Origin of the sequence: Streptomyces hokutonensis (assembly GCF_000376565.1) — a bacterium.
In the GTDB taxonomy this organism is placed as follows: Bacteria; Actinomycetota; Actinomycetes; order Streptomycetales; family Streptomycetaceae; genus Streptomyces; species Streptomyces hokutonensis.
Window position 1 is genome coordinate 1 of record NZ_BARG01000110.1, and the last position, 45,871, is coordinate 45,871.

37 protein-coding genes and 1 tRNA gene are annotated in these 45,871 nt (G+C 70.7%); 24 read left to right on the plus strand and 14 right to left on the minus strand.

The genetic code is table 11. The features are described 5' to 3' along the window. The 3 genes from SSP08S_RS57705 to SSP08S_RS50670 form a co-directional block, all read right to left on the minus strand. Window positions 1–260 (minus strand): hypothetical protein (locus SSP08S_RS57705; protein ID WP_043260414.1); only part of this gene is annotated, 260 nt, incomplete at its 3' end. Beyond that, window positions 257–1,600, minus strand: coding sequence for a TldD/PmbA family protein (locus SSP08S_RS57710; protein ID WP_019075320.1), 1,344 nt, complete (start codon window positions 1,598–1,600; stop codon window positions 257–259). The genes SSP08S_RS57710 and SSP08S_RS57705, both read right to left, overlap by 4 nt. A gap of 54 nt (window positions 1,601–1,654) precedes the next feature. Further along, a complete protein-coding gene (locus SSP08S_RS50670; RefSeq protein ID WP_019075321.1) occupies window positions 1,655–2,623 on the minus strand; it encodes a TauD/TfdA family dioxygenase in 969 nt (322 codons plus the stop codon). A 240-nt stretch (window positions 2,624–2,863) separates the two neighbouring features. Here SSP08S_RS50670 and SSP08S_RS50675 point away from each other — a divergent pair, with 240 nt between their 5' ends. The 16 genes from SSP08S_RS50675 (at window position 2,864) to SSP08S_RS50750 (ending at window position 17,743) form a co-directional block, all read left to right on the plus strand. Beyond that, on the plus strand, window positions 2,864–3,724 hold the full coding sequence (locus SSP08S_RS50675) for an isocitrate lyase/phosphoenolpyruvate mutase family protein (protein ID WP_019075322.1): 861 nt from the start codon (window positions 2,864–2,866) through the stop codon (window positions 3,722–3,724). An 82-nt stretch (window positions 3,725–3,806) separates the two neighbouring features. Continuing rightward, the gene (gene sbnA / locus SSP08S_RS50680; RefSeq protein WP_019075323.1) at window positions 3,807–4,781 is read left to right on the plus strand and encodes a 2,3-diaminopropionate biosynthesis protein SbnA; all 975 of its coding nucleotides are present in this window, start codon (window positions 3,807–3,809) and stop codon (window positions 4,779–4,781) included. After that, on the plus strand, window positions 4,774–5,844 hold the full coding sequence (gene sbnB / locus SSP08S_RS50685) for a 2,3-diaminopropionate biosynthesis protein SbnB (protein ID WP_019075324.1): 1,071 nt from the start codon (window positions 4,774–4,776) through the stop codon (window positions 5,842–5,844). The genes sbnA and sbnB overlap by 8 nt, the downstream gene beginning before the upstream one ends. After that, window positions 5,841–7,517 carry an amino acid adenylation domain-containing protein gene (locus SSP08S_RS50690; protein ID WP_019075325.1) on the plus strand — a complete coding sequence of 559 codons (1,677 nt, stop codon included), beginning with the start codon at window positions 5,841–5,843 and terminating at the stop codon, window positions 7,515–7,517. The genes sbnB and SSP08S_RS50690 overlap by 4 nt, the downstream gene beginning before the upstream one ends. Window position 7,518: 1 nt before the next feature. Further along, the gene (locus SSP08S_RS50695; protein WP_019075326.1) at window positions 7,519–8,706 is read left to right on the plus strand and encodes a nucleotidyltransferase domain-containing protein; all 1,188 of its coding nucleotides are present in this window, start codon (window positions 7,519–7,521) and stop codon (window positions 8,704–8,706) included. Then, a complete protein-coding gene (locus SSP08S_RS50700; protein WP_019075327.1) occupies window positions 8,703–9,575 on the plus strand; it encodes an amino acid kinase family protein in 873 nt (290 codons plus the stop codon). The genes SSP08S_RS50695 and SSP08S_RS50700 overlap by 4 nt, the downstream gene beginning before the upstream one ends. Then, window positions 9,572–10,699 (plus strand): pyridoxal-phosphate-dependent aminotransferase family protein, encoded by a 1,128-nt coding sequence (locus SSP08S_RS50705; protein WP_019075328.1) that lies wholly within the window; start codon window positions 9,572–9,574, stop codon window positions 10,697–10,699. The genes SSP08S_RS50700 and SSP08S_RS50705 overlap by 4 nt, the downstream gene beginning before the upstream one ends. 4 nt (window positions 10,700–10,703) lie before the next feature. After that, entirely contained in the window at window positions 10,704–12,944 is a 2,241-nt protein-coding gene (locus SSP08S_RS50710; protein ID WP_019075329.1) for an FAD/NAD(P)-binding protein, read from the plus strand. Next, window positions 12,941–13,666 carry a maleylpyruvate isomerase family mycothiol-dependent enzyme gene (locus SSP08S_RS50715; RefSeq protein ID WP_019075330.1) on the plus strand — a complete coding sequence of 242 codons (726 nt, stop codon included), beginning with the start codon at window positions 12,941–12,943 and terminating at the stop codon, window positions 13,664–13,666. The genes SSP08S_RS50710 and SSP08S_RS50715 overlap by 4 nt, the downstream gene beginning before the upstream one ends. A 62-nt stretch (window positions 13,667–13,728) precedes the next feature. Further along, window positions 13,729–14,271 (plus strand): thiamine pyrophosphate-binding protein, encoded by a 543-nt coding sequence (locus tag SSP08S_RS50720; protein ID WP_051106154.1) that lies wholly within the window; start codon window positions 13,729–13,731, stop codon window positions 14,269–14,271. A 2-nt stretch (window positions 14,272–14,273) separates the two neighbouring features. Next, window positions 14,274–14,822 carry a thiamine pyrophosphate-dependent enzyme gene (locus tag SSP08S_RS50725; protein WP_026179530.1) on the plus strand — a complete coding sequence of 183 codons (549 nt, stop codon included), beginning with the start codon at window positions 14,274–14,276 and terminating at the stop codon, window positions 14,820–14,822. Window positions 14,823–14,896: 74 nt separating this feature from the next. After that, window positions 14,897–15,157 carry a phosphopantetheine-binding protein gene (locus SSP08S_RS50730; protein ID WP_019075331.1) on the plus strand — a complete coding sequence of 87 codons (261 nt, stop codon included), beginning with the start codon at window positions 14,897–14,899 and terminating at the stop codon, window positions 15,155–15,157. After that, on the plus strand, window positions 15,154–16,245 hold the full coding sequence (locus SSP08S_RS50735) for a FomB family phosphonate monophosphate kinase (RefSeq protein ID WP_019075332.1): 1,092 nt from the start codon (window positions 15,154–15,156) through the stop codon (window positions 16,243–16,245). The genes SSP08S_RS50730 and SSP08S_RS50735 overlap by 4 nt, the downstream gene beginning before the upstream one ends. Beyond that, window positions 16,242–17,096, plus strand: coding sequence for an EamA family transporter (locus SSP08S_RS50740; RefSeq protein WP_019075333.1), 855 nt, complete (start codon window positions 16,242–16,244; stop codon window positions 17,094–17,096). The genes SSP08S_RS50735 and SSP08S_RS50740 overlap by 4 nt, the downstream gene beginning before the upstream one ends. A gap of 10 nt (window positions 17,097–17,106) precedes the next feature. Then, entirely contained in the window at window positions 17,107–17,592 is a 486-nt protein-coding gene (locus SSP08S_RS57715; RefSeq protein WP_019075334.1) for a CYTH domain-containing protein, read from the plus strand. Between the two features lie 75 nt (window positions 17,593–17,667). Further along, window positions 17,668–17,743, plus strand: a tRNA-Arg gene (locus tag SSP08S_RS50750). Window positions 17,744–18,411: 668 nt separating this feature from the next. Here the strand turns inward: SSP08S_RS50750 and SSP08S_RS50755 are convergent. Continuing rightward, entirely contained in the window at window positions 18,412–21,501 is a 3,090-nt protein-coding gene (locus SSP08S_RS50755; protein WP_043260421.1) for an AfsR/SARP family transcriptional regulator, read from the minus strand. A 168-nt stretch (window positions 21,502–21,669) separates the two neighbouring features. Between SSP08S_RS50755 and SSP08S_RS50760 the strand changes: the two genes are divergently transcribed. Then, entirely contained in the window at window positions 21,670–24,120 is a 2,451-nt protein-coding gene (locus SSP08S_RS50760; protein ID WP_019075336.1) for a tetratricopeptide repeat protein, read from the plus strand. Window positions 24,121–24,148: 28 nt separating this feature from the next. Here SSP08S_RS50760 and SSP08S_RS50765 read toward each other — a convergent pair whose 3' ends face one another. The 5 genes from SSP08S_RS50765 to SSP08S_RS50785 form a co-directional block, all read right to left on the minus strand. Then, window positions 24,149–24,484 (minus strand): hypothetical protein, encoded by a 336-nt coding sequence (locus SSP08S_RS50765; protein WP_019075337.1) that lies wholly within the window; start codon window positions 24,482–24,484, stop codon window positions 24,149–24,151. Window positions 24,485–24,744: 260 nt separating this feature from the next. Next, window positions 24,745–26,001, minus strand: coding sequence for a hypothetical protein (locus SSP08S_RS50770; protein WP_019075338.1), 1,257 nt, complete (start codon window positions 25,999–26,001; stop codon window positions 24,745–24,747). Between the two features lie 122 nt (window positions 26,002–26,123). Then, window positions 26,124–27,254, minus strand: coding sequence for a DUF475 domain-containing protein (locus tag SSP08S_RS50775; protein ID WP_019075339.1), 1,131 nt, complete (start codon window positions 27,252–27,254; stop codon window positions 26,124–26,126). Between the two features lie 188 nt (window positions 27,255–27,442). Continuing rightward, window positions 27,443–28,573 carry a GNAT family N-acetyltransferase gene (locus SSP08S_RS50780; RefSeq protein ID WP_043260415.1) on the minus strand — a complete coding sequence of 377 codons (1,131 nt, stop codon included), beginning with the start codon at window positions 28,571–28,573 and terminating at the stop codon, window positions 27,443–27,445. A gap of 187 nt (window positions 28,574–28,760) precedes the next feature. Further along, a complete protein-coding gene (locus SSP08S_RS50785) occupies window positions 28,761–29,948 on the minus strand; it encodes an MFS transporter (RefSeq protein ID WP_019075341.1) in 1,188 nt (395 codons plus the stop codon). 71 nt (window positions 29,949–30,019) lie between these two features. Between SSP08S_RS50785 and SSP08S_RS50790 the strand changes: the two genes are divergently transcribed. The 3 genes from SSP08S_RS50790 (at window position 30,020) to SSP08S_RS50800 (ending at window position 32,529) form a co-directional block, all read left to right on the plus strand. Then, window positions 30,020–30,994: an ArsR/SmtB family transcription factor gene (locus SSP08S_RS50790; protein WP_019075342.1), complete on the plus strand. Its 975-nt coding sequence runs from the start codon at window positions 30,020–30,022 to the stop codon at window positions 30,992–30,994. An 80-nt stretch (window positions 30,995–31,074) separates the two neighbouring features. Beyond that, window positions 31,075–31,578 (plus strand): glutathione peroxidase, encoded by a 504-nt coding sequence (locus SSP08S_RS50795; RefSeq protein WP_019075343.1) that lies wholly within the window; start codon window positions 31,075–31,077, stop codon window positions 31,576–31,578. 78 nt (window positions 31,579–31,656) lie between these two features. Next, window positions 31,657–32,529, plus strand: coding sequence for a MerR family transcriptional regulator (locus SSP08S_RS50800; RefSeq protein ID WP_043260416.1), 873 nt, complete (start codon window positions 31,657–31,659; stop codon window positions 32,527–32,529). A gap of 412 nt (window positions 32,530–32,941) precedes the next feature. On the opposite strand, the gene SSP08S_RS50805 is transcribed toward SSP08S_RS50800, so the two are convergent. The 3 genes from SSP08S_RS50805 to SSP08S_RS50815 all read right to left on the minus strand — a co-directional run bounded on the left by SSP08S_RS50805 (window position 32,942) and on the right by SSP08S_RS50815 (window position 35,374). Continuing rightward, entirely contained in the window at window positions 32,942–33,151 is a 210-nt protein-coding gene (locus SSP08S_RS50805; RefSeq protein ID WP_019075345.1) for a DUF397 domain-containing protein, read from the minus strand. Window positions 33,152–33,392: 241 nt separating this feature from the next. After that, window positions 33,393–34,250, minus strand: coding sequence for a helix-turn-helix domain-containing protein (locus tag SSP08S_RS50810; protein ID WP_026179531.1), 858 nt, complete (start codon window positions 34,248–34,250; stop codon window positions 33,393–33,395). 371 nt (window positions 34,251–34,621) lie between these two features. After that, window positions 34,622–35,374, minus strand: coding sequence for a GOLPH3/VPS74 family protein (locus SSP08S_RS50815; RefSeq protein ID WP_026179532.1), 753 nt, complete (start codon window positions 35,372–35,374; stop codon window positions 34,622–34,624). Window positions 35,375–35,650: 276 nt separating this feature from the next. Here SSP08S_RS50815 and SSP08S_RS50820 point away from each other — a divergent pair, with 276 nt between their 5' ends. Then, on the plus strand, window positions 35,651–39,091 hold the full coding sequence (locus SSP08S_RS50820; protein ID WP_019075348.1) for a D-alanyl-D-alanine carboxypeptidase: 3,441 nt from the start codon (window positions 35,651–35,653) through the stop codon (window positions 39,089–39,091). A gap of 187 nt (window positions 39,092–39,278) precedes the next feature. Continuing rightward, window positions 39,279–41,126: a DUF8823 domain-containing protein gene (locus tag SSP08S_RS50825; protein ID WP_019075349.1), complete on the plus strand. Its 1,848-nt coding sequence runs from the start codon at window positions 39,279–39,281 to the stop codon at window positions 41,124–41,126. Here SSP08S_RS50825 and SSP08S_RS50830 read toward each other — a convergent pair whose 3' ends face one another. Continuing rightward, complete coding sequence (locus SSP08S_RS50830; protein WP_019075350.1) at window positions 41,127–41,966, minus strand: hypothetical protein; 840 nt, start codon at window positions 41,964–41,966, stop codon at window positions 41,127–41,129. Between the two features lie 81 nt (window positions 41,967–42,047). Here SSP08S_RS50830 and SSP08S_RS50835 point away from each other — a divergent pair, with 81 nt between their 5' ends. Both SSP08S_RS50835 and SSP08S_RS50840 read left to right on the plus strand, forming a co-directional pair. After that, window positions 42,048–42,836, plus strand: coding sequence for an SDR family oxidoreductase (locus SSP08S_RS50835; RefSeq protein WP_019075351.1), 789 nt, complete (start codon window positions 42,048–42,050; stop codon window positions 42,834–42,836). Window positions 42,837–42,971: 135 nt separating this feature from the next. Beyond that, a complete protein-coding gene (locus tag SSP08S_RS50840) occupies window positions 42,972–44,552 on the plus strand; it encodes a sodium:solute symporter family protein (protein ID WP_019075352.1) in 1,581 nt (526 codons plus the stop codon). 10 nt (window positions 44,553–44,562) lie between these two features. Here SSP08S_RS50840 and SSP08S_RS50845 read toward each other — a convergent pair whose 3' ends face one another. Then, a complete protein-coding gene (locus SSP08S_RS50845) occupies window positions 44,563–45,693 on the minus strand; it encodes an ADP-ribosylglycohydrolase family protein (protein ID WP_019075353.1) in 1,131 nt (376 codons plus the stop codon). Window positions 45,694–45,871: the final 178 nt, after the last annotated feature.

A 45,871-nucleotide genomic window follows, 5' to 3' on the forward strand; every position in this document is an offset into this window, starting at 1 on the left:
GCGCCGGTGGCGGAGAGGGCGCGGCCCACGGCGAGGGCGGCGGTCACCAGGGCGGGGTCGTGGGAGTCGGGGATGTTCTGGACGGCGTAGCCCTCGGTGCCGTCGGCCCACACGGTGAGGGCGGTGGCGCCGGTGGCGACCTCGCTGCGGCGCTCCAGCGCGCCCTGGCGGCAGACCAGTTCGTCGGTCCCCCGGCGCAGTGTCCACACCTCGGCGTCGGCGCCGTGCCGGGCCGCTTCCTCGATCAGGGTCTCGGTCATCGTTCGGTACCGCCCACCAGGAGCGAACCGACCCGGAGGGTGGGGCCGACCACGCCGACCGTCACCCACTGTCCGAACTTGCCGCACTTGGCGGCGCCCACCGTGCTGTCGTCGGCCACGGCGTCGATGTCCCGGAGCACCTGCGTTCCCGTTCCCGTGATGGTGGTCTCTTCGACCGGGTCGGTGACCCGCCCGTTCTCGATGAGGAAGCCGTTGGTCACCCGGAAGGTGAACTCGCCGGTGGACTCGATGACTTCGCCGCCGCCGACGTGCTGGGCGTAGATGCCGTGCTCGGTGGAGGCGATGATGTCGGCCACGCTCGAGGTGCCGGCCGCCAGGCAGGTGTTGGTCATCCTGGGCTGGGGCGGCTGGAGTGCCGTGGTGCAGCGGCCGTTGCCGCTGGAGGGGCGGCCGAGGCGGGCCGCCGACTCCTGGTCGGTCAGATAGCCGGTGAGCACGCCGTTCTCGATGAGGGTGGTCGGGCTCCCCGGGGTGCCCTCGTCGTCGTAGGTGTAACTGCCCACCGCCCCCGGCACCGTGGGGTCGTCGGTCAGCGTGACGAGGGGGGAGGCGATGTGCTCGCCGAGCCGGCCGGCGTAGACGGAGCCGCGCAGGACCTCGTCGCCCTCCAGCGGGTGGCAGCAGGCCTCGTGCAGCAGGACCATGCCCCGGCCGCCCGCCACGACGACGGGGAGCCGGCCGACCGGTGCGGGTCTGGCGTCGAGCCCGGTGACCGCGCGGCGGGCGACTTCCCGGCCGGCGGCGCGGACGTCGATGCCGCTCAGCGGGCCGCTGACGCCCGGGGTGTAGAAGCCGGTGGCGACACGGCCGGCGCGGCGGGCGATCACCCGGATCGTGAGGTAGCTCAGCAGGCGGTGTTCGTCGTACAGCCCGGTGTCGTCGGCGAGCACCAGGTCCTGTTCGCCGAGTTCGAAGTCCACCACGACCTGGGCGACCGAGGGGTCGAACTTCCGGGCGGATTCCTCCAGTTCGGCCAGGGCACCGAGGGCGGCGGACAGTTCCATCCACTCCGGCACGGGACCGGAGTCCGGCGCGCGGTGGCGGACCGGGTCCCGGGTGTCGCCGGCGGCGAGCCGGGCCACCGCCGGGTCGAGGCCGGAGACGGCACGGTGCAGGTAGGAGTCGCGCAGCACATAGCGGGCGGCGCTGGCCTGGCCGCGCTGCACGCTGATGTCACGGATCCGGCCCTCGGCGTACCGGCCGCCGACGCGATGCCAGGACTGGGCCGCGGCCGAGGTCGCGACGCAGTCGTGCGGGCGCCGCTGGCGCATCTCGGCGGCAAGGTCGTGACCCACCTGGCGGAGGGAGTCACTGGGCATGGGTGTTCTCCTCGGCTGGACGTGCCGCGCCGCGTGACAAGGGGCGGTGCGGGGCTACTTGCTCGACCACATGCGGAACATGTAGCGGTTGACCTGGTCCGGGCTGTCGGTGTCCAGGTCGATCCCGCGGGGCGCGAACCGGTCGTAGAAGGCGGTGCGGGTGTGCAGGAACCGGTCGTCGGCGGAGACCAGGGTCTGCCCGCGTTCGAGGCGGATGCGGTACTGGACGGACGACTGGTCCAGCACGGCGTCGAAGAAGTCGAGGGCGGCGCGCTGTTCGTCGGTGATCGGCTCGCCCTTCTTCTCGTGGGCGACCTCGATGTACGTCCGGAAGTAGCGGACGAGCGGTTCGCCGTCGGCGGTGTAGCGGATGATCGGGGAGCGGAAGAATCCGGTCTCCGCGCTCAGCGACATGCCGCGCTTCTCGAACCAGAAGTCCTGGGTGAGGATCTTGAGGACGTCGGGGTGCCCGGCGAGGACGTCGTGGACGGGCTTCGCGTCGACGAGGATGCTCTCGCCGCCGATGTAGGCGGACTGCCCGCAGGACAGCAGCAGGTAGTCGATGGGGTCGACGTCGTTGACGGCGTCGTTGTGCATGTACGAGCCCTGCTTGGTCTGGTGGTAGCGGGCGCCGTCCTCGATGGTCCTGCGGACGCCCCGGTCGTACACCTCGATCAGCCGCCAGCCGTCGGTGTTCTGCACCATGGGCCGGCCCAGCGCGGTGCCCAGCACCCAGGCGTACAGGGCCTGTCGGCGCAGTGAGCGGACGCCCGCCACCCGGTCGTAGACGATGAAGTGGGCGCGGGAGTCGATGACGTCCCGGCTGCCGTCGACCTCCGCGGCGAAGCGCGGCACCGCGGTGAGGTCGACCTCGATCGCGTCGACGCGGTCACCCGGGTGCTGCCGGTCGAGGGCGGCCACGTAGTCGGCCAGTTCGCTCTGAGCCTGCTCCGAGAAGGTGTGGAACGCCTCGGCGGGGACTTCCAGAGTGCGTGGATGAGTAGGCACGAGCGCGGTGCTCATTCTCGGCTGTTCCTCTCTGTTTCCCGTCGGCCCGGGCGCCGGGCCAGAACGATTGGAGCACGTTGGCAATTAGTTGACAAGTCATTGACAACCGTTGCCAGCCGCCCTAGGTTTTTGCTCCGTGCCGATCGATCAAACGCCTCAACGGCTGGATCTCGGCAGTTCACAGCAGCGCAGCGCACAGCTCAGCGCTTTGGCAAGGATTGCCATCCCATTGTCAAAAGACCAGGAGTTTCAGGCGTGCAGCGACCCATATACCCCTCATTCCGCTCCGTCCTGGCGGACAACGACGTCGTCCGGGTCGCGGGAGCGAACCACGCCCTGGGCGGACTGCTGGCCGAAGAGGCCGGCTTCCAGGCCGTGTGGTCGTCGAGCCTGGAGGTCTCCGCGTCCCGCGGCCTGCCCGACGCCAGCATCCTGAGCATGACCGAGTACCTCGAAGCCGCCGCGAACATCCAGAAGGTGCTGCGCATCCCGGTCGTCGCCGACTGCGACACCGGCTACGGCGGCAATCTCAACGTGGGGCACATGGTCCACGAGTTCGAGGCCGCCGGCATTACCGGGCTCTGCCTGGAGGACAAGCTGTTCCCCAAGATGAACAGCTTCGTGGCGGGCGGTCAGACACTGCTGGGCACCAAGGAGTTCGCCAGGAAGATCAAGATCGCCAAGGAGGCGCAGGCCTCCAAGGACACCTTCGTCATCGCCCGCACCGAGGCCCTCATCAGCGGCCTGGACGTGGCCGAGGCCCTGGACCGCTGCCGCACCTACGCGGACTCCGGGGCCGACGCCGTCCTCGTCCACTCCAAGGCGAAGACCCGCGACCAGGTCGTCGCCTTCCTGGACGGCTGGGACTTCCGGGTCCCGGTGGTCATCGTCCCGACCACCTACCCCGACTGGCACATCGACGACATCCGGCAGGCGGGCGTCTCCGTCGTCATCTACGCCAACCACGGACTGCGCGCCACCGTCAGCGCCCTGCGCGACACCTACCGCTCCGTGTACGAGAACGGCGACACCACGGCCCTCGAGGGCTCCATCGCCTCGGTCAAGGACATCTTCGCGCTCCAGGGACTCGACTCCTGGCAGAAGCTCGACAGCTGATCGCCAGGACGGCCGCGCGGCGCGCGCGGGACGAGCGGACGGCGGCCGTGAGCGGGCCGGCGCACAGAAGCGGACAGGACCCTTGGCAATCATCTCCACTGCGGACGACCTGCTCGACAGCGACGTCTACATCGACCTGGACCACACGCTCGGCATCCCGCTGCACCTCAAGTGCGAGGGCTTCAACTTCGCGGGATCCGTGAAACTCAGGGCCGCCACGTCCATGGTCGTCACCGGTCTGCGGAACGGTCTGATCGGCGACGGCTCCACCCTCGTCGAATCCTCCTCGGGCAACCTCGGCGTCGCCCTCAGCGTCGTCACGGCGGCCCGGTCGATCCCCTTCGTCTGTGTCACCGACCCCAAGTGCAACCCGGCGACGGTCAAGCTGATGCGGGCTCTCGGCAGCGAGGTCGTGGTGGTGGACCGGCCCGACGCGAGCGGCGGCTACCTCTCCGCCCGCAAGGCCCTCGTACGGGAACTGTGCGAGAGCAACACCGGCTATGTGTGGCTCAACCAGTACGAGAACCCGGCCAACTGGCTCGCCCACTACGAGAACACCGCGCCCCTGATCGCCAAGCAGTTCCCCGACCTCGACGTGCTCTTCGTCGGCACGGGGACCGGCGGCACGCTCAGCGGCTGCGCCCAGTACTTCCGGGAGAACCGGCCCGGGGTGCGCATCGTCGCGGTGGACACCGTCGGCTCGGTCAACTTCGGCCTGGCCGCGGGCCCCCGCCATCTGCCCGGACTGGGCGCCGGCGAACCCATGCCGTTCGTGCGGCGGGACCTGGTCGACGACGTGGTCCCGGTGCCCGAGCGGGACGCCGTGCGGATGTGCCGGCGCCTGGCCCGGCACGGATTCCTCCTCGGCGGCTCCACCGGAACCGTCGTCAGCGGTGCCGCCGGCTGGCTGGCCGGGCACGACCCGGGCCGGTCGCTGAACGCGGTGGCCATCTCGGCGGACCTCGGCGACCGCTACATCGAAACGGTTTACGACGACTCGTGGGTCCAGGACACCTACGGCGACCTCCACACGGAACGGGAAGGCAGCAATGGCTGAGCAACAGGCCGGACCGCCGGGATTCTCCGTCGTCCCCGGCGCGGCCGTCCACCGCAGTCTGGCGGGACGCCGGGCGGAGATCATCGACCTGGTCGAGGACGCCTACCGGCTCCACGGCGAGGGACGGACGGTGAACCCGCCGTCCTACTTCCTCCGGTTCCCCGACCGGCCCACCGCCCGCATCATCGCGCTGCCCGCGTCGGTCGGCGGCGGGGTCGGCGCGGACGGCGAGGCAGGCGGAGTCGACGGCATCAAGTGGATCTCCAGCTTCCCCGGCAACCTCGGTCTGGGCATTCCGCGCGCCTCGGCCCTGCTGCTGCTCAACGACCCGCGCACCGGCTACCCGTACGCCTGCCTCGAAGGGTCGATCATCAGCGCGGTGCGCACCGCCGCCTCGGCCGCGTCAGCCGCCCGCCGACTGGCCGAGCAGCGCGGCACTCCACGCCGTGTCGGCTTCTTCGGCACCGGTCTCATCGCCCGGTACGTCCACGACTACCTGTCCGAACTGGGCTGGCAACTCGACGAGTTCGGGGTGCACGACCTCAGCGCGGAGTACGCGGCCTCCTTCGCCGAGCGGGTCCTCGGACCGACCGGTCGGCCGGTGCGGGTGCACCAGGACGCCGAGTCCCTGGTCCGCTCCTCGGACCTGATCGTGTTCGCGACCACCGCGGCCGCCCCGCACGTGACCGACCCCTCCTGGTTCGACCACAACCCCCTGGTGCTGCACGTCTCCCTGCGCGACCTCGGCACCGACATCGTGCTGCGCAGCGCCAACGTCGTCGACGACGTCGAGCACGTGCTGAAGGCCGACACCTCCGTGCACCTCGCCGAACAGGAGACCGGCGACCGCGACTTCCTGGACGCCACCCTGTACGACGTCCTCACCGGCAAGTTCACCGCCCCCGCCGACAGGCCCGTGGTCTTCTCGCCGTTCGGCCTGGGCGTGCTGGACCTCGCGGTGGGCGCCCATGTGCACCGGCTGGCCACCGCGGCCGGCGACACCGTCCCCGTCGACGGCTTCTTCCACGAGCTGGACCGCCACCAGAGCGCGGCCACCTCATGACCGCGCCCCTCACCCCGGCGGAACTGCCGCTCGCCCCGGGCGCCCTGGACACGGCCCGCGAACTGAGCCTGGGCCGGGACAGCGGCCCGTCCGACACCGCGTCCGGCGTGCTGGCACGGGTCGCCGACACCGCGGCCCGGACACCGGAGCGCACCGCGGTCACCGACGGCGGGTCCACCCTGACGTACGCCGGACTGCTCGCCCGCGTGGGCCGGTTCCGCGCGGTGCTGAGCGCGGCCGGCTGCACGGCCGGCACGGTCGTCGCGGCCGTCGGCGACCGCTCCGCCGACACCGTCGCCGCGTTCCTCGCCCTCGAAAGCCTCGGCGCCGTCTATCTGCCGATCGCCCCCGACTGGCCGGCCCAGCGGGTCGGCGAGGTCCTGGCCCGCAGCGGGGCCGGCCTGCTGCTCGACTACTCCGGCTCCCCGGGAGGCGGCGGCCCACGCGGCCGTACGGCGGTGGCGGCGGCCGCCGGGCTGGGGACGGCGACGGTCTCGGCGCCCGGCGGCGACACCCCGGTGTCCGTCGCGTTCGCCGACGAGAACCCGGACCGCTCCCTGGAACCCCGCTACTGCATCTTCACCTCCGGGACCACCGGGCGGCCCAAGGGTGCCTCGGTGGAGCACCGCGGCATGATGAACCACCTCTGGGCCAAGGTCGAGGACCTCGGTCTGACCGGGGCGGACCGGCTGGCCTTCACCGCTCCGCTGGTGTTCGACATCTCCGTCTGGCAGATGCTGGCCCCGCTCCTCGTCGGCGGTGCCGTCGTCGTGGTGCGCGAGCCCGAACTCGCCTTCCCCCGGCGCCTGACGAACGTCCTGGAGCAGTCCGGCGTCACCGTCGTCGAACTCGTGCCGACCGTCGTCGGCTGGATCACCGAGCAGGCCGAGCGCCGCACCGGCACGACCCTGCCCGCGCTGCGCTGGCTGATCTCCACCGGCGAGGAACTGCACACCGGCCTCGCCGCCCGGTTCCTGGCCGCCGCGCCCCACGTCCGGCTGCTCAACGCCTACGGCCCCACGGAGTGTTCGGACGACATCACCCACCACGAGGTGACCGCGCCGGACACCGCCCGCCCCCGGCTGCCGGTCGGCGCACCGGTCGGCGGGGCCCGGCTCTACCTCCTCGCCCGCGAGGACGACGGGCGGTGGCGGGCCGCCGGCGCCGGCGAGAGCGGCGAACTGTTCGTCGGCGGGGTGGTCGTCGGACTCGGCTACCTCAACGACCCCGACAACAACGCGGCGGCGTTCTTCACCGACCCCTTCGACGCCGGCTCCCCCACCCGGCGCCTGTACCGCACCGGCGACCTGGCCCGGTTCGAGGACGGCGTCGTCCACTACCTGGGACGGGTGGACCGGCAGGTCAAGGTCGCCGGGGTGCGCATGGAACTGGACGAGATCGAGGTCGTCCTGCGCCGTCACCCGGCGGTCGACGAGTGTGCCGTCGTGGTGCCCGTCGTCGACGGACGGCCCGAACTCGCCGCCTACTACACGCTGTCGGCCTCCGTCCCGGCCGAGGAGCTGAAGGCCTGTCTGGCCGCCGCGCTCCCCGAGGCCATGGTGCCGCGCCGGCTCACCGAGCTCGACGCGCTGCCGCTGACCCAGAACGGCAAGACCGACCACCGTGCGCTGCGCCAGCTGACGCAGGACGGCTCGACCCCGGCAAAGGTGTGACATGGCACGCGAGAACACGACCCGAGTACCGCCCGCCGGCACCCCCGCCGCCCCCGAGGTGACCGTCGACGACCTCCCCACCCACGCCCGCCTGCTGCTGGCGCTCGCCCGGCCGCGGCTGAGCGCGGCCGGCATCACGGAGATCCGCGCCCTGGCGGCCCGGCCCGACCACGACTGGGGCGCCTTCCTGGAGGCCGCCGCCTGGCACAAGCTGTTGCCCCTGGTCGGCCGGCACGTCGACCGGTACCGCCTGGACCGCAAGGCGGGCGGGTCCCCCGGCTTCCCCTACTCCTGGGTGTTCATCGGCGCCTATCTCGCCAACCGGGCCCGCAACCAGGCGCTCGCCGACGAGTTCGGCCGTGTCTTCGCCGAACTCACCGCCGCCGGGCTGCGGTTCGCGGTCCGCAAGGGCTTCTCCCTCGGCGAGGGCGAGTACCACGACCCGGCGCTGCGCCGCATCGCCGACCTCGACGTCCTGCTGGCCCGCGGCGACGCCCCCGCCGCCCACGAGGTGCTCGCCCGGCTCGGCTATCTCCAGGGCCAGGTCGCCGAGGACGGCGAGCGCATCGAGCCGTACAGCCGCCAGACCCAGCTGTTCTGGAAGCTGAACCTCAGCAACCAGCTGCCGTACCGCAAACCCGGTGGCCGCCCCGACATCACCGACTTCAACGTCGACATCTGCCACGACATCTTCCAGAAGAAGTCCGGTGTCTCCCTGGCCGCCGAGGAGTTGCTGGACCGCGCCGTGCCCGTCGTGCTGTGCGGGGTGCCCGCCTGGGTGCCGGCGCCGGACGACCGGCTGCTCGACCTGTGCTCCCACCTCCACAAGGAGGCCGTGAGCCTGCACTTCTTCGAGAACAGGCAGGACCTCCAGCTCAGCAAGTTCCTCGACCTGAGCCTGGTGGCCGAGGCCACCGACGACGACGCCTGGCAGCGCTTCCTGGAGCGGGTCCGCGAGGTCGGTGCCGAGGCGATCGTCTACTACGCCCTGCACTTCACCGCCGTGCTGTACCCGCACTCCGTGCCCGCGTGGGTGCTCGACAAGGTGCGCCCGGACGACACCGACTACCTGGAGCAGTACGGCTCCCTCGACGGGCGGACCGCGCGCTGGCAGCAGAGCTTCCTCGCCCGGCTCTTCGACCCCGGCCGGCACACCGCGGGCACCGCCTCGAATGTGCCGCTCCAGTGACCGGCACCGGCGCGCGGGACGGTGAGCCGGGGCTGCTCGTCCTGAAGGTCGGCGGCAGCCTCCTCTCCGACAAGCGGGACACCGGCGAGACCGACTGGACCGCCATCGACGACTACGCCGGGCTGCTCGCGGACCTGGTCGCCGCCTTCCCCGGCCGGGTGGTCCTGGTGACCGGGGGCGGCGCGCTCTGCCACCCGGTCGGGCTGCGGATCAAGGCGGCCGTGGACGACCCGTACGCCGCCGTGGCCCTGACCGAACCGGCGTTCCTGATGCGCTGGGCCTGGACGACCCGGCTGCGCGCCAGGGGCGTACGGGCCGTCCCGCTCCAGGTCACCTCCCTGCTGGAGGAGCGCCCCGACGGCAGCCGGGTCTGCCACGGCGCGGTCGTCGGCCGGCTGCTCGCCGAGGGCGCGCTGCCCGTGCTGTCCAGCGACTGCTACCTCACCGCCGAGGGCACCCTGCGCATCCTCAGCAGCGACGACGTACCCGCCGTCCTGCTGGACCTCGGTGCCGGCCCGGTGCGGGTGGTGGCCCTCACCGACGTCGACGGCATCCACACCGGGGGCCCCGGCTCCCCGGTCCTCGCCCACCTCGATCCCGACGAACTGGCCGCCGCCCGCGCCCTGTTCTGGACGGACGCGTGGGACGCCACCGGTGCCATGGAGGGCAAGGTCGAGGCGCTGGCCGACTCCGCCCGGCGCGGCGCCGAGTGCGTCATCACCCGCGGCGACCGCACGGCGGCGGACCTCAGACACCTCTTCGCCCCGCTCGCGGACTGGCCGCGCGACACCCCGCGCACGCTGATCGCGCGCCGCACCCCCGGCGGCGCCACTCCCCCGCCCGCCCTCTTCCTGGAGAACGCCCCATGACCACCGCGTCCGACCGCCGGGACCGGGTCGTCCTGCTGAACCCGGGTCCCGTCAACGTGCACGACCGGGTCCGCACCGCCCTCGCCTCGCCCGACGAGTGCCACCGCGAACCGGAGGCCCAGGACCTCCTGGCCGGCGTGGCCGGCAAGATCGCCGAGGTGTGCGGCGGCGGCGACTCGCACACCGCCGTACTGCTCACCGGTTCGGGCACGGCGGCCCTGGAGGCGGTCGTCAGCTCCGTCGTACCCGCCGACGGACGGCTCCTCGTCCTCGACAACGGCCACTACGGCGAACGGCTGCTGCGCATCGCCCGCGTCCACGGCATCGGCGTGGAGCACCTGGAGTTCGGGTGGGCGAACCCGATCCCGCCCGAGGAGGTCGACCGCTTCCTGAGCGAGCATCCAGGCGTCACCCATGTCGCCGTGGTCCACCACGAGACCAGCACCGGCATGCTCAACCCGCTGCGGGAGCTGGGCGCCGTCGTCGCCCGGCACGGCCGGTCGCTGATCGCCGACGCCATCAGCAGCCTGGGCGCCGAGGAACTCGACGTCGTCGCCGACCACGTCGACTGGTGCGTCGGCACCGCGAACAAGTGCCTGGAGGGACTGCCCGGCATCAGTTTCGTCTGCGCCCCGCGCGACCGGTTCGCCGCGCTGGAGACGGTGCCCGCCCGCACCTTCTACCTCGACCTGTACGCCGGCTACCGCGCCCAGGTCCTCGACCGCAGCCCCCAGTTCACCCCGGCCCTGCAGGTCCTGCGCGCCCTCGACACCGCCCTGGACCTCACCCTGGAGGAGGGCGTGGCCGCCCGCGGCCGCCGCTACACCGAGCGCGCCCGGGAGATCCGCGAAGGCCTCGAACTGCGCGGCATCGAACTCCTCCTCCCCCCGCACCACCGGGCCGCCTCGATCACCAACGCCCATCTCTCCGACGGCCTGACGTACGACGAACTCCACGACGGACTCAAGGAGCGCGGCTACGTCATCTACGCCACCCAGGCGAAGTCCGCCGGAGTGTTCCGGCTGGCCAACATGGGCCAGCTCACCGCGGCCGACATCGCCGGCCTGTTCGCCGCGTTCGACGACGTCCTGAGCAAGCACGAGACCGAGAAGAAGGAGTGGTGAACCGGTGACGACCGACAACTCCCGTGCCGCTGCGCCGATTCACCTGGCCATCGTGGGCGGCGGACCCACCTGCACCTACGTACTGGAGCGGCTCGCCGCCCTGGTCCGCGCGGGCGACCGGCCCGTACCTCTGGAGATAGTGATCTACGACCTGTCGGGGGAGTTCGGTCCCGGGCAGGTGCACAGCCCCGACCAGACCAGAACCAGCTATCTCAACCGGGTCGTGGGCCAGGTGGCGTTCGCCGCCGACGAGAGCGTCGTCGCGGCCGGCCCGCTGCTCACGGCCGGCGAGCGGCCCACCTTCCTGCAGTGGTGCCGCAGGAAGTTCCAGGAGACCGGAGACCCGCGCTTCGACCTGGTCGCCGAGGACTGGCCCAAGCGCTATCTGCACGGCCTGGCCCTGAAGGACCAGTTCACCCAGTACGTCGAGATCCTGCGCGCCGCCGAGGGCGTCTCGGTGACACTGCGGCGGTCCGAGGTGGTGGACCTGGAGGAGCGCGGCGAACGGTTCGCGGTCCTCACCGCCGACGGGGCGACGCCGTACGAGGCGGACCAGGTCCTGATGCTCACCGGGCACTCCTCCAACCGGCCCGAACTCGACCCCCGGCAGGCCGCCTGGGCGGACTTCGCCGGCCGGCACCGGGCCCATCTGATCCCGAACGCCTACCCGTTGGAGCGGTCCCTCGACCCCGCGTCCACCGGTCCCGGGACCACCGTGGCCTGTCTGGGCATGGGGCTCACCGGCATCGACGTGCTGCTGTACCTCACCGAGGGCCGGGGCGGCACCTTCGAACGCGGTGCGGACGGCCGGCTGGAGTACCGGCCGTGCGGACGCGAGCCCGACTCCGTCGTCGCGTTCAGCCGCTCCGGACTGTTCACCTTCGCGCGCCCCTACAACGAGAAGGAACGCGACATCGCGGCCCTGGAGTACAAGGGTCCCTTCCTCACCACGGACGCCGTGGCCCGGCTGCGCGCCACCGTGGGCGTGCCCAACGTCATCGGCGGCCACGAGAAACGCCAGCTCGACTTCGAGGCACACGTCTTCCCGCTGATCCTGCTGGAGATGTCGCTGATCTACTACGGCACCCTGTACGGCGCCGAGTTCCGGGCGGCGGCGATCCGGGCGGCCCGCCCCGGGTACGAGAAGTTCCTCGCGGACGCCGACACGTTCGCCGGCCACCGGGAGGCGGCCTCGTTCCTGCTGGCCCCGCTGGAGGAGCTGGCACGGTCCGCCGCCGCGCAGGTGGACGAGGCGCTGGCGGGCCGCGCGGCACCGCAGGACGGGCAGCCGCCCCGCACCGCTCTGCTCAGCTCCTTCCTCACGGTGGTGCACGGCGCCGACCAGGCCGCGAAACTGCTCGAACTGGCCGATTCCCCCGAGGAGTTCGCGAGCGCCGTGGCCGCCGCCGAGTCCCCGTGGCGGCACCCCCGGCGCGCCGCCGAGCACCGTTTCTCCTGGGAGCGGACGATCGCCCCGGTCCCCCGCGACGGCTACCCGGACGCGGAGGCGTACGTCGAGACCTTCCTCGACTTCCTCGACAGGGACATCCGCTGGGCGGCCCAGGGCAACCTGAGCAACCCGGCGAAGGCCGCCGCCGACGCGGCCTGGCGCGACCTGCGCGGAGTGGTGATCGACGCGGTCGACTTCGGCGGTCTGCGCGCCTCCTCGCACCGCACCTTCCTCGGCGTGTACACCCCGCACCACAACCGGCTCTGCCAGGGTGCCTCCGTCGAGGCCATGGAGAAGGTGACCGCGCTCATCCGCTCCGGCCACGTCGACATCTCGGCAGGCCCCGGTGCCTGCGTCGAGACCGACGAGGACAGCGGCCGGTTCCGGGTCGGCGGGCCGGTGACCGGCACCGTACGGCAGGCCGACGTCCTGGTCGACGCCCGGGTGCACTCCTTCGACGCCGAGCGCGACGTGATGCCCGTCTACCCCAACCTGCTGCGCCGCGGACTGGTGCGGAAGTGGACCAACCCCGGTGTCGGAGAAGGGGACTTCGTCCCCGGTGGCCTGGATCTGACCCCCGAATTCCACCCGGTGCGCGCGGATGGCACGGTCGAGCCACGGATCACCTTCCTGGGCCCGCCCAGCGAAGGGGTGATGTACCACCAGATCGGCGCGCTCCGTCCGAACAAGGACCACCACGTCATCCGGGACATCCTGTGCTGGATCAACGCGTTCATGCCGCAGGAGGCCCCGGCCGGCACGGAGCCGAAGGACATCGAAAGGACCCCGGCATGAGCAACACCCCCTACGACGCCCCGGAGTACGGCGGCATCGAGATCCCGGAGCGGCTGAAGGAGATCACCGCGGCGCACGAGCGGCTGCGCGCCGAGGCGGCCGGACTCACCGAGCAGGACGCGCGGGCGGCGATCGAGCTGCCCGGCTGGACCCGCGGCCATGTCCTGATCCACCTCGCGGACCTCTCCCGGGCCTTCGCCCGGCAGGCCCGGTACGCCGTCGAGGGCCGCACGATCGAGGTGTACGACGGCGGCCGGCCCACCCGCGACCGGCGCATCGAGGAGCTGCACGACCGCCCCGTGGAATGGCTGCGCGAGCAGCTGGCGGAGGGCCTGACCGCCCTGGAGGAGGCGTGGGCGGCCCTCGGCCCCGACGACTGGGACCTGCCCTGCGCCTACCGCAACTCCCCCTTGTTCGCCACCCAGTTGGCGTGGTGGCGGGAGAGCGCACTGCACGGCGTCGACCTCGGCGCGGGCGACCGCTCCGAGGACTGGAGCGCCGCGCTCTCGGCCCATGTCGTCTCCTTCCTCCAGGTCCGGCTGCCCGACGGCACCACCGTCGTCGCCGAGGACACCGGCCGGGAATGGCACCAGGGCGCCGGCGACGGCGCCGAGGTCCGCGGCACCCTGCGCTCACTGGCCGCCTGGATCTCCGGCCGCCCGCACTCCGCGACGCCCACCACGACGGCCGCCGCCCTGCCCGAACTGAACGCCTGGCCCTGACCGGCCCGTGCCGCGCGTCCGACGGGCGCGCGGCACCCGTACCCCGGAAGCGAGTTCACGTCATGACCGTCACCCAGACCGGCCCGGCACCGGCCGGACAGCTGGAAACCCCGGCCCAGCAGCTCGTCCGGGCCTTCGCCGAGCGGGGGTTCACCCACTTCACCGGGGTGCCCTGTTCCCTGCTCAAGGGCGTGTTCAAGGTCCTCGAAGGCAAGGACGCCCCGCCGGCCGAGGGACTGTCCTACTTCCCGGCACCACGCGAGGACTCCGCACTCGGCGTCGCCTCCGGGCTCGCCGCCGCCGGAGCCAGACCGGTGGTCCTCATGCAGAACTCCGGCCTCGGCTACTCCCTCAACGTGCTGACCTCACTGAACCTGATCTACGACCTCCATGTGCCGCTGATCGTCAGCTGGCGAGGTCACGACGGCAACGACGCGGTGGAGCACGACGTGATCGGCCGTGAACTCACCCATCTCCTGGACGTGTTCGACCTGAAGCACACGGTCTTCGACCCCGAGCAGCCCTACGCCTCCGTCGACCGCTGCCTGGCGAAGGCCGAGGACGGCCGCTTCACCCCCGTCCTCATCGTGAAGGAAGGCATCTGAGCATGTTCGGCATCCAGGACGCGATCCGCGCGGTCACCGAGAAATACCCCACCTCGCTGTACGTCTCCACCTGCGGGTTCATCACCCGCGACCTCTACAACATCGCCGACCGGCCGCAGAACCTCTATCTGGTCGGCTCCATGGGCATGGCCGCGCCGGTGGGTCTCGGCGTGGCCCTGGCCCGCCCCGACAAGCACGTCGTGGTCCTCGACGGCGACGGCTCCTTCGCGATGAACCTCAGCGTGCTGCCGATGATCGCCGAACACGCCCCCGATCTGGTCCACGTCGTGCTCGACAACGGCCTGCACGAGAGCACCGGCGGCCAGCGCCCGGTCCGTATCGGCGACCCCGCCGCGCTGGCCCGCGCCGCGGGCTACCCGGCCGCGTACGCCGTCGACTCGGCCGAGGACCTGGCAGCCACCCGGCCCGACCCGGGGGTCACGTCCCTGCTGCACATCAGGTGCGCCCCGCGCGGCGCCCACGCGGGCGCGCGCGTGCGCTGGACCCCGCAGCAGGTGGTCGACCGCTTCCGCGCCGAAGCGGTCGCCTGAGCCCCGGCCCGAAAGGAACACGCCTCATGGGCCGGAGAGAAACACCGCTCGTGGACCGGAAAGGAACACCGCTCATGGAAGAGACGACCGCGGTCCTGGAGCCGGCCGTCCGGGAGATCCTGCTGCCCCTCCTCGGACCGTCCACCGACGCCGCCGCCATCGGCCCCGACACCGACCTGTGGGAGGCCGGCCTGGACTCGCTGGGCAGCGTGTCCCTGATGGCGGGTCTCGAGGACACCTTCGGCATCGAGTTCCCCGACGCCCTGCTCACCAGGGACACCTTCTCGACCGTGGGCCGGATCGTCGCGGCGCTGGACGGCCTGGTGCGCACATGACCCTCGACCTGCGGCAGCTGCCCCGGCGCTCGTCGAGACTGGTCGACCTGAACCTGCTGAAGATCAGGATCTCCTCGAACCTCCCGGAGTTCGACGCGTACGCGTACTTCTCCCGCTTCGCCGAGGAGGCGCCGTCCGCCGAACCGGCCGACCACGAGATCCACTGCGTCGATCTCGACCTCGCCCTGGACCGGGACACCTTCGACACCGGGGAACTGCGGGCCCGCGCCGACCGCACCCTGCGCGCCAAACGCTTCCGGGCCGGCTACTACCTGAACCACATCTTCGGCGCCCCCGCACACCTGATCACCGAGGGCCACCGCTCGTACGTCTTCGGGCACCGGCTGGAGCGCACGGTCTGGCCCTATTTCGTCAAGCGGATCCTGACCGACTTCGCCGTCGACCACGGCTATCTCCACCTCAAGGCGGGCGGGTTCACCTTCGCCGACGGCAGCGCCACGCTCCTGGTCGGCCCCAACGGCGGCGGCAAGACGGTCTTCCTGACCCAGGCGTGCCGCGCCGGGGCCAGGTTCCTGACGAACACCCACGTCCTGGTGCGGGACGGCGCGGCCTTCGCCGTCCCGTCCGCCGTCCGGATCCGGCGCGACCCACAGTTCGACGACCTCATCGAACGGCACCGGCTCACGCCCCATGTGGAGAGCGGCGACTACCTCGCCGCCCCCGAACTGCTGTTCCCGGGCGTTCCGGCGGACACCGGCCGGATCCGCAACATCGTGATCACCGCCCACGATCCGGCCGGCCACCGCGGCTTCGAGCCGATCTCCGCCGACCAGGCCGCCCTGTTCCTCGACCAGTTCGCGTCCGCGGTCACCAACTACGGCCTCAAGGACGACCTCCTGGTCCACTTCGGCGGCGACTTCGAGAAGTTCACCGCCGCGCTGGCCACGACGAGAACCCAATTGACCGAACTGGTGGCCGGGGCCCGCTGCTTCCGGGCCAACGTCGACATGCTCGACCCGGGCTGCAGGGCGGAGGTGCTGGCGGAGCTCGGTGGTGAACCGGCCGGCAAAGTGCCAGGGCCGGCCGGGCCGGCAGGGGCGACCCGTTCGGCCGGGCCGACCGGGTGACGCCACTCGTCGCGCTGGTGGTGCTGCTGGCGGCGGTCACCCACGCGAGCTGGAACGCCATCACCCACCGGATCAAGGACGAACTGGCCGGCCTGACCCTGGTCGGCATCGGCCGCGCATCCTCGGGTGCGCTCCTCGCCGCGGCGGCCCCGCTGCCGGCGGCGGACGTCTGGCCCTTCCTGATCGCATCCGGCGTCCTGCACGTCGGCTACCAGGTGGCACTGATCAGCTCCTTCCGGCTCGGCGACTTCGGCCAGGTCTATCCGATCGCGCGCGGGGTCTCCCCGACCGTGGTCACCCTGTTCGCGACCTTCGTCCTGGGCGAACGGATGGGCACCGCGGCCACCGTGGGCATGATCCTGGTGACGGCGAGCCTCGTCGGCCTCGCCCTGTGGGGCGTACGCGGCCGGTCGCAACGCCCCCCGCAGTGGCCGGCCATCGCCATGGCGGCCACCACCGGACTGACCATCGCCGCCTACACCCTCGTCGACGGGGTGGGCATCCGCACGGCGGGCGCGGCCCTCGGCTACATCGGCTGGCTCATGGTGCTCGACGGCACGGCGATCCCCACCTACGCCGCGCTACGACTGCGCGGCGGCCTCGCCGCACGGCTGCGCCCCGTGGCGCTGCCCGGACTGCTCGGCGGCGTGCTGTCCGTCGTGTCGTACGGGCTCGTGCTGTGGGCCCAGACCCGGGCCCCGCTCGCACCCGTCGCGGTGCTGCGGGAGTCCAGCGTGATCGTCGGCGCGGCCATCTCCGTGTTCCTGTTCAAGGAGCGGTTCGGTGGCGCCAGGATCGTCGCGGCGAGCGTCATGATGACGGGCATCGCCCTGATGCTCGCCACCACCTGAGAGGAGTGGCATGGGCCGGGAGATCGAACGGAAGTTCCTGCTGAGAGGCGACGGCTGGCGCACCCTGGTCACCAGAACCACGCTGCTGCGCCAGGCCTACCTCTCCACGGACCCACGGCGCGAGGTACGCGTCCGGATCACGGACGACACGGAGGCCTTCCTCACCGTCAAGGCGAAACAGGCCGGCCCGGCCCGCGCCGAGTTCGAGTACGCGATCCCGGTCGAGGACGCCCAGGAACTCCTCACCCACCGCACGGGCGGACTCGTGGAGAAGCACCGCCACCACCTCGCGCCACCCGCCGCCGGCCACTGGATCATCGACCAGTACACGGGAACCCACACGGGCCTGATCGTCCTGGAGATCGAATGGGAGCAGGCGGAGGACACCTCACTGGTCCTCCCACCCTGGGTGGGCACCGACGTCACCGGCAACCCCGCCTACTCCAACGCGACCCTGGCAGCGACCCCCGCCCAGCACCCCGCACAACCCGACTGACCCGCGAGCCGCCAACCCGCCACGCGCTACACTGACGCCGGTGGCGCGGCCGTACGTCGACTGCGCGGCCACCACGCCTTCGTAGCTCAGGGGATAGAGCACCGCTCTCCTAAAGCGGGTGTCGCAGGTTCGAATCCTGCCGGGGGCACCAGTCCGATCAGGCCTTGGGCCCCGGACTTCCCTGCTCAGGGAGGGTCCGGGGTCTTTCTCGTGGCCTGTCCGCCCACTCTGCACCTGAACACGCCGATCCGTATCGCCAACGGCTCATCGGGAAGCGGCCTCGCCCTCCCAAGGAGAGAGCAGGCTGCAGCCAACGCCAGGCTGTGAGTATCGAGTTCGGCCCACGCGAGTCAGCAGGTTCCGCCGAGTGCGTCCTTCGTTCAGCTCCCGGTCGAGCCGTTCCGTGATCGCGGTGAAGCCGGATCTACGGTTCCGCACTCCGCGCCCGGGACCGCGCACAGCCGGTCGTCATCGCGACGAGAGCGGGGCGCCGGCCCGGAGGTCTTCTCCAGGCCGGCGTGTGATTCGGCTGCGGACTCCTCGCCCGAGACCGTTTGCTATGCGGTCAGCTGGGAAGAGAGGAAGTGAATGCCGACGATACACGCGATACACGTGAATGCGGCGGCGAGCAGGAGATTGCGTATAGCGATTTTCAAGGAACCCTCGCGCTTTTCCGTGTGCCAGACAGCGGCGACCTATTTGGGGCACGCGAGCAAGACGCAGATCTGACCGTTGACCGGCTCCGGCGCCCTCGCGTGAACCGAACCCTACAGGAGTCGATCACCCGCGCGAACAATTCGATAGAAGTTGAGCGCCGCCTTAATGTTTCCAAACAGTAGCTTCGACACCCTTGAGTTCAGCAAGCGCCGCCACCGCGCGAGCCTCTTCCGCCGCTGCCCCTATGGCATGGCCGGCGACCCGGCTCTGCTCCAGATACGCCACGGCCTGAGCAGTGCGCCCCAGATCCTGCGCGACCAGTGCGAGATCATAGAGGACGTCGACCTCCTCACCCGCAGCATGGATGGCACGCATCACCTCAAGTGCGGCGATGTGCTGCTGCAGGGCCTCGTCGGTGCGGCCGGCCGCGCGGTACGCCCTGCCGATGCGGGTGAGCGCGATGGCCTCCGCGCGACGGTCGCCCACGGCCTTGAGGATCGGAAGCACGGCTCCATACACGGCGAGGGCTTCGTCGGTTCTGCCGAGCGTATCCATGACGGACGCGACATTCATTTGGAGCGTCGCTTTGTCTCTTGGATTTCCCATCCTTTCAGCCACGACCATTGCCTGTCGGTAAGCAATCTCAGCCGCCTCTGGATGCCCGCTTCTTTTGCTCACTTCGGCCGTGTTGTTAAGCGCACTGTATCGTCCACGCTCATACCCTATGGCCGTGAAATCGGCCAGGGCCGAGGCGAATAACGCCGATGCTTCTTCGTTCTCCGCCAGATGGAGGTGAATTATTCCCAGCAGGTTTCGGCAGCGCGCTATGCGGAGCCTGTTTCCTGTTTGCAGAAGGAAATCAAGAGATTCCTTCTGCAGGGTCCGGGCGAGCGTGTAGCGACCTGTCTGCCACAGGGAGATCGAGAGCTGGTGAACGCACTCGCTCTCCAGTTCCCGGTCCCGCAGAGACCGGGCGATGTCGCGCGCCTCGCGGCCGACCGCGATCGCCTCGTCATAACGGGAGCCGTGGGTGTGCACGGCACAGAGGTCGAGCAGGGCTCGCGCCCTGGCCGCGCTGTCACCTGCGGCGTTCCAGTGGGAGACGGCACGCCGCAGCAGGGGCTCGGCGGCGGCGAGGTGTCCCTCCATGTCCAGGAATCCCGCCAACACATGGACAGAAATGGCCAGTTGACGTTCCGTTCCATGCTTCACGAGCCAGTCGAGGGCGTTGAGAAGATTGGCTGATTCCGTGATCAGCCACTGCTCCGCCGACTGCGCGTCGGCGATTTCCGGACACGGTGGGCGGGCGGGATCCGTGGCGTCGAGATCCGTGCGGGAGCGAAAGGGATAGGCCAATCGGTCGGCCCGGTCCGCCGTGTGAATGTAGTGATCCACCAGACTATGTTCGGCCTGCCGGACATCATTCTCCGAATCGATATCGCCATTTTCGGTCAGCGATCGGGCGTAGTCCCTCAGAAGATCATGCATCGCGAAACGATGAGGAGTGGGCTCGGCGGCCAGATGGTGCGCCATGAGGTCCTCGAGGGCGCGTTCGGTTTTTTCCAAGGAGAATCCTGTGAGCGCGGCGATCGCCGGAAGCCCGAACTCCACCCCGACATGCAGCCCGATACGACGGAAGACCAGTTGCTGATCAGCCGTCAGGGCGTCATACGAAACCGCGAAGACATGGGTCAACGTCCGGTCCACATCGTGGAGTTGGGCCAGATGGCCACCTCCGCCGCCCAGCTGGCGCAGCAGGTCGGCCGTGCTCCACGAGGCACGGGCCAGCAACCGGCTCGCGGCGATCTCGATCGCCAGCGGAAGGTAGCCGCAGATCCTGACAATTTCGGCCACATCCGACGGATCGGTGTCGCGCTCGGCCCCCAGCCGCTGCGAGAAGAGCGCCTTCGCGTCCTGGGGCGGCAGCACGTCGAGCGAGACCGGCCGTACTCCGGGCAGTCCGGGCAGTCGTCGGCGGCTGGTCACGACGACCGCCGTCGGGGAGGAGCCCGGGAGCAGAGGGCGGATCTGGGCGGATGAGGTCGCGTCGTCGAGGATCACCAGCATCCGGCGGTCGCGCGCCACCCAGCGCCACAGCGCGACCAACTCGTCGAGCTCACGCGGCAGTTCCTTGGTGGGCAGGCCGACCAGCCGTAGCAGTTCGGTCAGTGCCCGGACCGGGCCCGGCGGCGTGCGGTCGGCGGATTGCCCGCCCAGGTGCAAAAAGATGCGCCCGTCCGGGAACCGGTCCCGTAGTCGATGGGCGAGATGGACGGCGATGCCGGTCTTGCCGACACCCCCCATGCCATGGATCGCCTCGACGGTGACGACGTCCGAGGCCCCCTGTCCCTCGCAGAGTGCCGCGGTGAGCCGCCGCAGTTCATCGGTCCGGCCGGCCCAGGGAACATCGCGGGGCAGATTGTCCGGCACGTGACGCGGCGGCCTCGGGGGCGCCTTCTCCTCGGCCCCGGCGACGGCCACGGCTCGCGGAAGGAGGGCGTCCGCGGGGGTCCCCGCCAGGATTCCCTGGTGGACCCGGTGCAGCCCACGGCCGGCGTCGAGACCGATGTCGCGGACGACACGCTGCCTCGTCCGCTGCAGCAGTCTGGTCGCCTCGGCCGTCCGGTTGCTGCCGTACAGGGCGACGGCGAGGCGTTCGGCCAGTGCCTCGTCGACGGGATGCGCCTCGGCCAGGGGCAGGAGCACGGGAACCGCGTCGGCGAACTTCCCCGCGTCGAGAAGGATCCCGGCTCTGACCATCGCGGACACGAGACGGGTCTCGCCGATCTCGGCACGCAGATGCTCGGCCCAGGATCCGGTGATCCCGGCCAGCGGTTCCCCGTGCCAGAGGCCGTCCGCCCGGTCCAGTCGGTGCAGGGCGGCCTTCTCGTCACCGCTGTCCCTGAGTGAACGGGCCTGTTCGACCCGGTTGGTGTAGCAGCGCAGGTCCACCCGGTCGGGGTCGACCTCCAGGGAGTAGGAGTTCGTGCGGCTGACGATCGCGGGTGCCTCGCTCCCGGCGATCCGCAGCGAACTCCGGATGCGTGAGACGTGCACGTGGAGCGCTTCGCGCGGCTTGCCCGGCGGGTGCTCGTCCCAGATACGGTGGATCAGCGCGTCCACGCTCACTGTGCGGCCCGCGTCCCAGGCGAGGGCGGCAAACCCCAGCCGTGTTTTTGTCGATCCGAGATCACTACGGCGACCCGCTGCCCGAATCTCGACCGATCCCGAAAGCCTGATCTCGAACTCCACCAGCGTCCTCCCCGCCGGAATGCCGAGCATTTGAGAATGTCATGCACCTGGCATTGCGGACCACAAGAGAGCACTGTGAGACCAAGATTGACCGATAAACAGCAGAGTTAGTTCGCATCTTGTCCGAAGCGGGGAGTGACCCACGGAGAACCGAAAGGGGTTGCGTACGTGCGTGCTTTCTCCTCGGACGGGCCGGACGCACTGCTGTCGGCCATCGCCGCCCACGGCACCGACCCGCACTCCCCCGCGTGGCGCGATCTGGCCCAGGTGGTGGCCGTCGCGGCCCGCGCAGACCCGTCGGTGACCGGGCTCTGGCCCCCTCAGCCCCCCGGAGACCAGCCTGCCGAGGCGGCCCGTCGGCGGGAACTGGCCCTGAAACTGCATGCATTGGCCGCGCACGACCCGGCGACAGCCCAGGCGCTGACCGCGTGGCTGCACCGCTACCCCAACCCCTTCCCCACACCACCCGACCCCGCACCCGTGGCGACCGCCAACACCATCAGCGGCGACGCCGTACTCCACGGACCCAGCCTGCAGGTCCGCGACATCCTCGGGGGCGTCCACTTCCATCCACCCTCCCCCGCACGCCCGCCCAGCCGCTCCGTGCCCCGTCAACTGCCGCCGGTGACCGCGCGGTTCATCGACCGGGAGGCCGACCGGCGGAACCTGGACGCCCTGCGCGCCCAGCGGCCCGCGCACGCACCGCAGGTCCTGGTGGTCAGCGGACTCGCGGGCGTGGGAAAGACCACCTTCGTCAGCCACTGGCTGTCCGAGCACGCCGACGGCTTCCCCGACGGCCAGCTCTATGCCGACCTGGGCGAGCAGACCGCCGACGCGGAGACCGGGCCCGTGTCCCCGGCTGTGGTCCTGGAGGCCTTCCTCGTCGCACTCGGTGCGGCCTCGGTACCGGCCGGGCTCGCGCAGCGCAGTGCGCTGTGGCGTTCGATGACCTCGGGGCTGCGACTGGCCGTCCTCCTGGACAGCGCGTTCACGGCCGCCCAGGTACGCCCGCTCCTGCTGGGCACACCGACCGGCCTGACCGTGGTGACCAGCCGAAGCAACCTGACCGGGCTGCGCGTCGACGGCGCCTCCGTGTACCGGCTGGAGGGGCTGCCCGCCGAGTCGGCCGTCGAACTCCTCGCCGTCGGCGGCGGCACCCGTGTGGCGCGGGAGCCGACCGCCGCTCGTGAAGTGGTCAGACTGTGCGGCCGGCTGCCGCTGGCGGTGACCCTCGCCTCCGCCCAACTCGCGCTGCGCCCGCACCGCTCCGTGTCCGCCCTCGCCGAGAGCCTGTCCGGTGGCCACGGTGCCGTCGACACCCTGCGCGTCGACGGGGAGGCCGTGATCCGTACGGCGCTCGACCTGTCGTACGAACTCCTGCCGGACGAGAGCCGGGTGCTGTACCGCCGGATGGGACTGCTGCCCGCGGATCGCCACGACCTCTCGTTGCTGACCGCTCTCGCGGACGACGGGGAGGGCTCGCGCGAGCCCGGGCACGCCGCCGACATCGCCGTCAACGCTCTCGTGGAGACCAATCTCCTGGAGGAGACGGGGCCCCACACCTGCCGCTTCCACGATCTCGTCCAACCGCACGCCCGCCGGCTCGGCGAGGAGCTGGAGGACGCCGGCCGGCGCGAGCGCACCCTGCGCCGTTTCGTCGACTGGTGCCTGTCCACCGCGGCCTCGGCGGAGGCCGTCCTGACCCCCAGCCACCGGCTGCCGGGGCACGACCTTCCCACGGGAACAGCGCCTCCCACGCCGCTCCAAGGCCCCGAGGAGGCACTCGCCTGGCTGGACACCCATCGCAATGGCCTGATGGGCGCCGTACGGCACTCGTCCCGGGTCGGCTGGCACTCCTCCTGCTGGCGTCTCACGGATCTCCTATGGCCCCTTTTCCTCCGTTTTCGCCCTTCCGAGATGTGGATCGAGGCGCACCGCCTCGGTCTCGAAGCGGCGCGCCGGTGCGGATCGAGATCGGGTGAGGGCCGCATGCTCACGTCCGGCGCGATCGGCCTGCGCGACGCGGGCCGGTACCCGGAGGCGGCCGACTGGTACCGGCAGGCGCTGGAGTTGGCGACCGCCGACCACGACGTACGCCAACAGGCGCAGGCCGTCAGCGGATTGGGACACGTCAGTCTCCTGGCCCATCAACTCGACGAGGCGCGCGACCACTTCGAGCAGGCGCTACGGCTGCGGGAGTCGATCGGCTACCGGAGAGGGGTCGCCCTCACCCGACGACGCCTCGGCGAAACCGCCCTGGCGGCAGGCGACTTCGCCACAGCCACCGAGCAAATGCGCGCGGCTGAGACGGAGTTGGACGCGCTGGGCGAGACGTACGAGGCGACTCGCGTCCTTGCCATGCTCGGCCATGTCCTGGACCGCGCCGGGGACCACGAGGGAGGTGTCCGGCGATTAGGGGAGGCGCTCGTGCGCTTCCGGGCGGGTGGCGACCGGTCCGAGCACTGGGAGGCGCGCTGTCTGGAATGGCTCGGCCAGGCCGCCGAGGCACGCGGCGAGCATGCGGAATCGGTCCGCCTCTACGAAGCCGCCCGTGAGCTCTTCCGGCGTCTGAGCCCCGAGGACGCCCAACGCCTGGACGACCGGCTGCGGCAGCCATGAGCTCCGCCGCAGCCGGTCGTCCCACGGGTCAGCGCGGCTGCATCGGGGCGACGCGCCGGAGCGCGCGGGACGATCCCCCGGACACCAGCCAGGCGTGAACGACCGAGACGAGCGCGTGCGGCGGCAGTGAGGCATCCGACTTGCCCTGCCCCGGCCGTACGAACCAGACGGCACCGGTCCGTTCCCGTACCCCGACGACACACCTGGTGGTCGTGTCGGCCACGGCGGCGGCGAGGCATCCCGGGTGGTCCGCGAGCAGTTCGCGCACCCTGTGTCGGGCCGGCAGCGGCGGCAACCGCAGGCGGCTCACGAGCACATCGGCGTACTCCCTGAGCGCCGTCCGCCGCGGACTGTCCGCGTCCACCCACAAGTGCACATCGCAGGGGAGCGGGCCGGGCACGTGCGAGCAACCCGGCGGACGGGCGTGCCACCTCACGGCCGACGACAGCGGGTGGGTTCGGACGAGAGCCGGGCCGCGCGCCGGGTCCGGACACCGGACGACGAAGAACGACCGGTCCTCCGAACCGTCCGAGCCGTCACCACGGGATGCCCCACCGGTCCATTCCGTAGGGAAGCACACGGTGGTCCACCCGGCGTCCGGCTCCGGGCTCACGAGCCGGTCGCTCACAGCGTCGCCGCGCTGTCCGAGGAGATCTCCCACGTCGTCAGTGCCGGCGGAGACGGGGGCGGTGCGACGAACGGCGGACGGGCGGGTTCGCCCAGTCCGAGCAGTCGGTAGACGACGGAACGCATCCGCCGGTGGAACTGACCCGGCGCCGACGACAGCGAGGCGGCGACGTGGTCGTACTGTCCGGGGCGGTACGACTGTGCCGCGTACTCCAGTTGCTCCGCCAGCGGATACAGCGGAGAGAGAACGGGTGCGACCGCTGACAACAGGGCTATCGGAGAGAGAGGGGAGATCTCCCGCCGGGGTCCGGCCGTCAGCAGCATCGTCGCGTCCGTGAGGGTGCCGTACGCGGTCAACGAGCCGTGGTCGCCGATGATCCAGTCGGCGGCGATCAGCAGCGCCTGCCAGTCGGCTTCGGGAGGGAGGACCGCGATCCCCCGGTCCTGGCAGCCGGACAGCCAGCGGCGCACCTGCCGGATGCCATGGCCCGCGAACACGTTGGGGTGGACCAGCATCGCCACGCGGTAGCCGTCGCCCGGCAGTTGGCCCAGCAGTTGTGGCAGCAGGGAGTCGAGCCGCCCGAACGTCGAGGCCGGTCCCCAGGTGGACGTGACGACCACGAGCCGCTGTCCGTCCTCGATTCCCAGCGCACGGCGGTAGGAGTCGCGCCCGCCGCGGCCCGCCATGATCCGGTCGACGCACGGGTCGCCCACCACGTGGGCCACCGGAAGCGCCTCCGGGCAGGACCCCGCGAGCTCCTCCAGGGCCCGGTCGTGGGAGTAGACGATCGCCGCCGGGACCAGCCGCCCCGCGTGCAGCAGGTGCTGGCGGCTGAGCATCCCGGGCGGTCTCGGCTCTCCCGGTGCGAGCGCGGAGACGTCGGTGAGCAGTTTGATCTGCCCTGCCCCGTGCGAGATGCGTACAACCGGAGCGCGCAGTTCGTGCACTCCGCGGAAGCCCGCCACGAGCGCGAGGTCGAACTCGGCCCGCCGCGCTTCTTCCCAGGGCACCGTCGTGATGCCCAGGCTGCGCAGAAACTCGGTGACTCCGCTGCCGAAGGCATGTGGCGGGGCGGTGAAGACCAGTTGGATGCGCAGGTCGGTCTCCAGCAGTTCGAAGACCTCACGCAGCCGTTGGGCGAAAGTCACTGTGTGCACGACCACGAGGACCCTCTTGCAGTCCCGTACCGTCAGCCAGTGCCCCTGCTCGATCAGTGCTTGTTTCGTCGTTCTGACGGACACGCGATCCCCCATCGCTCGTCGTTGGGTACAACGGACGGCGGGAGGGTTCCCTGTGCCTACGGCGGTTTCCTTGCACTCCTCTTGCAACACCCTTGCCCTGGTGCGTGGGTGGGCTCTGGGCTGTCGTGGTGCGGCTACGGCACCCTCGCCGCATCCACGTCCTCAGCCGCCGCCCCCTCCCCCGCCTCCCCGAGCGCGTTGTTGCGCCGCACCGAGGACCAGAAGGACCACCCGATCAGCAGGACGCCGACAAGGCCGGTGATGACCTCGTTGATCTGGTACTGGATGGTGATCATGAGGATCACGGCGAGGGCGCCGATCGCGTAGTGGGCGCCGTGCTCCAGGTAGACGTAGTCGTCGAGCGTGCCCTGGCGGACCAGGTAGACCGTCAGGGAGCGGACGTACATCGCGCCGATGCCCAGGCCGAGGGCCATGAGCACGATGTCGTTCGTGATGGCGAACGCGCCGATCACGCCGTCGAAGGAGAAGGACGCGTCCAGGACCTCGAGGTACAGGAACATGAAGAAGGCCGCCTGGCCCGCCAGGACCACCGGCGAGCGTTCGCCGTCGCGTTCCCGTTCCTCCGCCTCCGCTTCCTCCTCCGCCTCCAGGCGGTTCTCGAAGAAGCCGGAGAGGCCGCCGACGATCATGTACGTGATGAGGCCCGCGATGCCGGAGACGAGGACCGTCTGGGCCTTGTCGGCGTGGGCGCCGCCGTGCTGGTGGGCGTGGGTCGCGAAGGTGAAGGACGTGATCAGGAGGACGATCAGGGCGAGGCAGACCGAGAGCATGTCGACCTTGCCGAGCCTGGCGAGGGGGCGCTCCAGCCAGTCGAGCCACTTGATGTCCCGGTCCTCGAAGATGAAGTCGAGGAAGATCATCAGCAGGAACATGCCGCCGAAGGCCGCGATCGCCGGGTGGGCGTCGGTCACGAGCTGTTCGTAGCGGTCCTTGTCGGTCAGGGCCAGGTTGACCGCGTCGATCGGGTTCTTCTTCGCCGTGACGGCGACGATCACGACCGGGAACGCCAGGCGCATGCCGAACACCGCGATCAGGACGCCCACCGTGAGGAAGATCTTCTGCCAGAAGGCGGACATCTTCTTCAGGATCCCGGCGTTGACCACCGCGTTGTCGAAGGACAGCGAGATCTCCAGGACGGCCAGGATCGCGATGACGCCGAACGCCGTCCAGCCGCCGTACCAGACTCCCAGGGCCAGGCCGAGCGCGGTGACCGCGAACGACCAGCGGAAGGTCTTCAGAAGCACGGGTTGCCCCTTCCTGTTGTCGCGCGGTCGCCCGCGGGCCGGGTATCCGTCAACAACCCCGACCAATCATCGGCGTTGTCTACCACGGCCGCCTGTCGTGCGGGTGACGGGGCCGATCAACGGCATGGAAAAGGGGCCCCGGACGTCGATGGTCCAGGGCCCCTTCCGGAGTCGGCGTCGCCGCGTCGTCACTTCTTGAGCGCCGCCCGGCCCGATGTGCGCAGCGCGCCCACCGTCTTCAGGAGGCGGTCGGCCGGGTCGCGCAGGGACTGGTGGGCCAGGACCGTGTTGCGCAGGCCGCGGACCGGACGGCGCCACAGGCGGTGGGCCGTGGCCACCGGGTGGGGGCGGGTGGCGAACCCTTCCCCCACGCGCAGCTCGCGGGTCTTGAGCCAGTCCTTCCACTCCTTGTCGCCGCGCCCCAGGTCCATGAGCCGCACGCCGTGCCGGCCCGCCTCCTCGGCCATCCTGAGGTGCATGATCAACCCCGGGGAGTAGTACCGGAGTTCGGGGTCGTACGCCGTGAACCAGGCCGCGAACAGCGTGCGGGACGTCGGCCCGAAGTGGGCCGCGACCGGGCGGTCCCCGGCGTAGAGGACCGACAGGATGCCCGTGAAGTGCTCCTCGCGGACCCGGAACAGATGGTCCACCAGGTCTACGATCCACGGGCGCGCGAAGCGGTCCATGCGGCCGGTCCTGCGGTACTGGGCGGACTTCCAGCGCATCAGCGTGTGCAGCACCTCGGGGTTCCGGTCGTCGTAGACGAAGCGCATCTCGCCGAGGTCGCGGCCGAGCCGGCGTTCCTTCTTCAGCGTCGTCTTGGCGATGCCCGGGTACGCGCCGCGCAGCCACTCGGCGTACGGGACCTCGCCGTCGCCGTCCTTGAGGTCGATCACCGGGGAGGCGAAGGTGCCGGTGACATGGCGGCCGAACGGCTGCTGTTCCTCCACCAGATGGTCGAACTCGAAGACCGACAGGCCGCAGGCGCGCAGGAGTTGCTGGACGTCCCAGGTGACACCGGGCCGGTGCACCAGGGCCTGGCAGTCGGAGAGGCCGAGGCCGATGGCCCGGCCGACGCCGACGGGGTTGCGCTCGTACGGGAAGAAGCCGACCGGCTCCCCGCCCTCGTGCAGCACCGCCACCTGCGCGCCGCCGCGGTGACGGCCGACGCCGTCCGCGAACTCCGGTGCCAGGAAAGGGTTCGCGTAGTCCGGCGACTCGTCCATCGCCTTGTGCCAGGCCTGGCGGAGCGAGGTGCTCAACTCCTCCGGTCTGTGGATCGTGATGTCCGCCTTGCCATTGGATCGCATGGATCGCATGGGCGACCGTCCCCCCACATTTCCCCCACGACGCGTCGTCCGCGCCCTGCCTACTCCTCCCACGGTACGACGAGACACGAACAGTTCGGCAGGTCTCAAACGTCGCGAAACAGTACGGACGCCGTCAAGGATGCCTGTGGTAACGGAAAGAGCACGGATCACCCGGCCGGGAACGATCCGGGAACGATCAGGACACGCCGGCGGAGACGGTCACCGGGCGATCCTGTCGGGCGCTTGCCGCCAACACCCCAGTCACCGCCGCCGATCCGGCCGCCATCAAGGTCATCGCCGTTGCGGGGGAGGTCAGTTGGGCCGCCGTGCCCGCGAGGGCCGCGCCGACGCCCTGCATGGTGAGCAGGCCCGCGGAGCGCAACCCGAGGGCGTGGCCCGCGAGTTCGTCGGGGGTGAGCTCCATCAGGCGTTCCTGGAGGACGAGGCTCGCGCCGTAGCCGACGGAGCCGGCGCACACGGCGATCGCCGCCCACGGCATGCCCGGCCGCAGCGCGAAGAACAGGTACGGCGCGGCCAGCAGCAGGCGCAGCGGGATGTCGAGGCGGGCGCGCAGGGCGGCCGGTACGAAGCGGCCCAGGGCCAGGTCGCCCACGAACATGCCCAGCGCCGCGCTCGCGAACAGCGTGCCCGCGGAGCCGGGGTCGTAGGGGACGTAGAGGGATTCGCAGCCGACCACCAGGCCGTTGGGGACCCACAGGCCGAGGTAGGTGAGGCGGCGGGGGCGGGAGGACCACAGGAGGGCGTTGGTGCGCCAGGTCGCGGCGACGGACGGGCGGCCGGCGGCGCGGGGTGGGCGGGCGGTCAGGCCGAGGCGGGTGATGAGGGCCGTGGTGACGTACAAGGCCGCGGCGAGGAGCAGACAGCGGCGCGGGGAGAGGAGGGCCAGCAGGGCGCCGCCCGTCGCGAAGCCGGTGACCTGCATGAGGCCGGTGGCCATGTTGAAGACCGAACGCCCCAGCAGGAAACCGTTCTTGGGCAGGATCTCGTTCAGCAGGCCCCCGCTCACTCCCCCGCCCAGCGAGGCGATCAGGCCCTGCGCGAAGACGACGGCGAAGGCCGCGCCGATGGGCAGGCCGGGCAGTGCCAGCAGGGCCGTACAGACGGCGAAGGCGGAGTTGATGCCGGCCAGGGTGGCGCGTGGGGGCAGCCGGTCGGAGCCGGAGAGGAAGAAGGTCGCGCCGAGCATCTGGGCGAGCTGCGGCCCGAACATGCTCACCGCCGACAGCAGCGGCGAGTTCGTCGCCCGGTACACCAGCGTGGCGAGCGCCAGCCCGCTGATCGTCTGGGCCGCGTTCTGGACGGCGTAGGAGAGGAAGAACGGCGTGTACTCGGGCGTGCGGAAGAGCTCGCGGTAGCTGCGCATGCGGGGAGTCTGCGGGGGTGCGTGCGGGGGTCGTATTCTTTCGCGCGGACGCGAAACAACAGGGGGTGCGGATGGGGTGGTGGCAGCTCAACGCGGACACCCTCGCCGGGAGCCGGTTCGTGCTGTCACCGTTCGCCGAGACCTTCGCCGCGCTGAAACTGCTGCACATCGGCGTGGCCGCGCACCCCGGCGAGCAGGCGTGGCTTCGGGACCAACTGCCGGGCTACCGGCGGCTGTTGACGGCCGATCCGGTCACCGGGCTGCTGGTGCGGGCAGGCATCGGACGGTCCTGGATCGCCGACTTCCTCTCCCCCACACCGAGGGACCGCGAACCCTTCGAGGCGGCCGTCGCCCGCGTGCGTACGACACCCCCCGCCACCGCTCGCGCCAACCTCACGGTCTCCCTCGCCGGACCGCTCCCCGCCGCCCTGGAGCGCGACGATCTGCCCGAGCGGGCGGCCCGGCTCCTGGAGTACGTGTGGGAGGAGACCGTACGGCCGTCCTGGGAGCGGCGCCGGCGCGTCCTGGAGGCCGATGTGGTCGCGCGCACCGCGCAGGTGAGCCAGGGCGGCTGGGCGGCCGTCGTGGACGCGCTGCGGCCCGGGCGGACGCGGTGGCTCGGGGAGAACCGGCTCCAGGTCAATCTGCACGAGTACCCGCCGCGCGAGATCTCCGGCGCGGAGCTGGTCTTCGTACCGGTGACGGCGAACGGGGCGAACGGGGGGTGGGTGTCCTGGGAGGAGCCCGACCGGTACGCGATCGTCTACCCGTGCGCGGGCGCCCTCGCCGACCGTCGCGGACGGCCGGTGCCCGCGGCCCTCGGCGCGCTGCTGGGGACCGCCCGGGCCGGGGTGCTGGTGCTGCTCTCCTCGCCGATGAGCACCAGCCAGCTGACCGCCGTGACCGGGCAGGGGCTCGGCTCGGTGGGCCGGCATCTGAAGGTGCTGCTGGACGCGGGGCTCGTGGAGCGGCGGCGGGCGGGGCGCTCGGTGCTGTATTCGCGGACGGCGGCGGGGGAGGTCGTGGTGGAGGCCGCGGGGCTGTAGACCACCTTTGGACCGCCTGTGGACGCGGAGAGGTATGGGCCGCCCGCGAGAACGACATTTACCGGAGTTAGCATCCGGTTATGACGACTACAGAGAACACGGGTCCCCTCGCCGTCGAGATCGGGTCGCTCAAGGGCGGCTCGGCGGACCTCTCCCAGTACGCCGGCCAGGCCGTCCTCGTGGTGAACGTGGCCTCCAAGTGCGGGCTGACCCCCCAGTACACGGGCCTTGAGCGGCTCCAGGAGCGGTACGCGGCACAGGGCTTCACCGTGCTCGGCGTGCCCTGCAACCAGTTCCTCGGGCAGGAGCCCGGCAGCGCCGAGGAGATCGCCGAGTTCTGCTCGGCGACCTACGGAGTGACCTTCCCGCTGACCGAGAAGGTCGAGGTCAACGGCGACGGCCGGCACGAGCTGTACGACCGCCTCGTCGGCTTCGCGGACGCGGAGGGCCACAGCGGCGACATCCGCTGGAACTTCGAGAAGTTCCTCATCGGCCGCGACGGCACGGTCGTGGCCCGTTTCTCCCCGCAGACCGAGCCGGAGTCGGCGGAGGTCGTGGCGGCGGTGGAGGGTTCCCTCGCCTGAGCAGGTGTTGACCTTGCCCCTGGGGCAGGGCTGAGCGTCCTTGTCGCCGGGCGGTCGGACACCGCCCGGTGACGGAGGATGACTCGGGTGGACGACGAACTGCTGACCATCGGGGCGTTCGCCGCCCGGGCGCGGCTTTCGGCCAAGGCGCTGCGGCTGTACGACCGCCTCGGGCTGCTGACCCCCGACCGGGTCGACGCGGCCAGCGGCTACCGCTACTACCGCGCCGAGCAGGTCGAGCGGGCCCGACTCGTGGCGCTGCTACGGCAGTTGGACATGCCGCTGGCCCAAGTCGCCACGCTGGTCGAGGCGGACGGGACGGACGCGGCCCAACTCCTCGCCGCGTACTGGACGGACGTCGAGACCCGGATCGCCGGGCAGCGCACGCTCGCCGAGTACCTCCGTGCACGCCTTTCGGGGAGGAGCTCCGAGATGTACGGAAACTTCGTGGTCGAGACGGTCGAGGTGCCGGAACAGGTACTGATCACCGAGACCCGGCACACCCTCGCGGACGAGTTGCCGGCCTGGATCGGGTCGTCGCTCGGACGCCTGGAGGCGGCCGCCGGGGAATGCGGGGGCGTGAGCGGTGCGCCGTTCGTCGTCTACCACTCCGAGGTGTCGACGGAGAGCGACGGCCCGGCCGAGTCCTGCGTTCCGGTCGCGGACGAGGCGGCGGCCCGGGCGTGGGCCGCGCGACAGGGCCGGACCCGCCAGACCGCGGTCCGCGTGGAACCGGCCCGGCGACTGGCGTACACCCGCATCACCAAGGCGCAGGTGGCGTATCCGCTGATCCAGGCCGCGTTCGAGGCGGTGGAGCAGTGGGTCGCCGCGGAGGAGCTGCGGTACGCCGGTCCGTGCCGCGAGGTGTACTTCGCCGACTGGTCGGCGGCGGGGCCGGGGGACGCGGTGTGCGACGTGGCGTTTCCGGTGGAGGGCGATCCGTCCCGGTAGGTGGGGCGGGGGGCTCAACAGCCTTAGGAACGGGGCCGGTTGGCCGTGGGGCGGGTTCAGTGGCCGTAGAACCGGCGTCCGTTGGCCGTGGCAGGGGCTCGACAGCCGCAGAGCCGGTGCCCGTTGGCCACGGCTCAGCAGCCGTAGATCGGGCCCCTTCCCAGCAGCCGCGGATCGGGCCCGATCGCCGTGGAAAGGGCCTGGGCCCGGTAGCCGTAGAAACAGCCCGACAGCCGTGGGAATGGGTGCGCCAGGCGCGACACAGGCCCGACGGGCGCGGCGCGCGGCCGATGGCCGTGGCGTGGGCTCGGTGGGCGGCGCCGCGTGGGCATGGCCGAGCCCCCTCGGCCGGGACGGCGGGCCAGTCGAGAGGGCTCTTTCGGTGGGGCTATGGAATTGGGGTGGTCATCCGTCACGCGAGGCCGACAGCCCCCTTGCCGACCTCGGCCACGAAGGCGGTCCACGCGTCGACGGGGAACGCCAGCGTGGGGCCGTCGAGGGTCTTGGAGTCCCGTACGGCCAACGCCGCGAGAGCTGGGGACTTGACCTCGACACACGCACCGTTTCCGGCCGAGTACGAGGACTTGATCCAGTTGTCGTTGGCGCCTTGCTGAATTGCCATTTTTGCTCCGGTTACGCCAGTTGATGAGTCGCTGTCACCGCGCGTCGCGTCCGGCCACGAACACTCCGGACGTACAACACGGTTTGCGCCAACGCCTGTTGCTCGATGGCGTGATCGACGCTACTCGCCAACATCGGTAGGCGAAGCGGCCATTCACTCGACCGGGTGGCATATTCCCCTGGTGCTTCCATCCTGGCTGGCGGAAGGTGTAAGGTGCGGCACCTTCCGCCGGACGGGCCACTCAGCGGGCGTACTCCTTCGCGATGTCCGCGATGAACTGATGCGACTGGTCCACGTTCAGGGCCTGGGCGCGCAGATGCTCGTACATGACGCTGTACTTCTGTACGTCGGCCGCCTTCTCCAGGTACAGGTCGCTGGTGACGCCCTCGATGTACACGACGCTGGAGTCCGCCGCGTCGGGGAACTCCAGGATGGCGTACTGGCCGTTGAGGCCGGGGTGCGCGCCCACCTCGTAGGGCAGCACCTGCACGGTGACGTGCGGGAGCTGGGACATCTCGGCGAGGTTCTCCAGCTGCTCGCGCATCACCTGGCGGCCCCCGACGACCCGGCGCAGCGCCGCCTCGTCCAGCACCGTCCACAGGCGCAGCGGGGATTCCGCGGAGGAGACACGTTCCTGCCGGCGCAGCCGCACCTCGACGCGCTTCTGGATGTCGCTCGGCGAGGTCTCGGGCAGCGCGCCCCGGATGAGCGCCTCGGCGTACGGTCGGGTCTGCAACAGGCCCGGGATGATCTGGGGTTCGTAGGCCCGCAGTGACGCGGCGTCCGTCTCCAGGCCGATGTAGACGCTGTACGGGATGTCGCCGAAGGAGTGCCACCAGCCCTGCTGGCGCGAGTCCTTGGCCATCTGCATCAGCGAGTCGACGATCCGGACGTCCTCGACCTCGTAGACCCCGCACAGATCGCGGACGTCACGCTGGCTGATGCTGCGCCGGCCGTTCTCCAGCCGGCTGATCTTCGACTGCGACACCAGCAGCCGCTCGGCGACCTCTTCGGCCGTCATGCCCTTGAGCTCTCGGAGCCGACGCAACTCCTGGCCCAACCGGCGTCGCCTGACGGTGGGATTGACACTTGACGCCACGGGAACGTGCACCTCCGGCTGCATGCCTCTGCTTGCCACTGCTTGTTGCTACTTGCCGCTACTTGCTGCTCACTGCTTGCCACTTTGCGTATCTGCTGTTGAGCAGACTGCCACCAAGGTGGTTTCTACCGCTGGGAAACGGTGGATATGCGGCAGGTACGAGCCAGGTTCCGGTCGTCCACGGCGTCCGTAGATGCGGCCGAGCGGGGTGGAGTGACGTTACGTCTACTCCACCCCGCTCGGACCAGCGGCTCCCGAACCGGGTCTTGGGGACTGGCGGTGCGGCGGTACTGCGTGTGGTGCGGGTACTGCGGTGGTACCGGTCGTGCGGTGCTGCTCCGCGGTGCCGGCGTGTGCCGTGGAACTGCGGCTCAGTGAGCCACGGCGCGCGCCATGGTGCCGCGGTGCGGCTGCATCGGAACACCACGAGCCGGTTCCGGTGGCCTTGATCCGGGCGCGGCCTGACGGCCGGCCGGGGCCGGGCTGCGGCGTGGCTGTGCGGCCACACCGTTCTGGACGTCCATCACGGCGTGCGCCACGAGTCCGCCCATGGGGTCGTGCCTGATCAGATCCCGCAGCCGGGAGCGGGACGAACGTCCCTCGTTACCCGGATACAGGTGCTTGCCCAGACCCACCGCGTGCGCCAGTGCGGCGAGCGCGGCGGTCCGCGGGTCCGGCGGTACGCCGGTGCGGATCGCGGAATCGAGTCGCGCCCTGATCTCACGGCTGATCTCGTTGTCCGTCGCCTGATAGCGAGTCGTGGGCAACACCCCGCACATCTGTCCCGCCACGGCATGCACCATGCCGCACCGCTCCAGATGCGAGAGGTAGGTCTGGCGAAGTCCCAGTCGGGGCCCGCCAATCCAGTTCACTGCACGCACGGGAGCGCCACGCCTTCGCAGCAACTCCAACGCGCAGTCCAAAGTTGGATCTCCAGTCGGCCGTGGGACTACCACGGCGATACGATCCCCGTCTGGGGCTATCCGTCCGGCCAGCGCCAGCTCCACTAGCTGTGCTCCGGCCAGACCGAGGTCGAGCGACTGCGGCTGCGCAGTGGTACCCGTGGCCGGGTCCAATGCCAGCAGCAGAAGCTCCTCCGGAAGTGTTCTGCGGCTCCTGCCCATCCATGCCTCCCCGCGTGGATGAATGACAGGGTGACCCCTCTCACATCTGTCTGTCGAGGGTGCGTGACCGCTTCGTAGTGGAACCGGTAGGTATGTCGTTCTCGTCTACCGCAGGGGTTAAGCCCGCACACAGGACACTGGTACATCGTTCGGACAACGGTGTTTGATGCGTTGTCCGGGCTGCGGGTAGGAGATTTACCGGCTGTTTTCAGCTGTTTCTGTAGCTGTCTCGGCTATCTCGGTCGGTTCGGTTGACGCACGGTGGGCGTGCGGCTCATGGAGGAGGCATCGGTGGCGGGCGAGTCCCCCGACAGGTCGAAGCAGCGCGAGTCGTCGGCAGAACCGACGCCGGGGAGCGCGAGTCCGGTTCCCGAGGCGAGGTCCGAACGCGACCCGCGCCTGGCGGTGGCCCGCGAGGCCACGCCGACGTCGTCCCAGCGCGGGGGTGTCGACACGGCGACGAAGATCTTCTCGATCCGGGAACTCCGGGCGGGGGCGGTTGAGGACGGGGACACGGGCGGGGCGTCGGGGGCGTCCGGCGCGGGGGACGGCTCCGGCGGTGCGGGTGGTTCGTCCGGCTCGGACGGTGCGTCCGGCTCGGACGGTGCGTCCGGCTCGGGCAGTGCGGCGGATGCGACCGGCGGGTCGGGCGAGGCCAGCGGGTCGGGTACGGCCGGCGGGTCGGGTGCGACCGGTGGCTCAGGCGAGGCTGGCGGGTCCGGTACGGCCAGCAAGTCCGGTACGACCGGCAGGTCGGGTGGGACCGGTGAGTCCGGTGGGACCGACGGGGCGAGTGACGCCGCCCAGGCCAACGGGGCCGGTGATGCCGGTGAGGCTGACGGGTCCCGTGAGGCGACTGGGGTCGGTGAAGCCGGTGACTCCGAGGGTCCCGAGTCTGCCGAGGGCAGCGAAGCCACGGAGGGTGGCGAGGGTTCCGAGGACGTCGAGTCCGGCGACGGCGCTGAAGTCACCGAGGGCGTTGCGGGCGCGGAAGCCGCCGAGGGCGCCGATGCGCAGAACCCTTCCGCCAAGGGCGGCCCGGCGGGCGATGCCCGGCTGCGGGCCGCTGTGGCGGCTTGGGTGGCGGGGTCGGACGACCCCGAGGAGTCGGACGGTTCGGAGGGTTCCGACCGTTCGGACGGTTCGGAGGGTTCGGAGGGTTCGGACGGCCGGGAACCTGCCGGTGCCGGGGTGACCGACGACGCGAGCGCGGCTTCTACAGCCGAGGACGCGGCGAAGTCCGCCGAGAGCGCGGAGACCGTGATCGTGGCGCCTCGCGCCGTGAAGGGCCGCCCTGAGGACGCTGAGACCGCCGCGGAGGCCGAAGAGGGCTCCGTGAGTGCCGTAGCGGCCGAGGCGGCCGGCGCTGGGCAGGATGCCGAGTCCGAGGACGCGGGGACCGCGACCGACCGTGGCCGAGACGCCACCGAGGACGGTCCGCAGGACGCGGTTCCTGGGGCTGTGGAAGCCGACGAGGCCGACACCGACGACGAGATCGCGGACGCCCGCCCGGAGGCCGCCGGCACTCCCGAGGACGCGGACGAGGAACCGCAGGACGCCGTCCCCGACGCGTCCGAGGACGAGCCGGAGGACAGCGCACCGGACACGTCCGCAGCCGAACCGGAAGACTCCGCGCCCGGCACATCCGAAGCCGAGCCTGAAGACGCGACCCCCCGCACACCGGAAACCGCCCCGGAGGACGCGGCACCCCGCGCATCCGCAGCCGAGCCGGAGGACACCACACCCGCCCCCTCCGCAGCCGAACCGGAAGACACCGGACCCGGCACATCGGCAGACGCCCCGGAAGACGCGGCACCTGGCGCGTCCAAAGCCGCGGCGGAGGACGCCACACCCGCCCCCTCCGCAGCCGAACCGGAGGACACCGCGCCCGGCACATCCGAAGCCGAGCCTGAAGACGCGACCCCCCGCGCATCCGAAACCACCCCGGAAGACGCGGCACCCCGCGCATCCGCAGCCGACCCGGCGGACGCGGCACCCCGCACATCCGAAGCCGCCCCGGAAGACGCTTCAGTCGACCCGCAAGACACCCCCCCGACCCCCAAAACCCCCACCACCCCCGAACCGAAAGCCGCCGACGGCGCCCCCGCTCCACAGGCTTCACCCGCACCCGACGACGCGACCCGCACGGGTGGTGCGGGTGGGAAAACGGGGCCGGACGACGGCGTAGCCGGGGCGGTCGATCAGCCCACGGCCGTTTTCAAGGCCGTGCGGGCGCCCAAGCCCGCGGTGGACCAGCCGACGACCACTCTCAAGGCACCCAAGGCCCCGCCCGCCCCCGAGGCCCCCGCCGAGCGCACCAGCAAGTTCGTCGCGCTGAAGCCCCTCGACGAACCCCGGGCGCCCCGCGCACCCCGCCCGGACGCGACCCGCCCGGTCGCCCAGGTCGGCCCCGAGCGCACGACCCAGCAGCCGCTTCCTCCGAAGCCCCCGCTGGACCTCCTCGCCGAACTGACCAACACTCCCCCTCCGCCGGAGACCCCGGTCCGCACGGCGATCCGCAGGGTCAAGATCTGGACCCCGCTGGTCGTCCTCCTGGCGATCGTGTTTGCAGTAGTGCAGGCCCTGAGGCCGCTGCCGACGCCGTCGCTCACGCTCACCGCCGAGGACTCGTACACCTTCGACGGCAGCAAGGTGAACCTCCCGTGGCCGAGCGAGGGCCAGGGCTGGATGGACGTCAACGGCATCGGCACGATGGGCAACTTCGGCAAGCAGACGCCGGTCGCGATCGGGTCCGTGGCCAAGGCGATGACGGCGTACATCGTCCTCAAGGACCACCCGCTGAAGGCGGGTGCGGAGGGCGAGAAGATCACCGTGGACGCGACCGCCGAGAAGGAGGGCGGTTACGACAAGGACGGCGAGTCCACCCTCAACACCGTCAAGGCGGGCGACGTCCTCACCGAGAAGCAGGCGCTGTCGGCGATCATGATCCCGTCGGCGAACAACATCGCGCGGCTGCTGGCCCGTTGGGACGCGGGCTCCGAGGCGGCGTTCATCAAGAAGATGAACGACACCGCGAAGTCGCTCGGGATGACGAACACGACGTACACCGACGCGTCCGGGCTGAAGGAGACCACGGTCTCCACCGCCGAGGACCAGGTCAAGCTGGGCAATCAACTGGTCAAGATCCAGGCCCTGATGGACATCACCAAGCTGCCGAGCTGGGTCGACCCGTCCGGCAAGAAGTGGACCAACTACAACCGCCTGGTGCCGTACAACAACTCGCTGGGCATCAAGACCGGCACCACCACCGCGGCCGGCGGCAACCTGCTCTTCGCCGCCACCAAGGAGGTCGGCGGCGAGACGGCCGTCGTCGTCGGCGCGATCCTCGGCCAGCACACCGCGCCGATCATCGACACCGTCAACGCGGTCAGCAAGACGGCGATGCTCGCGGCGCAGGACGCGATGACCTCGGCGAAGATCCTGAAGAAGGGCGACGTCGTCGGGTACGTCGACGACCGGCTCGGCGGTCACACGCCGGTCGTCGTCACCAAGGACGTCGCCGCGGTCGGCTGGGCCGGCCTCAAGGTGAAGCTGTCCTTCGCCCCCGACTCCGTACCGCACACCGCGAAGGCCGGCACCAAGGTGGGCACGCTCACCGTGGGCGACGGTTCGGGCGGCGCGGTCAAGGTGCCGGTCGCCCTGCAGAAGGATCTCGCGGAACCGGCCCTGACCGCGAAGCTGAAGCGTCTCGGCTGACCCACGAGGCGTTGTACGTCACCGCACCCCGCCGGCCGGCCACCCGCACGGGAGCCAGTCGGCGGGGTGCGTGCTAGCGTCGCGAATCGGGGCACGTCGCCGGTCAAGCGGACGCGGCGTCGAACAGGCCGGGAACGGGACGGGACGCGGCCGGGAACAGAAGACGGGACACGGGGAGTGCCTTCAGGTGGCCACAGCGGAGCCGACACGCGCCGACGATGCCGATCCGGGCCCGGTAGCCGGCCCGCGAATACACCTGCCCGCGCACCACACGGACCACGACGCGACAGCTAGCGGAAGCACCCGCTGGGCGGCCCTGGTCGACCGCCTCCGCGCCCCCTTCCTCCGCCACCCGGTGATCGGCTTCACGCTGCTCTCCGGAGTCCTGCACATCGTCTGGTTCTTCACGTTCGCGAACAGTGGCGGCGATCTCGCGGCACAGGACGCCTGGGCGGAGTTCGTCGGCCGCCACCCGGACTCGGCGTACAACCTCGCCTGGTACGGCGGCATGCACCCGGTGTCGTACAGCGTCGTCTCGCCGTATCTGATGTCGGTCCTCGGTGTCCGTACGACGATGATGATCGCCGGGACCATCTCGGCGGGCCTGCTCACCTTGATCCTGATCCGCAGCCGCTCGGTGAAGAACCCGCTGTGGGCCTCGCTCGCGGGTGTCTTCGCGCTGCTGTGCAACGCGGCGTCGGGCCGGGTGACGTACGGCCTGGGCCTGGTGTTCGGGCTCGGCGCGGTGGCCGTCGTCTTCTGCTGGCCCTACCGCTGGCGTTACAAACGCTGGGCGAAGGCCCTGTGCGCGGCCCCGCTGGCCGCGCTCGCGACGATGTCCTCACCGGTGGCCGGCCTGTTCGTGGGCCTGGTCGCCGTAGCCCTGTTCCTGCAGAAGCGACGCCCCGGCGCCTGGGCTCTCGGCCTCGCGCCCGCGGCCGTGGTCGCCGTGTCCGCCTGGCTGTTCCCGTTCTCCGGCACCCAGCCGATGCTGTTCGGCTCGATGATCCTGCCGCTGGCGTCCGGGGTCCTCGTCTACTTCCTGGTGCCGCACGAGTGGACGACCGTACGGATCACGGCGGCCGTGTACAGCATCGGCGTCATCCTCGTCTGGCTGGTCAGCTCGCAGATCGGCTCGAACATAAGCCGACTGGCGATGCTGTTCGCCGGTGTGGCCCTGATCTCCGCGCTGCCCTTCGCGGTGCCGCGCTCGCGCAAGTGGTACACGATCGTGCTGGCCTTCGTCGGCTTCACCGGCTGGATCGGCTTCAAGTCGGTCGACGACGTCGTCAACACCGCCCCCGCCGCGTCCTGGTCGCACGAGCTCGCCCCCCTGGTCAACGAACTCCAGGAGGTCGGCGCCGAACGCGGCCGCGTCGAGGTCGTCCCGGCCCGCTCCCACATCGAGGCCTCCGCACTCGCGCCCTACGTCAACCTGGCCCGCGGCTGGAACCGCCAGGCCGACATGGAGCGCAACCCCCTCTTCTACGACGACACCCTCAACTCGGCGAACTACCACGAGTGGCTCCAGCGCTGGGCCGTCCACTACGTCGTCCTGCCGAAGGACAAGCTGGACGGCGACGGCGGCGAGCGCGAACGGGACCTGGTCCAGCGCGGGATGCCGTATCTGAAGCAGGTCTGGGGCGACACGAACTGGCAGCTGTTCCAGGTCACCGACCCGACGCCGCTCGCCGAGCCGAACGCGGTCGTCGACCGGGCCGAGCAGGGCGAGCTGACCATCGAGGTGAAGAAGAAGGGCCGGATCCTGATCCGGATCCCGTACTCGCCGTGGCTGAGCGTCGTCGACGCGAAGGGCAAGAGCCTCAAGCCGCCGCAGGAGACCGACGCGTCCAAGCACCGCGCCGAGGGCACCCCGAAGACGTACGACAACCTCAACGGCTGCCTGACGGAGACCGAGGAGGACTCCAAGGGCGACAAGTGGACGATGTTGCTGGCGCCGAAGGCGGGGACGTACCGGCTCGCGGCGCCCTACCAGCTGCCGCGCGGTACGCCCTGCCCCGACGAGCTGAAGTAGTCAGCGCAGCCGGTCCACGTACTTGTCCGTGCCGGGCACCGTGGGGATGAACGGTGCCACCAACTCCACCGTCCCCAGGCCCGATTCGGCCACGGCCGTGTCCAGCCCCGTGAAGTACTCCTCCCAGCAGTCCCGCGGATCCGCCTCCAGGAACCACAGCAGCGTCAGCCGCGTATCCACCCCCTCGACCTGCTTGACGTAGGTCATGCGGTCGCCCGGCAGCGGGGTCGGGCGGAACACGGTCACCATCGCGGCCGGGGAGCCCGCGAGCCGTTTCGGGAGGTGACGGGAGCGCAGCCACTCCAGCAACTCGGCGCGCTGCTCGGCCGATTCACTGTCGACGACCTCCAACACCAGCCCGGCGTAAGGGTGGTCGAGGGCGTGGAAGTCCCTCGGTCCGGCCGCGCCGTCGCGGTACACGGTCGCCTCGTGGTCCTGGAACGCGGTGAAGACGTGCGTACGGTCCTGGTAGACCCGACCGTCGCGATTGAGCCGTTTGTTGATGCCGACGGTCCACTTCATGTGGTCGTCGTAGCGGCCCTCGGTGACCCAGTACGTGGAGAGGTAGCAGCCGGCGGTGACGGGCTGGGCGATCGCCGACTTCTCGGGACAGCGCAGGAGTTGGAGGTCCCGGGTGGCGACCCAGCGGCGGCCGGCGTACATCCAGGGCATGGCCATCGCGCCGGCGTAGTAGTGGTCGTCCTCGTACCAGCGGTTGTACGCGTACTCGTGCCCGGGCTGCGGTTCGACCATGGTGATGAGCGCGTGTCCGGGCCGGACTCCGTACGGTCCTACGGCGGCCAGTTCGGCGTACACGTCGCTCCGGGTGTCCTCGCTCACGTCGCTCCCCTTCCGTCCTCCGCCGGTCGCCCATACTCTGACGCCCCGTCAGATAAACCGCCAGACCCCGGGAGGGATCGGATGTCGCTGCTCGCGGGCAAGACCGTCGTCGTCTCGGGGGTCGGGGCCGGACTGGGCCACCAGGTCGCCGCCGCCGTCGTACGGGACGGAGGGAACGCCGTGCTGGGCGCGCGCACGGAGGCGCATCTCGCCAAGTCGGCCGCCGAGATCGATCCCGACGGGTCGCACACGGCGTACCGGTCGACCGACATCACGGACGAGGGGCAGTGCGAGGCGCTCGCGGAGGTGGCACGGGAGCGGTTCGGGCGGATCGACGCGGTGGTCCATGTGGCCGCGTGGGACAGCTACTTCGGCGGGCTCGAGGACGCGGACTTCGCCACCTGGCAGTCGGTGCTCGACGTGAACCTGCTGGGCACACTGCGGATGACCCGCGCCTGCCTGCCCTCCCTGAAGGAGGCGGGCGGCGGCTCGGTCGTGATCATCGGGACACAGTCGGCGGTGGCCGCGCCCTCGCAGGTGCGGCAGGCGGCGTACGCGGCGTCGAAGGGGGCGCTGACGAGCGCGATGTACTCGCTGGCAAGGGAGTTGGGGCCGTACCGGATCCGGGTGAACACCGTGCTGCCGGGGTGGATGTGGGGTCCGCCGGTGGAGGCGTACGTGCAGTTCACCGCGCACACGGAGAAGGTCCCGGAGACGGAGGTCCTGAAGCGGCTGTCCGACCGGATGGCGCTCCCCGAGCTCGCGACGGACGGGGACGTGGCCGACGCGGCGGTGTTCCTGGCGTCGGAACGGGCGCGGGCGATCACGGGTCAGTCGTTGCTGGTCAACGCCGGGGAGCTGATGCGATGAGTTCATGTAGGTGAACGCGGAACATCAATCCGAACGATTTTACTCCCCCTTGACTGTGCGCTTACTTGTCGTGCTCACGCGCGACCGCCCACGATGAGCCCCGGGCTGAACCGGCTCAATCGTGGGAGGGCGCATATGAACGGGCTCGACTGGGCCGTGCTCATCGGCTATTTCGGCGTGATGGTGGCCATCGGTGTGTGGTCGCACAAGCGTGTCGACAACGTGAGCGACTTCTTCACCGCCGGCGGCAAGATGCCCTGGTGGCTCTCCGGCATCTCGCACCACATGTCGGGCTACAGCGCGGTCATGTTCACCGGTTACGCGGGCATCGCCTACACCTACGGCGTCACGTCCTTCATCACCTGGTCGTTCCCGATCGCGCTGGGCATCGCCATCGGCTCCAAGCTGTTCGCGCCACGCATCAACCGGCTGCGCTCCCGGCTCCATGTGGCCTCCCCCCTCGAGTACTTGAAGAACCGCTACAACCTGCGGACCCAACAGGCGCTCGCCTGGTCCGGGATGCTGCTGAAGATCGTGGACGTGGCGGCCAAGTGGGCGGCGATCGCAACCCTGTTGTCCGTCTTCACAGGTGTGTCCCTGAACCAGGGCATCCTCATCACCGGCGCGATCACGGCCGTCTACTGCACGATCGGCGGCCTGTGGGCCGACGCGCTGACCGAACTCGGCCAGTTCGTCATCCAGTTGCTCGCCGGTGTCTCCATGTTCGTGGCCGTCGTACTGAAGCTGAACGACAAGGGCATCGGATTCCTCGGCGCCTGGGACGAACCGGCACTCCAGGGCCACGGCAAACCGCTGGTCGGCCCCTACGGCACGGTGTTCCTCCTCGCGTTCCTCTTCATCAAGCTCTTCGAGTACAACGGCGGCATGCTCAACCAGGCCCAGCGCTACATGGCCACCAAGAGCCCCTACGAGGCCGAGCGTTCGGCCCGGCTGTCGGCGGCGCTGTGGCTGATCTGGCCGACGGTCCTCTTCTTCCCCATGTGGATGTCACCCCTGCTCGTCCACGCACAGAAGCCGGACGGCTCCGACTCCTACGGCCTGATGACCGAACAGCTGCTCCCGCACGGCCTGTTGGGCCTGGTCGTCGTCGGCTTCTTCTCCCACACGATGGCCATGTGCTCCTCCGACGCGAACGCGATCGCGGCCGTCTTCACGAGGGACGTGGCACCGGTCGTATCGGCCAAGGCCCGCGCCTGGAACGACCGTTCGGGCCTCATCGCGGCCCGCGTGACCACGGTCGTCTTCCTCGGCCTGTCGATGGCGGTGGCCACGCAGGTCAACTCGCCCACGTTCAAGGACATCATCACCGTCGTCATCAAATGGGTCGCGGGCCTCATGGGCCCGATCGCGATCCCGATGATGCTCGGCCTGCTCCGCCCCTTCCGCAAGTCCGGCCCCACGGCGGCCCTGACGAGCTGGGCGGCGGGCCTGCTCGCCTTCTGGCTGGTCAACTACCCGATCAACTGGGAGATCGACGGCGGAGTCCCGCTCCAGTACCAGGTGTCGATACCCCTCGCGGTGTCGCTCGTCCTCTACATCCTCATCGGCTATGTGAAGCCCGAGGACACCCCGGAACGGGACGCGCTGATCGAACGGATCAACGGCGGCGGGGACGACGACGGGGACGCGGTCGCGGTGGCCGTACCGGCACAGGCGGGGGCGGGAGACGACGTGGTGGGCACCAGCCAGCCCTAACGACTGCCGACTACACCCCTCTCGGATACCGGGCGATCCAGCCCGGAGAGGCCCCGGCGGGCCCGTGCAACGCGGGCCCCTGGGTCATCTCCACGGCGAAGTCGTCCGCGAGCACGAGCAGTGTGGGACGGCCCTCCAGTTCGGCCAGCCAGGCCGGCGGGAGGGCCGTCTCGCCGTACGACGCCCCGAGCAGCCCACCCGTGAGCGCCCCGGTGACCCCGGAGGGCCCACCGTGATTCACGGCAAGACACAACGCGTGCCGTACGTCCTCCCCGACGAGCGCGCAGTACACAGCCCCCGAGAGCACCCCCTCCGCGCTCCCCTCCCCCACGAGCTCCTCGACCCGCCCGGAGGTCGGCATCCCCTGCCGCACGGCACCGAGCGCACGCTGCAGCCCGTCGGAGACCGCCTGATGCCCGGGCCGGGCGGCCAGCAGCGCAAGCGCCCGCTGCACAGCCGCATCCAGACTCTCCCCGCGCGCGAGCCCATGCACGACGACGGCGTACGCACCGGCCGCCAGATACCCGACCGGATGCCCATGGGTCTGCGCCGCGCACTCCACCGCGAGCTGCATCACAAGCTGCGGCTCCCACCCGACGAGCAACCCGAAGGGCGCGGAACGGGCAGCCGCCTCGCCCCCCACCTCACCAGGATTCTTCGGCGCGTCGAGCGTCCCCATCCGCTCGTCCCCAAACCCCATCAAACAGGCCCGAGTCGGATCCCGCCGCGCATAGAGCCACTCCTCCCGCGCGAGCCACCCGTCGTCCTTACGACGCTCATCGGGCCCCCAGTCGTGCTGAGTTGCGGCCCACCGCAGATACGCCCGATGCAGATCGGTCGGCGGATGCCAAGCCCCCGTGTCCCGCCTCACCTGCGCCCTGATCAGCCCGTCGACGGTGAACAGGCCGAGCTGCGTGAGATGAGTGACCGCCCCGCGCCGCCCGTACCCGAACGCGAGATCCACAAGGCCCTCCGCACCGTAGGCCTCCCGGATCTCGTCCATCGCCAACAGGTCGACGGGCGACCCGAGCGCGTCCCCCACGGCGGCCCCCAGCAACGTCCCCCGCACCCGGCTCCGAAAGTCCTGCTGCTCCCCCCGCCCCCAGACGGCCCCGGCTGCGGTTGAGGTTGCGGCACTCACCAAGACCTCCTCAGGCGCCGTCCATACGTACGAGTCAGCTCAGCACTGTAATCGAACGGGGACGGTGAGTTGAGGGGGCTGATCGGTGAAGTGACCGTAGGGCCACTCGCTTCTTTGCCAGTGTCGGACTTCCGCGGACCGAGTAAAGGGCGCTGCGCTGCGCTCCGCGTCGGCTTCG

Excerpts from the sequence above, each read along its gene's own strand:
- SSP08S_RS57710 (WP_019075320.1), bottom strand. The coding sequence starts at position 1,600 with ATGCCCAGTGACTCCCTCCGCCAGGTGGGTCACGACCTTGCCGCCGAG.
- SSP08S_RS50670 (WP_019075321.1), bottom strand. The coding sequence starts at position 2,623 with ATGAGCACCGCGCTCGTGCCTACTCATCCACGCACTCTGGAAGTCCCC.
- sbnB (WP_019075324.1), top strand. The coding sequence starts at position 4,774 with ATGGCTGAGCAACAGGCCGGACCGCCGGGATTCTCCGTCGTCCCCGGC.
- SSP08S_RS50690 (WP_019075325.1), top strand. The coding sequence starts at position 5,841 with ATGACCGCGCCCCTCACCCCGGCGGAACTGCCGCTCGCCCCGGGCGCC.
- SSP08S_RS50695 (WP_019075326.1), top strand. The coding sequence starts at position 7,519 with ATGGCACGCGAGAACACGACCCGAGTACCGCCCGCCGGCACCCCCGCC.
- SSP08S_RS50705 (WP_019075328.1), top strand. The coding sequence starts at position 9,572 with ATGACCACCGCGTCCGACCGCCGGGACCGGGTCGTCCTGCTGAACCCG.
- SSP08S_RS50715 (WP_019075330.1), top strand. The coding sequence starts at position 12,941 with ATGAGCAACACCCCCTACGACGCCCCGGAGTACGGCGGCATCGAGATC.
- SSP08S_RS50720 (WP_051106154.1), top strand. The coding sequence starts at position 13,729 with ATGACCGTCACCCAGACCGGCCCGGCACCGGCCGGACAGCTGGAAACC.
- SSP08S_RS50725 (WP_026179530.1), top strand. The coding sequence starts at position 14,274 with ATGTTCGGCATCCAGGACGCGATCCGCGCGGTCACCGAGAAATACCCC.
- SSP08S_RS50730 (WP_019075331.1), top strand. The coding sequence starts at position 14,897 with ATGGAAGAGACGACCGCGGTCCTGGAGCCGGCCGTCCGGGAGATCCTG.
- SSP08S_RS50735 (WP_019075332.1), top strand. The coding sequence starts at position 15,154 with ATGACCCTCGACCTGCGGCAGCTGCCCCGGCGCTCGTCGAGACTGGTC.
- SSP08S_RS57715 (WP_019075334.1), top strand. The coding sequence starts at position 17,107 with ATGGGCCGGGAGATCGAACGGAAGTTCCTGCTGAGAGGCGACGGCTGG.
- SSP08S_RS50770 (WP_019075338.1), bottom strand. The coding sequence starts at position 26,001 with ATGGGGGATCGCGTGTCCGTCAGAACGACGAAACAAGCACTGATCGAG.
- SSP08S_RS50780 (WP_043260415.1), bottom strand. The coding sequence starts at position 28,573 with ATGCGATCCATGCGATCCAATGGCAAGGCGGACATCACGATCCACAGA.
- SSP08S_RS50785 (WP_019075341.1), bottom strand. The coding sequence starts at position 29,948 with ATGCGCAGCTACCGCGAGCTCTTCCGCACGCCCGAGTACACGCCGTTC.
- SSP08S_RS50790 (WP_019075342.1), top strand. The coding sequence starts at position 30,020 with ATGGGGTGGTGGCAGCTCAACGCGGACACCCTCGCCGGGAGCCGGTTC.
- SSP08S_RS50795 (WP_019075343.1), top strand. The coding sequence starts at position 31,075 with ATGACGACTACAGAGAACACGGGTCCCCTCGCCGTCGAGATCGGGTCG.
- SSP08S_RS50800 (WP_043260416.1), top strand. The coding sequence starts at position 31,657 with ATGACTCGGGTGGACGACGAACTGCTGACCATCGGGGCGTTCGCCGCC.
- SSP08S_RS50805 (WP_019075345.1), bottom strand. The coding sequence starts at position 33,151 with ATGGCAATTCAGCAAGGCGCCAACGACAACTGGATCAAGTCCTCGTAC.
- SSP08S_RS50815 (WP_026179532.1), bottom strand. The coding sequence starts at position 35,374 with ATGGGCAGGAGCCGCAGAACACTTCCGGAGGAGCTTCTGCTGCTGGCA.
- SSP08S_RS50820 (WP_019075348.1), top strand. The coding sequence starts at position 35,651 with ATGGAGGAGGCATCGGTGGCGGGCGAGTCCCCCGACAGGTCGAAGCAG.
- SSP08S_RS50835 (WP_019075351.1), top strand. The coding sequence starts at position 42,048 with ATGTCGCTGCTCGCGGGCAAGACCGTCGTCGTCTCGGGGGTCGGGGCC.
- SSP08S_RS50840 (WP_019075352.1), top strand. The coding sequence starts at position 42,972 with ATGAACGGGCTCGACTGGGCCGTGCTCATCGGCTATTTCGGCGTGATG.